The organism is Chitinibacter tainanensis DSM 15459 (genome assembly GCF_000429785.1).
GTDB classification, from domain to species: domain Bacteria; phylum Pseudomonadota; class Gammaproteobacteria; order Burkholderiales; family Chitinibacteraceae; genus Chitinibacter; species Chitinibacter tainanensis.
Window position 1 is genome coordinate 57672 of sequence record NZ_KE386952.1, and the last position, 56002, is coordinate 113673.

The 56002-nt window shown below is 58.1% G+C and carries 61 protein-coding genes (2 of these 61 only partly in view); 36 read left to right on the forward strand and 25 right to left on the reverse strand.

Features of this window, described 5'->3' with window-relative positions; all coding sequences use genetic code 11:
- The 3 genes in view from gatB to gatC are tightly spaced (at most 48 nt apart) and all read right to left on the reverse strand, a layout consistent with a single transcriptional unit that may run on beyond the window.
- Positions 1-58: the 5' portion of an Asp-tRNA(Asn)/Glu-tRNA(Gln) amidotransferase subunit GatB gene (gene gatB / locus G482_RS0112570; protein ID WP_028450319.1), read on the reverse strand. 1385 nt of this gene lie to the left of the window's left edge; only the first 58 of its 1443 coding nucleotides appear in the window; its start codon is at positions 56-58; its stop codon lies beyond the left edge, outside the window.
- A 20-nt stretch (positions 59-78) separates the two neighbouring features.
- Positions 79-1530, reverse strand: a complete 1452-nt coding sequence (gene gatA, locus G482_RS0112575; RefSeq protein WP_156905415.1) for an Asp-tRNA(Asn)/Glu-tRNA(Gln) amidotransferase subunit GatA — start codon at positions 1528-1530, stop codon at positions 79-81.
- 48 nt (positions 1531-1578) lie between these two features.
- Positions 1579-1866: an Asp-tRNA(Asn)/Glu-tRNA(Gln) amidotransferase subunit GatC gene (gene gatC / locus G482_RS0112580; RefSeq protein ID WP_028450321.1), complete on the reverse strand. Its 288-nt coding sequence runs from the start codon at positions 1864-1866 to the stop codon at positions 1579-1581.
- Positions 1867-2099: 233 nt separating this feature from the next.
- On the opposite strand from gatC, the gene G482_RS0112585 reads away from it, so the two are divergent.
- The 6 genes from G482_RS0112585 to G482_RS18600 all read left to right on the forward strand — a co-directional run bounded on the left by G482_RS0112585 (position 2100) and on the right by G482_RS18600 (position 8678).
- Positions 2100-3146: a rod shape-determining protein gene (locus G482_RS0112585; protein WP_028450322.1), complete on the forward strand. Its 1047-nt coding sequence runs from the start codon at positions 2100-2102 to the stop codon at positions 3144-3146.
- A gap of 70 nt (positions 3147-3216) precedes the next feature.
- Complete coding sequence (gene mreC, locus G482_RS0112590) at positions 3217-4101, forward strand: rod shape-determining protein MreC (RefSeq protein WP_028450323.1); 885 nt, start codon at positions 3217-3219, stop codon at positions 4099-4101.
- Between the two features lie 3 nt (positions 4102-4104).
- Positions 4105-4611 (forward strand): rod shape-determining protein MreD, encoded by a 507-nt coding sequence (mreD, locus tag G482_RS0112595; RefSeq protein WP_028450324.1) that lies wholly within the window; start codon positions 4105-4107, stop codon positions 4609-4611.
- A 37-nt stretch (positions 4612-4648) separates the two neighbouring features.
- Positions 4649-6583, forward strand: coding sequence for a penicillin-binding protein 2 (gene mrdA / locus G482_RS18595; protein ID WP_051259007.1), 1935 nt, complete (start codon positions 4649-4651; stop codon positions 6581-6583).
- Complete coding sequence (gene rodA / locus G482_RS0112605) at positions 6576-7688, forward strand: rod shape-determining protein RodA (RefSeq protein ID WP_028450325.1); 1113 nt, start codon at positions 6576-6578, stop codon at positions 7686-7688. Before mrdA ends, rodA begins: the two co-directional genes overlap by 8 nt.
- A 15-nt stretch (positions 7689-7703) precedes the next feature.
- Positions 7704-8678 (forward strand): septal ring lytic transglycosylase RlpA family protein, encoded by a 975-nt coding sequence (locus tag G482_RS18600; RefSeq protein ID WP_034619722.1) that lies wholly within the window; start codon positions 7704-7706, stop codon positions 8676-8678.
- A gap of 87 nt (positions 8679-8765) precedes the next feature.
- Here the strand turns inward: G482_RS18600 and G482_RS0112615 are convergent, their stop codons facing one another.
- The 18 genes from G482_RS0112615 to G482_RS18625 form a co-directional block, all read right to left on the reverse strand.
- Positions 8766-11585, reverse strand: a complete 2820-nt coding sequence (locus G482_RS0112615) for a bifunctional diguanylate cyclase/phosphodiesterase (RefSeq protein WP_034619723.1) — start codon at positions 11583-11585, stop codon at positions 8766-8768.
- A gap of 113 nt (positions 11586-11698) precedes the next feature.
- A complete protein-coding gene (gene argA / locus G482_RS0112620) occupies positions 11699-13009 on the reverse strand; it encodes an amino-acid N-acetyltransferase (protein ID WP_028450327.1) in 1311 nt (436 codons plus the stop codon).
- Positions 13010-13108: 99 nt separating this feature from the next.
- Positions 13109-14572, reverse strand: a complete 1464-nt coding sequence (gene wbaP / locus G482_RS0112625) for an undecaprenyl-phosphate galactose phosphotransferase WbaP (RefSeq protein ID WP_028450328.1) — start codon at positions 14570-14572, stop codon at positions 13109-13111.
- Positions 14569-15669: a glycosyltransferase gene (locus G482_RS18605; RefSeq protein ID WP_051259008.1), complete on the reverse strand. Its 1101-nt coding sequence runs from the start codon at positions 15667-15669 to the stop codon at positions 14569-14571. The genes wbaP and G482_RS18605 overlap by 4 nt, the downstream gene beginning before the upstream one ends.
- Positions 15666-16514 (reverse strand): glycosyltransferase, encoded by an 849-nt coding sequence (locus G482_RS0112635; protein ID WP_034619724.1) that lies wholly within the window; start codon positions 16512-16514, stop codon positions 15666-15668. Before G482_RS0112635 ends, G482_RS18605 begins: the two co-directional genes overlap by 4 nt.
- Positions 16514-17023 carry a GNAT family N-acetyltransferase gene (locus tag G482_RS0112640; protein WP_028450330.1) on the reverse strand — a complete coding sequence of 170 codons (510 nt, stop codon included), beginning with the start codon at positions 17021-17023 and terminating at the stop codon, positions 16514-16516. Before G482_RS0112640 ends, G482_RS0112635 begins: the two co-directional genes overlap by 1 nt.
- Complete coding sequence (locus G482_RS0112645) at positions 17014-17820, reverse strand: glycosyltransferase (protein WP_028450331.1); 807 nt, start codon at positions 17818-17820, stop codon at positions 17014-17016. The genes G482_RS0112640 and G482_RS0112645 overlap by 10 nt, the downstream gene beginning before the upstream one ends.
- The gene (locus G482_RS0112650) at positions 17817-18917 is read right to left on the reverse strand and encodes a glycosyltransferase (RefSeq protein ID WP_028450332.1); all 1101 of its coding nucleotides are present in this window, start codon (positions 18915-18917) and stop codon (positions 17817-17819) included. Before G482_RS0112650 ends, G482_RS0112645 begins: the two co-directional genes overlap by 4 nt.
- Positions 18914-19405: a GNAT family N-acetyltransferase gene (locus G482_RS0112655; protein ID WP_034619725.1), complete on the reverse strand. Its 492-nt coding sequence runs from the start codon at positions 19403-19405 to the stop codon at positions 18914-18916. Before G482_RS0112655 ends, G482_RS0112650 begins: the two co-directional genes overlap by 4 nt.
- A complete protein-coding gene (locus G482_RS18610; RefSeq protein WP_051259009.1) occupies positions 19402-20409 on the reverse strand; it encodes a glycosyltransferase family 2 protein in 1008 nt (335 codons plus the stop codon). The genes G482_RS0112655 and G482_RS18610 overlap by 4 nt, the downstream gene beginning before the upstream one ends.
- Positions 20406-21716, reverse strand: coding sequence for an oligosaccharide flippase family protein (locus G482_RS0112665; protein ID WP_169721081.1), 1311 nt, complete (start codon positions 21714-21716; stop codon positions 20406-20408). Before G482_RS0112665 ends, G482_RS18610 begins: the two co-directional genes overlap by 4 nt.
- A 148-nt stretch (positions 21717-21864) precedes the next feature.
- Positions 21865-22140 (reverse strand): hypothetical protein, encoded by a 276-nt coding sequence (locus G482_RS18615; RefSeq protein WP_051259010.1) that lies wholly within the window; start codon positions 22138-22140, stop codon positions 21865-21867.
- Positions 22137-22736 carry a hypothetical protein gene (locus G482_RS0112675; protein WP_028450335.1) on the reverse strand — a complete coding sequence of 200 codons (600 nt, stop codon included), beginning with the start codon at positions 22734-22736 and terminating at the stop codon, positions 22137-22139. Before G482_RS0112675 ends, G482_RS18615 begins: the two co-directional genes overlap by 4 nt.
- Entirely contained in the window at positions 22729-24006 is a 1278-nt protein-coding gene (locus G482_RS0112680; protein ID WP_028450336.1) for a hypothetical protein, read from the reverse strand. The genes G482_RS0112675 and G482_RS0112680 overlap by 8 nt, the downstream gene beginning before the upstream one ends.
- Positions 23961-25163, reverse strand: coding sequence for a type II secretion system F family protein (locus tag G482_RS18620; protein WP_084414672.1), 1203 nt, complete (start codon positions 25161-25163; stop codon positions 23961-23963). The genes G482_RS0112680 and G482_RS18620 overlap by 46 nt, the downstream gene beginning before the upstream one ends.
- Positions 25163-26860 carry a GspE/PulE family protein gene (locus tag G482_RS0112690; protein WP_028450337.1) on the reverse strand — a complete coding sequence of 566 codons (1698 nt, stop codon included), beginning with the start codon at positions 26858-26860 and terminating at the stop codon, positions 25163-25165. Before G482_RS0112690 ends, G482_RS18620 begins: the two co-directional genes overlap by 1 nt.
- A complete protein-coding gene (locus G482_RS0112695; protein WP_028450338.1) occupies positions 26860-28437 on the reverse strand; it encodes a tetratricopeptide repeat protein in 1578 nt (525 codons plus the stop codon). The genes G482_RS0112690 and G482_RS0112695 overlap by 1 nt, the downstream gene beginning before the upstream one ends.
- Positions 28434-30266 (reverse strand): pilus (MSHA type) biogenesis protein MshL, encoded by a 1833-nt coding sequence (locus tag G482_RS18625; protein WP_051259011.1) that lies wholly within the window; start codon positions 30264-30266, stop codon positions 28434-28436. Before G482_RS18625 ends, G482_RS0112695 begins: the two co-directional genes overlap by 4 nt.
- 174 nt (positions 30267-30440) lie before the next feature.
- On the opposite strand from G482_RS18625, the gene G482_RS0112705 reads away from it, so the two are divergent.
- From G482_RS0112705 to hisD, 16 genes are all read left to right on the forward strand, one after another.
- Complete coding sequence (locus G482_RS0112705) at positions 30441-31259, forward strand: ABC transporter ATP-binding protein (protein WP_034619727.1); 819 nt, start codon at positions 30441-30443, stop codon at positions 31257-31259.
- Complete coding sequence (mlaE, locus tag G482_RS0112710; protein WP_028450340.1) at positions 31256-32047, forward strand: lipid asymmetry maintenance ABC transporter permease subunit MlaE; 792 nt, start codon at positions 31256-31258, stop codon at positions 32045-32047. The genes G482_RS0112705 and mlaE overlap by 4 nt, the downstream gene beginning before the upstream one ends.
- Positions 32048-32521, forward strand: coding sequence for an outer membrane lipid asymmetry maintenance protein MlaD (mlaD, locus tag G482_RS0112715; protein ID WP_028450341.1), 474 nt, complete (start codon positions 32048-32050; stop codon positions 32519-32521).
- Positions 32518-33123, forward strand: coding sequence for an MlaC/ttg2D family ABC transporter substrate-binding protein (locus G482_RS0112720; RefSeq protein WP_028450342.1), 606 nt, complete (start codon positions 32518-32520; stop codon positions 33121-33123). Before mlaD ends, G482_RS0112720 begins: the two co-directional genes overlap by 4 nt.
- Before the next feature lies 1 nt (position 33124).
- Entirely contained in the window at positions 33125-33394 is a 270-nt protein-coding gene (locus G482_RS0112725) for an STAS domain-containing protein (protein WP_028450343.1), read from the forward strand.
- Positions 33395-33454: 60 nt separating this feature from the next.
- Positions 33455-34234, forward strand: a complete 780-nt coding sequence (locus G482_RS18630; RefSeq protein ID WP_034619728.1) for an MlaA family lipoprotein — start codon at positions 33455-33457, stop codon at positions 34232-34234.
- Positions 34231-35124 (forward strand): ABC transporter ATP-binding protein, encoded by an 894-nt coding sequence (locus G482_RS0112735; protein ID WP_028450344.1) that lies wholly within the window; start codon positions 34231-34233, stop codon positions 35122-35124. The genes G482_RS18630 and G482_RS0112735 overlap by 4 nt, the downstream gene beginning before the upstream one ends.
- 12 nt (positions 35125-35136) lie before the next feature.
- Positions 35137-35892 (forward strand): ABC transporter permease, encoded by a 756-nt coding sequence (locus tag G482_RS0112740; RefSeq protein WP_028450345.1) that lies wholly within the window; start codon positions 35137-35139, stop codon positions 35890-35892.
- A gap of 72 nt (positions 35893-35964) precedes the next feature.
- On the forward strand, positions 35965-36207 hold the full coding sequence (locus tag G482_RS0112745; RefSeq protein ID WP_028450346.1) for a BolA family protein: 243 nt from the start codon (positions 35965-35967) through the stop codon (positions 36205-36207).
- The gene (locus tag G482_RS0112750) at positions 36204-36386 is read left to right on the forward strand and encodes a hypothetical protein (RefSeq protein ID WP_156128941.1); all 183 of its coding nucleotides are present in this window, start codon (positions 36204-36206) and stop codon (positions 36384-36386) included. The genes G482_RS0112745 and G482_RS0112750 overlap by 4 nt, the downstream gene beginning before the upstream one ends.
- A 38-nt stretch (positions 36387-36424) precedes the next feature.
- Positions 36425-37675: a UDP-N-acetylglucosamine 1-carboxyvinyltransferase gene (gene murA / locus G482_RS0112755; RefSeq protein WP_028450348.1), complete on the forward strand. Its 1251-nt coding sequence runs from the start codon at positions 36425-36427 to the stop codon at positions 37673-37675.
- 5 nt (positions 37676-37680) lie between these two features.
- Positions 37681-38085 (forward strand): DUF4870 domain-containing protein, encoded by a 405-nt coding sequence (locus tag G482_RS0112760; RefSeq protein ID WP_028450349.1) that lies wholly within the window; start codon positions 37681-37683, stop codon positions 38083-38085.
- A gap of 50 nt (positions 38086-38135) precedes the next feature.
- On the forward strand, positions 38136-38783 hold the full coding sequence (gene hisG / locus G482_RS0112765) for an ATP phosphoribosyltransferase (RefSeq protein ID WP_028450350.1): 648 nt from the start codon (positions 38136-38138) through the stop codon (positions 38781-38783).
- Positions 38784-38790: 7 nt separating this feature from the next.
- Positions 38791-39315 carry a potassium channel family protein gene (locus G482_RS0112770; protein ID WP_028450351.1) on the forward strand — a complete coding sequence of 175 codons (525 nt, stop codon included), beginning with the start codon at positions 38791-38793 and terminating at the stop codon, positions 39313-39315.
- A 120-nt stretch (positions 39316-39435) separates the two neighbouring features.
- Complete coding sequence (locus G482_RS0112775; RefSeq protein ID WP_034619729.1) at positions 39436-41115, forward strand: FAD-dependent oxidoreductase; 1680 nt, start codon at positions 39436-39438, stop codon at positions 41113-41115.
- Positions 41116-41274: 159 nt separating this feature from the next.
- The gene (gene hisD / locus G482_RS0112785) at positions 41275-42567 is read left to right on the forward strand and encodes a histidinol dehydrogenase (protein WP_373277571.1); all 1293 of its coding nucleotides are present in this window, start codon (positions 41275-41277) and stop codon (positions 42565-42567) included.
- Between the two features lie 56 nt (positions 42568-42623).
- On the opposite strand, the gene G482_RS0112790 is transcribed toward hisD, so the two are convergent.
- Both G482_RS0112790 and G482_RS19720 read right to left on the reverse strand, forming a co-directional pair.
- Positions 42624-43646, reverse strand: a complete 1023-nt coding sequence (locus tag G482_RS0112790) for a tetratricopeptide repeat protein (protein WP_028450354.1) — start codon at positions 43644-43646, stop codon at positions 42624-42626.
- 71 nt (positions 43647-43717) lie between these two features.
- Positions 43718-44890 (reverse strand): polysaccharide deacetylase family protein, encoded by a 1173-nt coding sequence (locus G482_RS19720; RefSeq protein WP_051259012.1) that lies wholly within the window; start codon positions 44888-44890, stop codon positions 43718-43720.
- A gap of 373 nt (positions 44891-45263) precedes the next feature.
- On the opposite strand from G482_RS19720, the gene hisB reads away from it, so the two are divergent.
- The 14 genes from hisB (at position 45264) to G482_RS18645 (ending at position 54385) form a co-directional block, all read left to right on the forward strand.
- Positions 45264-45857 (forward strand): imidazoleglycerol-phosphate dehydratase HisB, encoded by a 594-nt coding sequence (gene hisB / locus G482_RS0112800; protein WP_028450355.1) that lies wholly within the window; start codon positions 45264-45266, stop codon positions 45855-45857.
- A 2-nt stretch (positions 45858-45859) separates the two neighbouring features.
- Positions 45860-46519: an imidazole glycerol phosphate synthase subunit HisH gene (gene hisH, locus G482_RS0112805; RefSeq protein WP_034619781.1), complete on the forward strand. Its 660-nt coding sequence runs from the start codon at positions 45860-45862 to the stop codon at positions 46517-46519.
- Positions 46520-46551: 32 nt separating this feature from the next.
- Positions 46552-47292 carry a 1-(5-phosphoribosyl)-5-[(5-phosphoribosylamino)methylideneamino]imidazole-4-carboxamide isomerase gene (gene hisA / locus G482_RS0112810; protein WP_028450357.1) on the forward strand — a complete coding sequence of 247 codons (741 nt, stop codon included), beginning with the start codon at positions 46552-46554 and terminating at the stop codon, positions 47290-47292.
- A 3-nt stretch (positions 47293-47295) separates the two neighbouring features.
- Complete coding sequence (locus G482_RS0112815) at positions 47296-47655, forward strand: hypothetical protein (RefSeq protein WP_028450358.1); 360 nt, start codon at positions 47296-47298, stop codon at positions 47653-47655.
- A 28-nt stretch (positions 47656-47683) separates the two neighbouring features.
- Positions 47684-48451, forward strand: a complete 768-nt coding sequence (gene hisF, locus G482_RS0112820; protein ID WP_028450359.1) for an imidazole glycerol phosphate synthase subunit HisF — start codon at positions 47684-47686, stop codon at positions 48449-48451.
- An 18-nt stretch (positions 48452-48469) separates the two neighbouring features.
- Positions 48470-48808 (forward strand): hypothetical protein, encoded by a 339-nt coding sequence (locus G482_RS0112825; protein WP_028450360.1) that lies wholly within the window; start codon positions 48470-48472, stop codon positions 48806-48808.
- Entirely contained in the window at positions 48805-49197 is a 393-nt protein-coding gene (gene hisI / locus G482_RS0112830; protein ID WP_028450361.1) for a phosphoribosyl-AMP cyclohydrolase, read from the forward strand. The genes G482_RS0112825 and hisI overlap by 4 nt, the downstream gene beginning before the upstream one ends.
- A 120-nt stretch (positions 49198-49317) precedes the next feature.
- Positions 49318-49644 (forward strand): phosphoribosyl-ATP diphosphatase, encoded by a 327-nt coding sequence (locus G482_RS0112835; protein WP_197053759.1) that lies wholly within the window; start codon positions 49318-49320, stop codon positions 49642-49644.
- A gap of 8 nt (positions 49645-49652) precedes the next feature.
- A complete protein-coding gene (locus tag G482_RS0112840; RefSeq protein WP_028450363.1) occupies positions 49653-49979 on the forward strand; it encodes a histidine triad nucleotide-binding protein in 327 nt (108 codons plus the stop codon).
- Between the two features lie 58 nt (positions 49980-50037).
- Complete coding sequence (gene tatA, locus G482_RS0112845; RefSeq protein WP_028450364.1) at positions 50038-50238, forward strand: Sec-independent protein translocase subunit TatA; 201 nt, start codon at positions 50038-50040, stop codon at positions 50236-50238.
- 2 nt (positions 50239-50240) lie between these two features.
- Positions 50241-50840 (forward strand): Sec-independent protein translocase protein TatB, encoded by a 600-nt coding sequence (gene tatB / locus G482_RS18640; RefSeq protein ID WP_051259013.1) that lies wholly within the window; start codon positions 50241-50243, stop codon positions 50838-50840.
- Between the two features lie 2 nt (positions 50841-50842).
- Positions 50843-51589, forward strand: a complete 747-nt coding sequence (gene tatC / locus G482_RS0112855) for a twin-arginine translocase subunit TatC (RefSeq protein WP_034619730.1) — start codon at positions 50843-50845, stop codon at positions 51587-51589.
- Between the two features lie 13 nt (positions 51590-51602).
- Entirely contained in the window at positions 51603-53414 is a 1812-nt protein-coding gene (locus tag G482_RS0112860; RefSeq protein WP_028450366.1) for a PglL family O-oligosaccharyltransferase, read from the forward strand.
- 38 nt (positions 53415-53452) lie between these two features.
- Positions 53453-54385 (forward strand): pseudouridine synthase, encoded by a 933-nt coding sequence (locus tag G482_RS18645; protein ID WP_034619731.1) that lies wholly within the window; start codon positions 53453-53455, stop codon positions 54383-54385.
- A 234-nt stretch (positions 54386-54619) separates the two neighbouring features.
- Here G482_RS18645 and G482_RS0112870 read toward each other — a convergent pair whose 3' ends face one another.
- Both G482_RS0112870 and G482_RS0112875 read right to left on the reverse strand, forming a co-directional pair.
- On the reverse strand, positions 54620-55369 hold the full coding sequence (locus tag G482_RS0112870) for a TlyA family RNA methyltransferase (protein ID WP_245575290.1): 750 nt from the start codon (positions 55367-55369) through the stop codon (positions 54620-54622).
- Positions 55370-55377: 8 nt separating this feature from the next.
- Positions 55378-56002 carry the 3' portion of a pseudouridine synthase gene (locus G482_RS0112875; protein ID WP_034619732.1) on the reverse strand. 131 nt of this gene lie beyond the right edge of the window, so 625 of the gene's 756 nt are visible here — the last part of the coding sequence; the start codon falls outside the window, past its right edge — the gene reads right to left on this strand; its stop codon occupies positions 55378-55380.

The window sequence follows — 56002 nt, forward strand, 5'->3', positions numbered from 1 at the left end:
TTGATTTAGTGGTGAGCTGGGTATGTACTTCCAGCCCAATAACGACTTCCCATTTCATCGTATACGTCCTTGTGCCGCTTACAGTTGCGGCGCTTTGGTATGCCAATCGGTCACTTGCTGATACTGATGCGCAATGCCCAGCATCTTGGCTTCGCTGAAGTAATTACCAATGATCTGCAAACCAATTGGCAGCCCATTGCTCGCCAGCCCCACTGGCACGCTCATGCCCGGCAGGCCGGCCAAGTTCACGCCCAGCGTGTAGATGTCTTCCAGATACACGGCGATTGGGTCGGCGTTTTTCTCGCCGATGTTCCATGCCGTGGTTGGCGTCACTGGCCCCATGATTACGTCGCATTGCTCAAACGCAGCTTGGAAATCATTGGCGATCAGGCGGCGGATTTTTTGTGCCTGCAAGTAATAGGCATCGTAATAGCCGTGGCTGAGTACATAGGCGCCGGTGAGAATCCGGCGTTTTACCTCGGCGCCAAAACCTTCGGCGCGAGTTTGCTCGTACATGTCGTCGAGGCTGCCGGTTTTCGCTGTGCGATGGCCGTAGCGCACGCCGTCAAAACGCGACAAGTTACTTGACGCTTCGGCTGGCGCAATCACGTAATACGACGGAATCGCGAGCTTGGTATTGGGCAGGCTGATGTCGACAATCGTCGCACCCAGCGCTTTGTATTGCTCAACCGCCGCATTGATCGCGGCAGCGATGTCGGCATTGAGTCCTTCGGCGAAATATTCGCGCGGCAGGCCGATCTTCAGGCCAGCCAGCGGGGTATTGAGCTCACGGGTGTAGTCTTCTTTGGCATGCTCAAGGCTGGTTGAGTCACGCTCATCAAAGCCCGCCATCACATTCAGCATCAGCGCGCAGTCTTCGGCGGTGTGCGCCATCGGGCCGCCTTGATCCAGCGAGCTGGCGAACGCGACCATACCGTAACGACTAACAATGCCGTAGGTCGGCTTAATACCGGTAATGCCGCAGAACGCCGCCGGTTGGCGAATCGAGCCACCGGTATCGGTGCCCGTGGCCACGGCACTAAAGCCCGCTGCCACGGCCGCAGCCGAGCCGCCGGATGAGCCACCCGGTACGGTTTGCGTGTTCCATGGGTTTTTCACCGGGCCATAAAAGCTGTTTTCATTGGCCGAGCCCATGGCAAATTCATCCATATTGGCGCGGGCAATCACCACCATGCCGGCGGCATCACAGTTTTCGGCCACTTGCGATGAATACGGGGCGATAAAGTTATCCAGCATTTTGCTGCCGCAGCTGGTTTTCCAGCCTTCATGGCAGAAGATGTCTTTATGAATCAGCGGCACACCCAGCAGCGGGCGGGTGTCGCCTGCGGCGCGGGCAGCGTCTGCAGCGGCAGCGCCGGCCAGCGCCTTATCGGCATCAATGGTGATCAGGGCATTGAGCGTGCCATTGTGGGCGGCAATGCGCGCCAGGCTCTCGGTAACCAGCGCCACCGAAGTCGTTTGTCCGCTGGCCAGCGCGTCGATCTGTTGTTTCAAAGTTTGCATGGCAATTGATGGCGGCACCGCCTAGGGCGATGCGGCCAGACTCCTTGGAATGAATTACTCGATGACTTTTGGCACCAGATACAGGCCGTTTTCCACGCTCGGGGCCACGGCCTGGAAGGCTTCGCGGCGATTGGCAGCGCGGGCTTCGTCGTCACGCAGGCGCAGCATCACGTCCTGGGCGTGGGCCATCGGCTCGATGCCGGTGGTGTCAATCGCGCGCATTTCTTCAATCAAAGTAAAGAGTTGATTCAGTTGGGCCTGGCTGGCTGCCACCTCATCGTCGCTGACCGCAATGCGGGCCAGCCGTGCAATGCGGCGTACATCGTCCTGTGACAAAGACATGGTCGTATTTACCCCGTAAAACCTTCAATAACGTCAACACAATAGGGTATCATATTGGGTTTGTTTCTCCCACCCGCGCCGCGGCGCGTCAAAACGGGGCAACAAAGCGGATTTGCTTGCGATGAAACCAATGCCGCAACGCCATATCCAAGCGCAGACATTCAGGGTATTGATCGGCAAAAGAGCGCCGGCCGGTGCCGCATTTACACCGATTCAGAGATGAGAGATTAGGAATGATTGGATTACTTTCCGGCTATTTCGCCAACGACATTGCCATTGACCTGGGCACGGCAAATACCCTGATCTATATGCAAGGCAAAGGCATTGTGCTGGACGAACCATCGGTCGTAGCCATTCAGCAAGAAGGCGGCCCATCAGGCAAGAAAACCATCCTCGCCGTGGGCGCGGAAGCCAAAAAAATGCTGGGCCGTACCCCAGGTAATATCACCGCCGTGCGCCCGATGAAAGACGGTGTAATCGCCGACTTCACCATCACCGAGCAAATGCTTAAGCAGTTCATCAAGAAAGTGAACCCAAGCCGGATGTTCTCTTCGCCTCCACGTATCGTGATTTGCGTACCTTGCGGCTCAACGCAAGTAGAACGCCGTGCGATTCGTGAATCGGCCCTCGGCGCTGGCGCACGCAAAGTCGAGCTAATCGAAGAGCCAATGGCGGCTGCGATTGGCGCTGGCTTACCAGTAGAAGAAGCCACCGGCTCGATGGTGGTAGATATCGGTGGTGGTACCACTGAGGTAGGCGTGATTTCCTTGGGCGGTATTGTGTACGCCAGCAGCGTGCGCGTGGGCGGTGATAAATTTGATGAATCGATCATCAACTATATCCGCCGTAACTACGGCATGCTGATCGGCGAAACCACCGCCGAAGAAATCAAAAAACGCATCGGCTCGGCCTTCCCAGGCGCGGAAGTGCGCGAGATGGAAGTAAAAGGTCGTAACCTCGCCGAGGGTATTCCACGCTCGTTCACGATTTCTTCGAATGAAATCTTGGAAGCGCTGACCGATCCGCTGAACCAGATCGTATCTGCCGTAAAACAGGCGCTGGAGCAAACCCCACCTGAGCTGGGCGCCGACATTGCCGAAAAAGGCATGGTGCTGACCGGTGGTGGCGCACTGCTGCGCGATCTGGATCGCCTGCTAATGGAAGAAACCGGCCTGCCGGTGATCGTGGCCGAAGATCCACTGACTTGCGTAGTTCGCGGCTCAGGCAAAGCGCTGGAGAAGCTGGACAAAGGCAACATCGGCATCTTCACCAACGATTAAGCACTGACATTAGGGTATACACTCAAAGGCCATACACTGTATGGCCTTTTGCCGTATACCCGGGGCAAACATGCAAGCCACTCAACCCACCTTTTTTAAGCAGGGCCCCAAACCGCTGACGCGCGTGCTGATTTTTTCCACGCTCTCGGTGGCTCTACTGGTTGGCGATGCTTATTACCAGATGCTTGCGCGCGTGCGCGAGCAGATTTCGGTTTTGCTTTACCCATTGCAATGGGTGGCCACCGCGCCGGTGAATGCGGCGCTGGAAGCCAGCAGCTTTTTGCAACGGCAAACCGAGCTGATCGCAGAAAACCGGCAATTGAATGATGAGCGCTTGCTGGCCCAAGGCCAAGCCATGCGGCTGAAAGCGCTGGAAGCCGAAAACGCCCATCTGCGCGCACTCAAGCAAGCCAGCGAGCATCAACCACGGCAAAGTCAGCTTTCCAAAATCCTCTACAACGGTCGCGACCCATTTGGCGCCAAACTGGTGGTAGATCTGGGCGAGCGCGCCGGGGTGAAGGAAGGCCAGATTGCGCTGGATGCCAGCGGCGTGGTCGGCCAGGTGGTGCGGGTGCAGCCGATGACCAGTGAAGTGCGGCTGATTTCCGATCGCGGCCATATGGTGCCGGTGATGGTTGAGCGCAATCAACTGCGAACGGTGGTATATGGCTCGGGCCGGCAAAATCTGCTGGAAGTGCGCAATATGCCCCCTAATGCCGACATCAAGGCCGGCGATGTGCTGATTACCTCAGGTATTGATGGCATTTACCCGCCCGGCTTGCCGGTGGCCGTGGTGAGCAAAGTGGAGCGCACCGCGGGCTCGGCGTTTGCCCGGATTCAGTGCAAACCACTGGCCGGGATTGATCAGCATCGCTTTTTACTGCTGATGAATCCCCCCGCCACCTTGCCGCCCTACCCTGAAACCAGCCCTACGCCCAAACCAAAGGGACACTAAGCCATGCCGATTAGTCGTCAGATGCTGCGCCCGGTGGGTGGCGGTTTTATTTTTATGTCGTTTATCTGCGCCATGCTGATTAATCTGCTGCCCTGGCAAGTAACTTCAGTCAATTTCGCGCCCGACTTTGTTGCCCTGCTGATTATCTACTGGACGCTGAATCAGCCACGCCGCTTTGGCATTGCCTGGGCGTTTACGCTGGGGCTGCTGATGGATGTGGCCGATGGCAATTTGCTGGGGCAACATGCACTGGCCTATTCGATTATCGCCTACCTGACGCTCTCGCGGCAGCGGCAAATCGCGGTGTTTCCATTCTGGCAGCAAGCGCTGATCACGCTGGCGTTGCTCTTGCTGGCCCAGTCGATCATGCTGCTGATTCACCTGCTGATGGGCGCACAATTTATCGGCTGGAGCTATTTTGCCGGTAGTTTGCTGGCGGCTTTTTTGTGGCCGCCGCTCTCGAATCTGATGATTATGTATCAGCGCAAGGACGTGCCGGACGAACTATGACGCACAGCCTGCTTAATGCTCACCCCCGGAGTCTGCCATGAGCCGGGTGGTGATGAATCATCATAATGAGCGCAACGCTTTCCAGGTGCGGCTGGCGGTAGCAATTTTATTTGTGCTGCTGATGTTTTGTGTGCTCACTGGCCGTTTTGTCTGGCTACAGGTCTTGCAGCATGAGCGCTATCTGACGCTGGCCGAGCAAAACCGGATTTCGCTGGTGCCGATTCCGCCCTCGCGCGGGATTATTCGCGACCGCAATGGCGTGGTACTGGCGCATAATTTCTCGGCCTACACGCTGGAAATTACTCCATCGAAAGTCGGCGACCTCGAGGACACCATCACCCGCCTCAAAGGCATTGTCGAGATCACGCCCAAAGATCGCCGCCGCTTTAAAAAGCTGCAAGAAGAAACCAAAGACTTTGAAACCCTGCCAATCCGCACCAAGCTCACCGATGAAGAAGTGGCGCGCTTTGCCGCGCAAAGCTATCGCTTTCCCGGGGTAGAAATCAAAGCGCGGCTGTTTCGCCAATATCCGATGGGCGAATCAGCAAGCCACCTGATTGGCTATATCGGCCGTATCAACGATCGCGACCTCAAGCAGCTGGATGAAGATGGGGTACTGCCCAATTACCGCGGCACCGATCACATCGGCAAGCTCGGGATCGAGCAAAGCTACGAAGCGCATCTGCACGGCCAAACCGGCTTTGAGCAGGTGGAAATCGATTCGGGTGGCCGCGCGGTACGCACTCTTAGCCGCACCCCACCGCAAACCGGCAAAGACCTGACCCTCGCCGTGGATATGAAACTGCAGCAGATGGTGGAGCAGCAATTTGCCGGCCGCCGCGGCTCGCTGGTGGCGATTGATCCGGCCACCGGTGGGATTTTGGCCATGGTGTCTCAGCCCGGCTTTGACCCCAATCTGTTTGTTGATGGTATCGACCCGCAAACCTGGACCGAACTTAATACCTCGCTGGATAAGCCCCTACTCAACCGCGCGATTCGCGGTGAATATCCGCCCGGCTCGACCTTCAAGCCCTTTATGGCAATTGCGGCGCTGGAGCTGAATCTGCCGCTGGTACACCAGACCATCAGCGACCCGGGTTATTTTGTATACGGCGGCCACCGCTTTAATGATTCGAAAAAAGGCGGCTATGGATCGATGAACTTTGACCGCTCGATTCCGTATTCGTCAGACACCTATTTCTATCAGCTGGCCGTACAGATGGGGATTGATAACATCGCCAAATCGATGGCGATGCTCGATTTCGGCGTGCCCACCGGCGCCGATCTGCCGGGCGAGCGGCCCGGGATTTTGCCAAGCCCCGAATGGAAGAAAAAACGCTTTAAAAAACCGGCCCAGCAAAAATGGTACTCGGGTGAAACCGTGTCGATCGGGATTGGCCAAGGCTACAACGCCTTCACCCCGATGCAGCTAGCACACGCCACCGCCACCATTGCTAATCGTGGCGTGGTATTTAAACCGCATGCGGTGTATTCGATGACCGACCCGGCCAGCGGTAAAACCACGCTGGTCGAGCCCAAACCGGTGAAAACCCTGCCGTGGAAACAGGAAAATATCGAGCGGGTAATTCGCGGCATGGAAGGCGTGATGACCGTCGGTACAGGTGCCGGGGTATTCCGCAACGCCCCCTACACCTCGGCGGGTAAAACCGGTACCGCGCAGGTTTTCAGCTTGAAGGGCGCCAAATACAACGCCAACGCGATTAAAGAGCGGCTGCGCGATCACTCGTGGTTTATCGCGTTTGCCCCAGTGGATAAGCCCAAAATCGCGCTGGCGGTCATCGTTGAAAATGGCGGCTTCGGTGCGCAAGCTGCTGCGCCGATTGCCCGTAAAGTGCTCGATTATTATCTGACCGGCAAGCTGCCAAGCGATCCAGCCGTCGCCGCGTCGGGCGTGGCCAGCAAAGCGGCCAGCGAAGTGGTCGAGCAGGAAGGAGTAGTACCTCGTGATTAGACATCTTTGGGAACGGATCAAGCGCCCGGTCGATCCTTGGCTATTCCTGTTTATCATGCTGCTGTTTGCGGTATCGAGCGTGGTGCTGTATTCCGCCTCAAATCGCGACCTTGAGCGGGTGATGGATAAAGTCACCTTTATGGGCGTCTCGCTGTTTGGCATGTGGTGTATTGCCAATATCAAGCCGCGCATTCTGATGCAGCTGGCACTGCCGGGCTATGCGCTGGGGGTATTGCTGCTGTTGGCGGTCGAGTTTTTCGGCATCACCAGTCATGGCGCTACCCGCTGGCTGAATATCGGTATCACCCGCATTCAGCCATCCGAGCTGATGCGACTGGCGCTGCCGCTGATGCTGGCCTGGTATTTCCATCATTTTGAATCGACGCTGAATTGGCGGCATTTTGTCGGGGCTGCGCTGATTATTTTGGTGCCATTTGCGCTGATTCTGAAGCAACCCGATCTGGGCACAGGCCTGTTGATTGCTTCATCGGGCTTTTATGTGCTGTTTTTTGCCGGCCTGTCGTGGTATTTCCTCGCCTTTATGAGCGTGGGCATCGGCATTTTTGCCTATATCGTGACGCACTGGAATCTCTGCGTGCAGGTGCTGCATGAATACCAGTGCCGCCGCATTGCCACCATGCTCGACCCGATGGCCGACCCACTGGGCGCCGGTTATCACATTATTCAGGGCACGATTGCGATTGGCTCGGGCGGGGCGTTTGGCAAGGGCTGGCTGGCCGGCACACAAACACATCTGGATTTCATCCCCGAGCGCACCACCGACTTTATCTTCGCCGTGTATGGCGAAGAATTCGGCCTGTTGGGCAACTGCGTTTTGCTGATTTTGTACTTGCTGGTGATTTTCCGCGGGCTGATGATCGCCAATAGCGCCAACACCCTGTTTGGCCGCCTGCTGGCCGGGGCGATTGCGATGAACTTCTTTACCTATGCCCTCGTCAATATGGGCATGGTCTCGGGGATGCTACCGGTGGTCGGTGTGCCTTTACCACTGATTTCGTATGGCGGTACCTCGATGGTTTCGATTCTGGCCACCTTTGGCTTGTTGATGAGCATCCAGCGCGACCGCTCGTTGATGAAAGGCTAAGCGCAAGGACACAGCATGCGACACAGCAGCAAGGGTATTATTCTGGGCTCTTTGATTTTGGCGGCCTGCAGCACCACACCCCCACCCAGTACTACCCCGAGCAAACCCGCGCCCACGCCCCAGCCCAGCACCGCCCCCACGGGCCCAACGCTCAGCAGCAGTCCATCGCCTTATCGCTGTGAATACAGCCCCAAAACCGGCAATGGCGCGTTTTACAAAGACGATGGTCCGATGAGCGATCTGCCAGCCAATCTGGATTACATCGCCGAACCCGCGCCCAAGTGGGAGCCGCTGCACAAATGGGCCAATCGCCCCTACACCGTACTCGGGCTGTCGTTTAGCCCACTAGCGGCGCCCGGGCAATTGCAGGAGCAAGGCATCGCCAGCTGGTATGGCCGCAAGTTTCATGGCCAGAAAACCAGCACCGGCGAAGTCTACGATATGTTCCAGATGACGGCGGCTCACCCGACGCTGCCGTTACCGAGCTACGCCCGGGTGACCAATGTGAAAAACGGCCGCAGCGTGATTGTGCGCGTGAATGATCGTGGTCCTTTTCATAAAGGCCGGGTGATGGATTTATCCTTCCTCGCCGCCTGCCGCCTTGGCTATGCCACGCAAGGCAGTGCTGAAGTTCGCGTTGAAAGCCTGCTGCCGGGCGATGCGCCAAGCACCGTGATTGCCGCGGCGCAAGTACCAGCGGCGACGCCGGCGCCAGCCAGCCCGAATCTGCCACGCCCGATTCCGGTGGCAGATGATCAGGGTGGGGGCGTGTATGTACAGTTAGGGGCGTTTAGCTCGCTGCAAAATGCCGATAACTTTAAAGCGCATCTGGCGCGCGAGCTGGATCGCGATACCGACAAACTGGTGATCCAGAGCGATGGCAAATTGCATCGGGTGAAATTGGGCCCTTATCGCAATCGCGACGCCGCGCTGGCGGCCATTGCGCAAATCACTGGCGATAAAAACCTGCAAGCCGTGGTCGCGCGCTAGTACGCCAGCGCATCCGATCTTGCGCAGATACCCGACCCCAGTATCATCATGGCAAGATTGATTTGATTAGAATCTAGCCATATACCCCTAGCGCAAACCCGGATGGTCGCGCTGGGGTTTATCCAGCCAGTAGCCCTGCACCTGATCAACGCCAAATTCCACCAGCATTTTGAAGATGGCTTCGTTCTCGACGAATTCGGCAATCGTCGTTTTGCCCAGATCGTGGGCAATGCTCACCATCCCGCGCACGAATACCTGGCTGTCGTGGTCATTTTGCAAATCGCGAATAAACAGCCCATCAATTTTCAGCACGTCGGCCTTCAATTGCTTCAGGTAGGCAAACGAGGCAAAACCTACCCCAAAATCATCCAGACACACCACACACCCCGTGGCGCGCAGTGCATCAATAAAGCGCTGGGCATCGGTCATATCCGACACCGCCGAGGTTTCGGTCAGCTCTACCAGCAAGCGCTTGGGCTGCACGCGATATTGTTTGAGTAGATTATCGATATACGCCGGCAGCTCAGGGTCATCAAACGAACGGCCCGAGACATTCACCGCAATGGATGGGCAGGACGGGAAATTGGCCAGCTGCTGGATCACTTTATGAATCACCCAGCGGTCCAGCTCCAGAATCTTGCCGCTTTTCTCAGCATGCGGGATGAAATGCCCCGGCATAATCACGCCGCCGGGCGAATCGGCATCTTTCATCCGCACCAGCGCTTCCAGATGCGCCAGTGATTTGTCATGGCAGTGATAAATACCCTGAAAATGCAGCTCGAAGCCATCGTGCTCCAGCGCATCCATAATCCGCTCTTTCCACGATAGCCGCGTCAGCTCATTGCGCGAATGATCGGCATCGGGGTGATACAGCCGCCACGTACCCTTGCCGGCGGCCTTGGCCTGATACATAGCCGAATCGGCATGCGCGACCAAGTCTTCGGCATTGTCGGCATGCAGCGGATACAGCGCCACCCCCACCGAAGTGCGCGGGCGAATCATGTGCGTGCCGGTATTAAACTGGATTTGCGCAATCGAGCTCACAATCCGCTCAGCCAGCTTGCTGACTTCAAATTCACCACTTTCCGGCAGCAAGACGGCAAATTCATCCCCGCCCAGCCGCGAGAGCACTTCATGCCGGCGCACCTGCTTGCTGATTTCGCGAGCAATGCTCTTCAGTAGTTCATCGCCCACCGCATGGCCGAAGCTATCGTTTACATGCTTGAATTCGTCCAGATCAAAGAAGATCAGCGCCATCGATTGCTGGCGGCGATCCGCTTCGGACACCATCCGCTCCAGCTCTTGCTGGAAGCGGTGGCGGTTATACAAGCCCGTGAGCGCATCACGCTCGGCTAGGTTGACCATATGCTCGGCCAGCGCGCGCTGCTGGGTGACGTCTTCGTAAACCCACATCCGCCCATTGGTTTCGCCTTTCGGGTCGAGTACGCGGTAGCAGTTTTGCACCACGATGCGGCCATCATTCATGGTGATCTCGCCAAAATCGACGCGATCTTCCATCAGCGACAGCTCTTCGAGATAAATCGACAAAATATCGCCCAGCGCCGGGCGATTATCGGCCTGTTGCAACACCTGCCCCACCGGCCGGTGACTGAGCAATTCGGCACTGGAAATGCCCCACAGCTCGCAGAAAGCTGGGTTAAAAAACACCACCCGGTTATCGTTATCGAGGAATAACACCCCAAAGCGCATCGCCGCCAGCAAGGCCATCATCCGCGCGCGTTCGCTCTCGGCGCGCTGCAGATAGCTTTGCCCCAGCGATTGAATTTGCCGCAGCTCGACCACCGCCTTGCGCAGGGCCAGACGGTCGTCTTTCATGTCGGAGTTATCGCGCAAACTGGCGCGTAGGCCCTGATATTGGCCTTGATTATCAAACAGCGGCAGCCAGCTGGCCGAAGCCCAGAACAGCGCGCCATCGCGACGCACGGCGCGGAATTCATAATCTTGCTGCATTGATTGCTCGAGCAGCGCCTGCCGCAGCGCCCCATCCAGCCGCGCCCGCTCTTCGGGCGTAGCCAGCGAGAGCGGAAAATCAGGCAGCAGATGACATTCATTCACCGAATAACCGGTCAGCCGCTCAACCGAAGCATTCACCCACACCAGCTTACCTTCGGGGTTGAGCCACAGCTCGGCACTATAGGTATGGTCGGCAATGGCGTGAAACTTGGCCTCGGATTGCGACAAGGCATACACGCGATCGCGAATCACCCGCGCCATTTCATTAAAACGGCGGGTAATTTGCGCAACTTCATCATTGCCTTGCGGCTCGGCCAGCGCCTCGAAATGCCCTTGGCTGGCGGTCTCGGCCGCGCTCAGAATGCGATACAAATGCCGGGTTAGCCACACGCCCAGCATGGTCATCAAAATCACCGTGGCCAGCAAGCCCACGGCCAGCCCGAGCGCGCTTTGCCAGATCAGCCGGCGGGCGGCATCGTGCATGATGACATTGGAAATCCCGAAGCGCAGTTCGGCCAGCGCCTCACCACCCTGCTCGATGCGGGTGGCAGCATGGGTAATTACGGTATCGCTTTGCGCACCGACCGAGCTGGTATTGGGTTTAGGTAAGGGCTGCGAGACATCCCAGCCCCGCGCGGCGATGATCTGCTGGCGACTATCCAGCAGCACCAGATAATCAATCCCTTCGGTCGAACGAATCCCATCGAGCAGATCGCTGGCTTTGGCCAGATCGCCGCTGGCCATCGGGGCGGTAAAGGCGGCACTGAGTAGCCGCGATAATTCCTGCACGCGCACTTCACTGACCTGGTGCACCATCTCGGTCCAGATGCGGGAAGTATTGAGCAGCAGCACCAGCAATAATGCGGCTTGCACCAGAATACTGGCGGCAATCAGCCGGCTGCGCAGCGAAGAAAAAAACGGGCGGACAAGCATAGTCTTGAGCTTACTATCAGTTCGCCGCTGCGCACTAGAAAAGCCGTTGATCGGCGTAAAAAACGCTGCAGTTCTGCGGGTTTTCACCCGCAAGGGCAGCAGGACAGCCGGGCTTAGCGGCTCAGCAGTTTCACAAATACTTTCGAGCGGCGCTGGTAGTTATACAGCTGCTTTTTCTCGATCGGCAAATCATCCACCGCGGCCTGCTTAAAGCCGCGCTCGACAAACCAGTGGCTGGTGCGCGTAGTGAGGGCAAAGAGTTTTTCCATGCCCATGCCGCGCGCCTGCTGCTCCACGTGGCGCAAAAGATCAGCGCCGCGGTCTTCATCGCGATAATCCGGGTGAATTACCAAGCAGGCGAGCTCGGCCATTTTGCTTTCCAGAAACGGATGAATCGCCACAATGCCGATGATCTTGCCATCGTGCTCCAGCACCGAATAGCGATGGACTTCGCGCTCGAGCAATTCGCGCCCGCGCTTGACCAGTACACCCTGATCTTCCAGTGGCTCGATCAGCGCCAGCATCCCGCCGATGTCATCGATGGTGGCGTGGCGCAGGGTCTCGAGCGAGGCGCGCGAAATCATGGTGCCGATCCCATCGTGGGTAAACAGCTCCATCAACAGGCTGCCATCCACATGGTGCGTGATCAGATGCGCCCGCTTCACGCCATAGCGCACTGCGCGAATCGCACAGGGCAGATACAGCCGCACGTCTTCATTAACCTCGGGATGATCCTGCAAAAACTGCTCGGCCTCGATGGCGGTCAGCTCGGTTTGCAGCTCGCCCTCGTCATTCACCACGCCTTGTTGGCCAAACATAAACAGCAGTTTGTCGGCTTTGAGCGCAATGGCGGTGCTGGTGGCGACATCTTCCAGTGTTAAGTTAAAAATCTCGCCGGTTGGCGAATAGCCGATGGTTGATAGCAGCACCATTTCGCCATCATCCAGCCGGTAATTGATGGCCGTGGTATCGACCTTGCGCACCTCACCGGTGTACTGCAGATCAATGCCATCGCGCACGCCCATCGGCTGGGCGGTCACAAAATTGCCGGCCGAAACACGAATATCGGCATTGGCCATCGGCGAATTGGCCAAACCCATCGACAGCCAGGATTCGATCTCCACCCGCACATGGCCGGCAGCCTGAATCACGCATTCCAGCGCCTGGCTGTCGGTCACCCGCACGCCGTGATGATATTGCGGCGCCAGACCACGCTCGGCCATGCGCGCCTCAATTTGCGGCCGGGCGCCATGCACCACAATCAGCCGCACCCCCAGACTGGTTAGCAGGTTAATGTCGTGCGTCAGCGTGGCAAATTTGCCATCGCGCACCACCTCGCCGCCCAGGGCCAGCACAAAGGTCCGCCCGCGAAAAGCGTGGATATAAGGTGCGGCCTGCCGAAACCACTGTACGAAATCTTGCATTGATCTAGCCTTTTGCCCCCTGGGGCAAGCAAACACTGGCCAATCGGGGTATATCGCCCCGATCAAATATTATTAATACCTAGCTGGCAATACCCACCATTAGTATGCGCCGTGTCCACTGACCACCGTGCGGATGGTTTTGCAGACAATCGCGATGTCATACCATAGATTCCAGTTTTTCACATACCACGCATCCAGCGCTACCCGCTCGGCATAGGTGGTGTCATTACGACCGGATACTTGCCACAAACCGGTCAGGCCCGGGCGCGCTTCAAGATAAAAATCTACTTTATCGCCGTAGCGCTCCAGCTCGGCGGCGATCACCGGCCGTGGGCCAACCAGGCTCATTTCGCCTTTTAGCACATTCCATAACTGGGGAATCTCATCCAAGCTGGTTTTGCGCAAAAACGCCCCAATGCGGGTAATGCGCGGGTCGTTTTTCAGTTTGAAATCTTTATCCCATTCCGCCCGCGCAGCCGGATCGGTGGCGAGTAAGCGCTCTAACACTTCCTGACTGTTGTGCACCATGGTGCGAAATTTCCAGCACTTAAACGGCACGCCATTCATGCCGATGCGCTCGTGGCCAAAAAACACCGAGCCCGGCCCGCCCTCTTGCTTCACCCGATACAGCACATACAACAACAGCGGCGAGAGCAACAATAGCCCCACGCTGGCGCCAAAGAGATCAAAGGCCCGCTTCAGCCGGATTAAAGGCTTCACCATCAGATTATTGCGCACCCGCAGCAGCAGCACTTCATGGCTAAAGAAGTGATGCGGTACCACGCCAAATAGCGGCAAACCGGCTATCGGCGGAATAATGTGGATGTCTTTGTAGCGCAGCGATAATTGCTCCACCTGGCTACTGAGCTGTTGTAGCTCATCCTGATTCACCGCCACCACCACATGCGGGCGGCCATTGGCGGCCAGCCACGGCAGTAATTCTTCGCGCGCGAGCTTCACCACCGGCAGGCGTTCGTCGCCAAACACGAGTTCATCCTCCGCAGCGGCCTCGGTAGACACAAAGGCCTGCACGCTAAAGCCCAGCGTGGGCTCGGAATGCATGGCGCGATAGGCGTCTTGCGCATTCACCCCAGCGCCGATAATCACCGTCGGTAATTGCCACAGCCCGGCGCGCAGCAGCGCGCGTTTAACCAGATGGCGGCAATAAGGCAGCAGCACCAGCGCCAGCCCCCACGACACCGGCCACAAAAACCGTGACACGGTAAATTTGCCCAGCAGCACCAGCATGCCATTGAGCAAGGCCGCCAGCAGCAAGGCGCGCAGCACTTCCAATAGCTCATCCCAGAATGGCAAGCGCAGGCTGTAATGCCCGCGCCACCAGAAGCTGGCCACCGTGATCAGCGCCAACCCTAGAAACGCCAGCCCCTGCTGCTGGCCTTCCCACACCCACCACAGCTCCATGCTGGCGCCGATGCGGTGATAACGGAACAGCCACAACAGCAGCATCGCCAGCCCGAATGACAAGGCCAAGGCGGCAAAATCGGCCAGCGCGAGCCAAGGCTTGGCCCGCTCGGCGTGCAGGTGTTTTTCTTCTTGCATCATGGTGTTTCCTGCCCCTGTGGGGGAATGCCGTAAGCGGCGTACAAATCATTCATCATCCGGCGCAAAGAGTAATGCGCCTGCGCAAACTCACGCGCAGCATCGCCCAGCTGGGCGCGCGCCTCGGCATCGGCCACTAGGCGACGCAGCGTCTGGCTAAATTCGTCAGCAGTATTGACCAAATAGCCGTTGACGCCGTTTTGCACCAGATCGCGGTTGCCCACCACATTGGTCGCCAGCACCGGCAGACCGGCCGCCATGGCTTCGATCACTGCCACGGGCAAGCCTTCCCAGCGACTGGTTTGCAGGTAAATATCCAGCTGCGCCAGCTCGCGCAGCGCCACAGCGCGCTCGCACCAGCCCAGCACCTGCACCCCTGCAGTGCGCAGTCCCGCTTCGCCACTGGCATCGCCCCCCCCCACCCAGACAAAATCAACCGGCAAATCGCGACATTGGGCCGCAATTTCGGCAAACAGCTCAGGATTACGCGCCAACGTCACCCGACCCACCGTGCCGATACGCAGCCGTGCGCCACCCGGGCGCGCGGGGCTGATCAGCGCCAGATCAATGGCGTTATTCACCACCCGTACATTCGGGCTAAGGTGAGTCCGAATTTCCTCTGCTTCGGAGGGCGAGCATGCCAGAAACGTCACCGGTACCCCAGCCAGGATTTTCTCAATCCCCAGAAAAATACTATTTTTCAGGCGCCCTTCGGCCCGCTGCAAAAACGACAAGCCGTGCGGCGAGAAAAACCAGCGCGGTCCGCCCGGCTCGGCCCACATGAGGCTCACCAGTCGGCCAATCGCGCCAGCCTTACTTGAATGCAGATGCACCACCTCGGGCTGCAAGTCACGCAGCCAGCGATACAGCGCCCGACCGGCCCGAAAATCATTCAGCGGATGGATTGCGCGCTGCATCGGCAGATGAATACAGGCCACCGCGCTGGCAAACAGTGCACGCCAATTGGCCGGCGTTTCTTCGCGCACCGAATGGATCACCGTCACTGCATGCCCATCGGCCGCTTGCTGGTTGGCCATGGCCGACACCATCGACAACGTACCGGCGCCAAAAGATTCAACCACATGCACGATCCGGCTCATTGCATATCCTCCGCTGCTGGCCGCGGTGCGCGGCGCAAACGGGCTTTGAGCTTAAAGGCCAGCTCATACGGTAAGGCCAGCAGCGCCAGCGTGCGGGCGATGCCCGCCAGTGCGGCCGGGCTGCCATCAAAATAGCGCCGCTGCAGTTTTAATCTCGACTGCAGCTGAATGCGCCGCTTGCCTAGCGAAATACCGTTCGGGTCGAGTTCGTAGCGAATTAAAACATCCGGTAAATTGGCCACCTGGTACTGCCGCGCTAACGCCCAAAACAGCGCGTAATCTTCAGCCGCCGGCACATCCAGCGGATACCAGCCCACCGCCTCGGCCGCACTTAACCGAAACAGCACGCTAGGGTGAATGTAGGCCGAGTTTTTCTTCATGTAGCGCAAAATCTCGGCATGGGTGCACGGATGGCGTAACACAAACTGCTCAACCCCCGCCTGATCGACGAAGCTAGCAGCGCCGCCCACCAATACCACCCCTGGGTGTTGCTCTACAAACGAGAGCTGGCGAGCGATACGATCAGATACATTGCAATCACCACAATCCAGCCGCGCGATCCACGCATAGCCACGCGCCTTGGCCCACTGCAGGCCGGCATTCAGCGCCCCTTCAATTCCCTTGTTTTGCGCGAGGGATAAAATGCGTAAAGTGCCTTGACCGGTAAATGCTGCCTGCGCTACTGCGCGGTCTAGCGGCGCTTTAACACTGCCATCATCCACCACTAACACATCGCATGGCTCATTGGGCCCGATGCTGGCCAGCGATTGGGCCAGGCCAGCCGGATTGTTGTAATGCGGAATCAGCAGCAAAACCGGCTGCGACGGTTTAATCTGTTCGTCCATTAGCTTTCCAGCACGGCAAACGCCGGGTGGTAAATAATTTCGCCTTGCGCCTGTTGCGAGCCAAAGGCGCGCGAGAGCACATACTCGGGCGGAATCCCAGCCGAAGTCAGGGCCGGGTCGCCGCTCAATCCAAAGCGCTGATAGTAGCCAGGCTCGCCCACCAGCACACAGCCTGCCGCCCCCATGGCTTGCAATTCATGCAACACGGCCAGCATCAACTGCTGGCCAATGCCTTGCCCTTGCAGCGCCGGCAGTACAGCCAACGGCGCAATGCAGTACCAGCCCTCAGCGCTCATCGGCAACTGCACTGGCGAGGCACACACCAGCCCGCACAGCTGCTCACCCTGCCAGGCACACAGTGCCACGCTCAGGCCGCCCTGCTCGCGCAAGGCCTCCACCAGTCGATATTCCTGATTTTGGCTATGCGGATGCTGGGCAAAGGCCGCTTGCAATACAGCCGTGATGGCCGCGGCATCGGCGGCCGTTGCCGCCCGGATGGTCAATTCCATTTCCCCACTCCCAACAGTCGCTTCAGCCGCCGGGCTACGGTTAAAGGCAGCAGATACGAGGCGCCGGCCTTGGCCAGCTTCAGCGCCGAGCGCGGCTGCCAATCGAAATACCGCCACAGCAATTTCAGCCGCTGGCCCTGTTGCAAGCGGCGTTTGCTCATCGAAATACCGGCATCATTGTATTCGCTGCGGGTCAGCACTTCGGGTAAATTGGCCGTTTGATAGCGGGCCACAAACTGCCAGAACCAGGCAAAATCTTCCGCGGCCTTGCAGTCGGTGGGATACAGGCCCAGCTCACGCACACCCGCCATGCGAAACATCACGGTCGGATGGGTGAAGGCATTGTCGTCATGCATTTGCCGCACGATCTGGGCATGGCTTTGCGGCTGATGAATGGTAAAGCGATCACCGCTGGCATCAAAAAACGTCACCGCGCTGCCGACTAGATACACCGCCGGCTGCGCATCCAGAAACGCCGCTTGCTTGGCAAAGCGATAGGGCGCAACCACATCATCGCAATCAAGTCGGGCGCCATATTCATAGCCGGCAGCCAGCATGGCTTCCAGCCCGGTATTCAGCGCATATTCAATGCCGCAATTATGCGGCAAATAGTAAAACTTCAGCTCGCCCTGCGCGCGAAATGCCGCGCGTGCGGCAGCTTCATCCAGCGGCGCACGGGTACTGCCATCATCCACAATCACCACATCCAGCGCTTCATCCGGCCCAATCGAGGCCAAGGAGGCACACAGGCCGGCCGGATTATTAAAATGCGGAATCAGTAAGGCCACACGATTCATTGCGAGGTTCTCGTACTGGCCAGCAAACTGGCCCAACGGGCCAAAATCTGGCTTTGGGCATAGTGCTGCGCCCGTTTAAACAGGAAATTTTGCAAGACCAGCGCCCGCTCTTGCTGGCGCTCGATCAACTCGGCCAGTGCAGTGCCCGTGGCGTCGGGCACCACAAAATCACTGCGCCGATCGCCAAATAGCTCGTACACACCGCCGGCATTGGTGCTGGCCACCAGCACCCCCATCGGCATGGCTTCGAGCACCACCAGCGGACAACCCTCAAAACTGGAAGTCAGCAGCAGCACATCGGCCTGCGCCAAATAGGCGGCGACATCGGCCTGGCGCCCGGCAAAATGAATCTGCGCCCCCAGCTGACGTTCGGCCACCTGTGCCGCCAGCTCGGCTTGCATTGGGCCGTCGCCAACAATGGTCAGCGTGGCGGCGATGCCGCGCAGATTGAGCGCGCTCAAGGTATCTAGCCACAGCTGTGGCTGTTTTTCTTCGGCAATCCGCCCCACAAACAATAGCCGCAGCGGCGCGCCTGGCGCCCGTGCTTGCCAGTGCGGCCAGTCTTGCTCGGCATCGACAAAATTAGGCAAGACCTGCCAACCGGCGCGCGGTGGCGTTTCCAACCAGCGGGCCAATGAGGTACGCGCATGCTCAGATACAAACACCAGCTCCGCCAGGCGGCGATACACCCACTGGCAGGCATGCCGGTGCACCGGGTTCATCCGCGCGAACTGATCCAATTCAAATAGCGGGCCATGCACCCAGCCAATCACCCGCTTACCCAAACCAAAGCTGGCGGCGTAGGCCATATACAGCGGCAGCAAAAAGGAGCCGGCCAGCACCACATCGTGCCCACGCACAATCTGCCGCACCGCGCGCCAGCCCCGCCACCACGTCTGCGGGCGCAGAGGCTGCCATTGTGTGGAAACATCAACCACCTTGACCTGCTTAATCCGCTCGCGCCATAAATTGCTACTGCCACCGAGCAACACCAGCGTCACTTCAAAGCCCAAGGCGCACAGCCCCTCGCCCACCAGCACGGCGCAACGCTCAACGCCGCCAAGGCCAAGATCTCGCAATAGGATTGCTACCTTCATGTCGTAGCTCCGCCAAAAGCCAGCACATAATTTTCATGTTGCTCACAGCCTAACTCGAAATAGCTTCGGCCGACTTGTCGCATCCCTTGGCGATGATAAAAGCGGATTGCATTGTGGTTAGCGTGATAAACACTTAACCAGAATTGGCCTAGCTGACGGCAAAGCTCTGCAAATAAGGCATGGCCAACGCCTTGTTGTTGGAATCGTGGTTGAACATAGAGCCGACTCACTTCAACACCATGCTCAGTTGCCGAATTGGCCAGACCAAACACCGCAAAGGCGACTACTGCACCATCTAGCGTTGATACGAGGCAGTTATTTTGTGCCAATTCGCCCTGTATTTTTTCTGGAGTGAACGCATGTAAAACGTAATCCGCAAATTGCGAATTTACACCCTCAGCGTATGTATCTAACCAAACTTGTATTGATAGAGCGGCTAAAACGGCAGCATCGCTGGCTTCAGCAGGGCGAATCTGGAAACCATTCATGGTTTCACCTTGCGCCACACATAATCTGACATCACTAATCGCAAACTTTGCTTCAATAGTTTTTTTCGCTCAGCCTTAGGCGGCGGCATCTGCAATGCCAGCCGCAGTACCGCTGGCGCATCCAGCAGGCTCACCCCGCGGCTTCGCTGCAGCGTATCCAGCCACCATTCGCCCAAGGCGCCACGGCTTTCGGGGCGTAAGGCCAGCAGCTGGCGGAAGAAATCGCACATCCAGCGCCATTCGGCATGATTCAGTAAACGGCTCGGTTCAGCCAGCTTGGCAAACTCGGCAGCCAGCGGCTGCAAAGCCACCGGTAGGGCGTGGCCAGCGTAGTCTTCGCGCACACGCTGCGCGGTAATCAGCAAGGCGGCTTTTTTGGCTTGCGTGACTTGCCCACGATGGGTGCGATAGTGCAGCAGCACTTGGGGCACATTGCCAAAGCGCACGCTGGGCTGCCGGGCCAGCTGGCACCACAGGGCATAGTCTTCGGCATGCGGCGCATCGGCTGGATATGGATGAGCTTTCAGTAAGCTCGTGCGCGCCAAAATACTCGGGTGAGCCAGCGGTGTATTAAACAGCAAAGCCAAACGGATCTGCGCATCGGTCACGGGCGTATGCCACTCGCCGCGCCGCTCGCCAATAAAGCCAACCCAGCTGCCGCACACATCCAGCTGCCACTGCGCACAATAGCCCAGCTGCACCGCCAGCCGCTCTGACCGGCACAGATCGTCGGCATCAATGCGGGCAATCCATTCCCCGCGCGCGGCGGCAATCCCCTCGTTCAGGCTGGCAATCAGGCCACGATTTTCGCGGGTAATCACCCGAAAGCGGCTATCGCGCTCAGCGGCCGCCAGCAAAATCGCTAGGGTGGCATCGCTAGAGCCATCATCAATGGCCACACACTCCCAGTGGGTATAGGTCTGCGCAGCAATGCTATCGATGGTTTGCTGCAGATACTCTGCCGAGTTAAAACACGGCAATACAAAAGACACCAGCGGATTCATGCTTGCCCCTCTACCACGGCAGCTTGGCGCACGCGCGCCATCACTTGCCGCGCCCGCCAAAAAAAGGCTAGGGTAATAAAGCCTTCAACCAGCAACACCGACTGCGCCGCCCGCAGGCCGGCTTGCGTCGCACCGGGCACCAGCGCGCACATCAGCGCCACATTCAGCACCCCGGCAGCAATCAGCACACGGCTAAAGTAGCGCTCCTCACCAAACACTAATAAGGTTTGCTGACCAAACACCAGCGACACCGCCCCTAATAGCACCACCGGGGCAAACCACCACATAATCAGTTGCGAGTCGCCCAGCGCCACCAGGGCGCGCGTGAGGCCCGATTGCGCGCCCAGCCACTCTTGTGCCAGCGGGGTAAACAGCGGCAAAAACAGCGCCAGCGCCAGCGTCATCGCCAGCCCCACGCCGCCTTGCACCCACAGTGATTTGCGTATCAGTCTTAGCGCCGCTGGCGGCTCATGCGCGGCCAGCTGGGCAATGCGCGGGTACATGCCCTGCACAAACGGGCCAATCAGCCCCTGCGCGATATACACCAGCTTGCTGGCAGCGGCGAATAAACCCACCTGCAGCGGTGCGGCAAACATCCCCAGTAGTACGGTGGTTGAAGTGGTGTAGAGGCTAGTAGACACTGCCGAGAGAAAAAACGGCCAGCTCAGCTTTAATACCTGACGTATCTCGCTCAAAGGCACGATTTGCAAGGCTGGGCGAGCAATACCCCACCCGGTAACCCACCATAGCAAACCCGCCAGCATTTGCGGTGTGGCCTGCAAAATCACTGCCAGCGCCACATCGTCAGGGCTATTGACCCAATACAGCAAAAAGCCCAGCGTCAGTGCGCGGGCCAACACCATCAAGCCAGAAGCCAGCTGCAGCTTTTCAAAACCTTGGAAATACCAGAGCGGAAACAGCACCGCGCTCGCCACATACAGCTGGCTCCAGAAAAACACCTCGGCATGGGCGCGCCAGCTATCCAGCCCCAACGTGAGCCCGAACAAAAGCACGCACGAGGCCAGCATCAGCAGCAGCTTGGCCCAAGTGACTCGCCAGAAAATCCGCGCCGCCGCCTGCGGATCATGCCGCGCCTGTGCGACTTCGCGCACCGCCGAGAGATTAAAGCCAAAGTCGGTCAGCAACACGCCATATTGCACGCAGGCAAAGGCAAAGTTCATCACGCCAAAGCCTTCGCTCCCCAGCTGCACCAGCAGAAAAGGGAAGGTCACGAAGGACACGACGTAATTGAGGCCCTGTACCAGATACAGAGCCAGAATATTCGATCTTAAACGGGCAGCGCTCACCCACACACCTCAAGGCCAATCTCGCACCGGCGAGTGCCGCCATTTTACGCGCTTTCGCAAGCTGGCCTGTAACAGTATGCGCACGGCGGCGGGCTGAAAAATGCCCCTGATCAAAGCTGCGCACAGCGTAGGCGCGCCCAGTTTGCGGCTAAGGCTGTTGCTGGCCGGGGCGCAAGCCGACCGGCGGCGTTGCCTCAACCCCATTGACCCAATGCACCTGGCGGCGTGGGCCTTTGAGCTGGCCATCGTAGCGCAGCGGAGCGGGCGTAGCGTCAGCCGGTGCTGCTGCGGCACTGCGCTCGGTGGTGAGCTGCTGGGCGCGTTCGTGCGGATTAAAAAACAGCCGCCCCCAGGAATCGGCCGCCAGCCCCAGCGGGCTAAGCGCCAGCAACACGGCACACACCGCCAGAGCCAATCGCTTCATGGCGCCTCCGCATCATGCATGGTGAGTACATCGTAGCGGCAATCCAGCCGCAGCGGCAGCGCCTGAGCCGGCACGCGCTGCCACAGGCATTCGCGCGCCACCGCCTGCCCCGGCAATTGTCGCAACTGAGCGTGTAGGGCAGAAAAATCCCACTCGGAGCTGGCCTGCCACTGCAGATGCAGCTCACTGGCATACAGTGCCAACCCCTGCTCGGGCGTGGCCCCTTCTTTCAGCCGGCGCGGATTAAGGCTGTAGCTCAGCTGCCATTCTGGGTGCGCGCGCGCCAGTGCGGCCAGTTGCTCGACCCAAGCCAGACGATTTTCCGCGCTCAATACGCCGCGGCGCTGCAGCTGACTGGCTAATGACTGATGCCGCTGCACGGCATCCCACGCCAATTTAGCCGCTTCGGTGCTGGCCACTTGCGCGCGCAGTCGTTGCTGCTGCGCATCCAGCTCGCTCTGGCTTAACCACACATAACCTTGCCCCACCAGCAATAACACGCCCGCCATCAGTAGCGCGGTACCAAACCACAGCACCGGGCGGCGTATCAGCGCGTAATCACTGCGCCTGAGCTGCGACCAAATAGCATCACTCATGGGTTAACTCCGGGGCGGGCCAATTAAGCTGCAGCACAAAATCGGCGGGTATTGCTCTAGAATCAGCCACCTGATTGAGTTGTGGCTGGATACTCGCTTTCGAGCGGATATCCAGCGGCCATTGCACCACGCTAATCTGCACACCAGCCAGATCGTGTTGCAGCGCTTCTTGTAGCGCCCGCACTTGCTGCAAAGATTGCCGGTGCGCCTGCCGATCGGCCACCCGCCCGCGCAAGGTAAGCTGCTGCGCCAGCCATGGATTGGGCTGCGCTTGCGGATCAGTCATCTGCGGCTCAGCTGGCACCGCACCATTCGCCGCGGCATCGGCAAGCACAGCCGGCGCTAGGGTTTGCCACTGCACTTCATCCAGCGTTAAACCCGGCAAACCCAGTAGTACCTGGCTCACCGCCTGCAGCGTGCGCTCCGGATCGGGCGCTGCCTGCAAATGCTGCCCAGTAAAGCGGGCCATGGTCTGCAAGCGCAAAGGTGCACTGGCCGCCGCACCATGCAGGCGTTGACTGTAGTCACGCTCCTCGCGCTGCAGATGTTGCCAACGCTGCTCAGCCAAACCCAGCTGCTGCTGCAATTGGGTAGCCTGCCACCAGCTTATGGCGGCCAGCCCCGCAGCCAGCAACACCAACACCACCGCCCACTGATACAAATGCCGCCCTAAGCGGTACAGCCAATCGTATTTCAGCACCGCAGCGGGAGCATACTGATTGGCCAGCTTGCCACTCACCAGTAGGCGTAGCAGCGACTCTAGCCAGTGCTCGCTGTGCACTGGTAGCCGCAAGCGCTGCGCCAGCTCGCCCTGCGGCGTTTGCAGCTGCAAATCAAACGCGCCAGCCTCTTCACCCAAGGCCGCCGGCAAGCCACCCATCGCGGCCAGCTGGTGGCCATCGACCAGTAGCCACACAGGTAAGCGCACATCGCGCCCTACCAGCCGCAAAGTACTCAGATATTGCCGCGCACGGTGTAATTCGCTGGCCAGATCATGTAATTGCTCATCCGGCTGGCTTGCGTGGCTGGCATTAAAAATCGCCAGCCGGCTAAAGCGCAGGCCTTCATGGGTAAAAAAGCTTTGCCGCCATTGCCCGGGGCGCAAACTACTCATCACCAGCACCTGCGGCGGATGCTGCGGCATCCGTTCCAGCAAGGCTTGCGTGAGCAGCGCCAGCGAATACACCCCGACTACCGGCCATTGCCGCGCCAGTAAGGGCGCCATCACCCGCTCCAGCAGTTCGCCATTGAGCAAGGCGGCGAGCTGCACCCGATCGGGCTCGCCGCGCCGGCCAATAGCAGCCCTAAAATCACGGTCATCGTGGGCTCAACCAGCGCTTGCACGCGCTCAATCGCCTCTTTGATATCGCGATCATAAAAATACGCCACATTGGCCAGCGCCCCATCGAGCTGGCCGGTGTTTTCGCCGATCCGCAGCATGCGCAGCACCAGCGCCGGAAACAGCCCCACCTGAGCAAAGCTGGCACTCACGCCCTGCCCCTCGCGAATTTGTTGCCCCGCCTGCGCCACTGCAGCGGAGAGCACCCGATTGCCCATAATGCCCTCGCAAATCTGCAAACATTCCAAAATGGGCAGCCCGGCGCCGTAGAGCAAACCAAAAAACCCTGCGAAGCGCGCCAGCACAATCTTTTTCACAATCGGCCCCAACACCGGCAGACGTAAAAGATAGCCATCGGCCTGCATTTGAAAAGCCTCATCCTGCTGATAGCGCCAGCGGCCTAACAGCAGCAGCACCACAGGCAGGCCAATAATCGCCCACCAGGCATTGGCAAACAGGGTAGAGAGCCACAGCAGCAGCTGGGTGCTGAACGGCAAGGTTTGCTTCATCGCAGTGATAAATGCCACTAGCTGTGGCACCAGATAAATCAGCAAAAAACACACCACCGCAAACACCAACACCCCGACAAACGCCGGATACATCACAATCCGGCGCATGCGCGAGACCAATTCATCCTGCCATTTAATCGCCTCGGCTAACTTACCCAGCACCGTAGGTAGCTCACCGCTGGCTTCGCCGGCACGGATCAGGCTCACAAACACCTGATCAAACACCTGTGGATGCGCAGCCATGGCTTGGGATAGCTGCTGCCCGCCTTCGATATCTTCAATCAGATTGGCCGCAATCTCGCGCATTTGCGGCTGATCCACGCTATCGCGCAAATCAACCAGGCCCTCCAGTAGCGGCACACCTGCGCGGGTGAGTTGCTCCAGATGAAAACAAAATTGAATCAGCTCACGGCGATGAATCCGCCGGGCACCCCACCAGCGCTGCGGGGCCGCCCGCGCCTCAATCAAGGTGAGCTGCAGACGCGCCAGGCGGATTTCCAAGTCGGCCACATTGGTAGCGGCCATCTCCCCCTCCCGAATACGCCCGCCCGCTTCGGCGGCCCGATAGCGAAACTGCATCAGCTCACCCGCTCGGTTAGGTCAATCACCCTTGCGATTTCTTCCAACGCGGTTTCCCCGGCCAAAACTTTGCGGCAGGCATCATCGGCCAGCGGCACAAAGCCTTTGCGCAAGGCTAATTGCCGGACTTCGCGCTGCGAAGCACGGCGGGCAATGAGCTCATCGAGCTCACCATCCAGGCGCAGCAACTCCATCACCGTGGTGCGCCCGCGATAGCCCTGATGCTCACATTGCGGACAACCCACTGCGCGATAAATGGTTTGGGGCTGGCGGATACCGAGCAAACGCTGTTCGAACGCATCGGGCTGATAGGCTTGTTTGCAGTGCGAGCAGAGAGTGCGCACTAGGCGCTGGGCAATAATGCCGATGATATTGCCGGTGAGTACGTCGGGTAGCACGCCAATATCCAGCAGCCGCGGCAAGGCGCCGACTGCCGAGCTGGTATGCAGGGTGGAATACACCTGATGCCCGGTCATCGCGGCGCGAAACGCCATTTCGGCCGTATCCCGGTCACGAATCTCGCCAATCAGGATTACATCCGGGTCTTGCCGCATCATGGCGCGGATGCCGTTGGCAAAATCCAGCTTGCTCACTTCATTCACCGAGGTTTGCCGGATCATGGGCAGCGGATATTCCACTGGGTCTTCCAGCGTCATGATGTTCACCGCCACCGAATTAATGTGATTCAAAATCGAATATAGGGTGGTGGTTTTGCCCGAGCCGGTGGGGCCGGTGACCAAAATGATCCCCTCCGGGCGCGCAATCATCAGCCGCAATAGATCAAGGTTGCTCCGGCTCAAGCCAAGCTTATCCAGCGGCACCAGGCCTTTTTGCCGATCCAAAATCCGCAGCACCAGATTTTCGCCCCAGCTAGTCGGCTGCGCCGACACCCGAAAATCCAGGCTACGGCCCGACAGGGTGAGCGAAATTCGGCCGTCTTGCGGCGCCCGGGTTTCGGCGATATTCATCCCTGAGAGCACTTTCAGCCGCACCACCATCGCCGGCCAATAGGTTTTATGCAGCGCGCGGATTTGCCGCAAGACCCCATCAATGCGGTAGCGGATCCGCACAAACGAAGGCTCCGGCTCGAAATGCAAATCTGAGGCACCCCGATTCACCGCATCGGCCAAGAGTGCATCAATCAGGCGCACCACCGGCTGGCTGTATTCAGCCTCGGCCTGCGCGAGGCTGCCGTAATCAATTTCGCCAGTTTCGATTTCGTGCAAAATGCCATCAATCGAGAGCTCGAAGCCATAATATTGGTCAATCGCTCTGACGATATCCGACTCGGCCGCCAGCAGCGCTTCGATCCGATATTGATCTCGGGTTTGCAGCCGCAGCTGATCCAGCGCCACCAGATTATTCGGATCCACCATCGCCACGGTAAGCACAGCCGCCGCGCTATCCAGCCCCACCGGTAAAGCCAGCAAGCGTTTGGCCAGCTCTTTGGGAATCAGCCGGATCGCCTGCAAATCCGCCACGGTGCGGCTCAGATCAATGCTGTGGTGACCGAGATTTTCCGATAGCGCTTCGCGCAGCACCCCTTCCGAAACAAAACCCAGCGCCACCAGTAATTTACCCAGGGGGGTCCCCGAGCGCCGCTGCTCCAAGAGGGCAATACGCAGCTGGTCTTCTGTGAGCAGCCCTTTTTCAACTAGCAGTGCGCCGAGGGGCAGGGTTTTCTTGGTGTTGCTCATCAGTAGCCCGCCAATCGCAATTGCGCCAGCCGAGCTTCGGCGGCCGCGCTGGCAAACTGCGCTGGCCGCTGCTGCGCCAGCTGCAAGGCTTGCTGATAAAACTCGGCTGCCAGCTTGCGCTGCCCTAGCTGATCCAAACTCACCGCCAAATTAAACGCCAGATCGGGCTGACTGGGGTCGGCCTGCCAAGCCGAAAAATACAACGCCTGCGCTGCTGCCCATTCCCCTCGCTGCGCATGAAACTGCGCTTGGGCGAGCGGGTTGCTGACCTCACCACCTTGCTGGGTGTTTTGTGCCGCCATGGCTTCATTACCACTCGCGGCCTGCAGGCTGCGCACAGCTTGTTGCACCGGCGCATCTTGCGGATTCAGCGCGAGCAAATGCTGATAAACCCCTAGCGCGGCGGGAGCATCATCCCGGCGCAAATAAATCGCGGCCAAGCCCAGCAAGGCATCGCGCTGGCGCGGTTCGCGCTGCAACACCGCCCGATATTGCCGCTCTGCCAGCGATAGATCGCCCCGCTGATACGCCTGATACGCCGCCTGGACTGTGCTGGGCGCACTGGCCACGGTACGCACAAACCGTACCTCGGGCGGTGCAAAGGTCGCTGGCAGCTTTGCCACAGGGGCGGCAGCCGCCGGCTCTTTTTTATCTTGGGTATTGCCAGCAACATCAATATTTTCTTTTGGTTCAGATGAATACCCTATAGCCGTATTGGATGCATCTGGTTGCGACTGCGCCAGAACGGCCGCCACCTCGGCCCCGGTGTCGGCCGTCGCCACCGCAGAAGCCGGTGCACTGGCGATGACGCGGGCAGGTGCATCACTACTGCGCGTGAGCTGCTGGTATTCCCAACCCAACCACGCGGCCATGCCCAGCAAAAATACCGTGCCGCCAAGCGCCAGCCAGGGCAATAAGCCACGCGATTGGCTACGAGTTTGGCCAGCCCACCAGCTGGTGGCAGGCGGCGAAGTGCTGGTGGTCTCGGGCGCAGGGGGAACATTCACCACCGCTGCAGCTTGCGCGGGGCTGTCTGGCGCACGCGCGGCAGTCGTTACCACCTCAACCGCCGGGGGCACAATCACCTCTGCCACGAGCTGATCACTGGCCATCGTTTCCTGCTGCGGCAACTCAGCCTCGCTTAAGACCGCCTCGGCTAGTAATGTTTGCCGAGCCGTAGCGGGCTCGCGATTGGGTTCCGCATCCTCAGTCGTTGCTTCGGCCACTAAACTTAGCGGAGTATCAATAGACGAAGGCTGCTCAGTGGCGGTATCGACTGGCAATCCATGTTCAGATTCGGCATTGCTTGGGCTCTCAACGCTCTGAACAGATGTGGTTGTGGCCGTTGCCGGGCCGCTTTCCCAATCCAAGGTGGGCCACGACGTCTGCGGCTCCAGTTCTGTTGCCGCTGGGGGCATGGGCTCGGCGGTGGCGTTAGCGGCTGAATCCGCATTTAAATCAGCAGCAGGCGTTTCAAACTCCAGCTCCAGCGGCGGCTCAGCCTTTTCGGGCGCAGCATCACCTTGCTCTCGCTGCCGCGCGGCGTCTTTAAGCGCCTGCAAATACGAGCCGATCATTGCGCTCTCGCTTTGGCCGGCAATGGCACTAGCCCGCCCTGAAAGGCCGATAGTTCTTGATCACTGCTGCGCTGAAAAAAATCATCCCCCGGCAAGAAGCGCTGATCACTGGCCTGCTCGGCGGCAAGCCCTTGCTCGCGCACCACAATCGGGCGCAAAAACACCACTAGCTCAATCTTGCTGACCTTATCATCGCGATAGCTAAACGCATCGCCGAGCACCGGCACACGCGACAAGCCCGGCACCCCCTGCCGACTGGTAACTAATTTGTCTTGAATTAAGCCGCCGAGCACGGCCGACTGGCCGCTGGCAATTTTCAAGGTGGAATCAAACTCGCGCACCTGCAAAACCGGCACAAGGCTTTGCACCGGGCGATCCGAATTACGGCTGATCAGTGCCACGGCGGGGTCTTCAACATAGCTACTGATATTGGTGATCGTGGGGCGCACATTCATCGAAATCAGCCCGGTTTCCGCGACCTGCGGCGTCACCTGCATCACTAGGCCCACCGGCACGGTATGCAGGGTGGAGGTGTAGGTGCGGCCAGTGACCACACCATCGGTGTTTTTATCTTCTTCAAGTTGCAGCGTGAAATACACCTGCTCTTCCACCACTTTCATCACTGCGGTCTGATTATTCAGCGCAATAACCTTGGGGCTGGATAGCACGCGGGTGCGGCCAAACTGCTCCAGTAATTTAAGTGTGGCAGTGAAGTTGCTGCCCTTGTAGCTGAGATAAGTCATCGGAGCCGCGCCCAAATTGGCGCCAACCAGACTTTGCCCCAGCGACCAGCCCGAGCCGGAAGCGATACGGCTCCAATCCACCCCAGCCTGATATTGGTCCCCCAGCGCCACCTCCACGATGGTGGCTTCGATCATCACTTGCCGCTGGGCCGAGGCCTGCACCATGGCCAGAAACTCAGCGACTTTTTGCTGATCTTTGTGGGTAGCGCGCACGCTGATGGTGCCGCTTTCCGGATTCATAATCACCTGATTGGCCGGAATATTCACCGTCGTCGCCCCGACCACTGTAGTGGCGTTGGCTTGCTCGGCGCGGCTTTTGCCGGCCTCGGCAGCGTTTTTCTCAGCTTTGCTCAGCGCCTCGGTCAGCGCAATGGCGGTTTTGGCATCGGTGGTTTTCTGGCTCAAGGTTTGATTAAGCTGAGTGGCCACATTGGCTAACACCGGCTGGGTCAGGGATGTGCTAGTCGGCGCACCATCGCGAATGCCAAGCATTTCTTTTAGATTGGTTTCTAGTCTTTTCCAGAACTGATGTGGGTTTTCACTGTCAATACTGGTAGTTGAGCTATTGCCACCACTATTTGTCCCGGTTTGGCCGCCCGTGGTTACCGAATTCAGAATCGCCACATTGGCCTTCATATTGCGCGAGAGATTGAAGTAATCGACTTTGTAGGTTTGCAGATAAGGTCGATCAGGCATCACGGTGAGCACGCCCTGCTCAAAACGCCAATGAATATCCACTTGGCGGGCAATTCGGGTCAGGATCTGCGGCAGGGTTTGGTTGATGGCATTGAGAGTCACCACCCCTTGCACTTCTGGATGCACATCAACATTAATCCGCGCGTCGCGAGCCAGCGCAAATAAAAGGTTATGCACGGGCAGCTGGCTAACTACCACGCTGTAGGTTTCCAAAGGCGCACTGGCCGCGGGCTGCGGTAGATAGGGGATCACTTTAACCGGCGCCGGGATCTCATCGCTGGCCGCGACGGCCGAGGCCTGTAAATGCCGGCCTGCGACGGGAGATAAGCCAGTGGTGCCAGCGCACCCCGCTAGTAGCCCAATACCGATCGCCAACGCCAGCTGTCGCATGCGAAATCCAGTCTAAAAAGGAATAGCCTTATTCTAGGAAACCCCATTGCAAATGCCAGCTCACAGTAAGAATCGCGCCGCAAAGAATGTGAATTTTCCACTTTCGGCGCGTTTTACCCCACTCTGGGTGCGATCAAGAACAATTAGCAACAAACTACCGCTTGGTATCCCTGAATGCCTTACCGTAAAATTGCAGCTATGCCACTGATTGAATTCGAAAACGTCAGCTTTGCTTATGACGACACACCGATCTTGCGCGATGTCTCGCTACAGATCGAAGCCGGCCAGCTGGTCGCCATCATGGGTGGCTCGGGCTCAGGTAAAACGACGCTGCTTAAATTGATCGGCGGGCAGCTGCGCGCCCAGCACGGTCGGGTGCTCGTGGATGGCATCGAGGTGAGCCGCCTAAATGAAGGCGAGCTGTATCAGCTCCGCCGCAAGCTGGGCATGCTGTTTCAATTCGGGGCGTTGTTTACTGATTTGTCGGTCTTCGACAATGTGGCTTTCCCGCTGCGCGAACGCACGCAGCTGCCCGAATCCATGATTCGTGATCTGGTGCTGATGAAGCTCCAAGCGGTGGGGCTGCGCGGTACCGCCGACTGGATGCCGCAGGCCTTATCCGGCGGCATGGCGCGGCGGGTGGCGTTGGCGCGAGCCATCGCACTCGATCCGCAAGTCATGCTTTACGACGAGCCCTTTACGGGTCTTGACCCCATTTCGCTTGCGACCGTGGGACAGCTCATTCGCGAGCTCAATGACGCTCTGGGCACGGCGTCGATCGTGGTCACCCACGATGTCGCCGAATCGTTGGCGATTGTCGATTATGTGTACTTCCTTGACCAGGGTCAGCTGGTAGCCCAAGGCACGCCGGCGGCCGTACGCACCTCAACACATCCATTTGTGCAGCAATTTATCAATGCGCAGCCCGATGGCCCCTTGCCCTTTCATAAGCCGGCACCACCCTACGCCCAAGCTTTGGGGGTGCAGGCATGAAGCTATTATTCGACTTGGTTTCGCGCCTAGGGCAGCCAGTCACCAACACCCTGATCAAACTGGGCTTTGCCGCCCGTTTCCAGCTGGCGATTTTGCGCCACTCGGCGACCGCATTGCTACGCCCACAGCTCACGCTGCGTGAAATCTGGTTTGCCGGTGTACTGTCGGTGCTGATTATTGTGGTGTCGGGGCTGTTTGTAGGCATGGTACTGGCGCTACAGGGCTATGACACCTTGCAACGCTTTGGCGCTGCCAGCTCACTGGGGATTTTGGTGGCGCTGTCACTGGTGCGCGAGCTGGGTCCAGTCGTGGCAGGGCTGCTGTTTGCCAGCCGCGCCGGTAGCGCAATCACCGCCGAAATCGGCCTGATGAAAGCCACCGAGCAGCTAGCGGCGATGGAAATGATGGCGGTCAACCCCATCGCCCGCGTCGTGGCGCCGAAATTCTGGGGGGGCGTGATCTCCATGCCTTTACTGGCGGCCATGTTTAGCGCCATGGGGATATTTGGCGGCTACCTGATTGGGGTGCAGCTGCTGGGCTTAGATGAAGGCAGCTTCTGGTCGCAAATGCAGGGCGCGGTGGATTTTCGCTTGGATGTCATGAATGGGGTCATCAAAAGCCTGTTTTTTGGCTTTGCTGTCTCACTGATCGCCGTCTTTGAAGGGTATGATGCGCCCCCGACCGCCGAAGGCATCTCGACGGCCACCACCCGCACCGTGGTCACCAGTGCGCTGGTGATTCTGGCTCTTGATTTTATTCTGACCGCCTTTATGTTTCGGGGAGTGTAAATGAAACGTGGCATGATCGATTTTTGGGTCGGGCTATTTGTCCTGGCCGGCATGGCGGCGCTGATGTTCTTGGCACTCAAGGTCAGCAGCCAAGGCAATTTGCCCACCGGCAGCACCTATAGCCTAACCGCTGATTTTGAAAACATCGGCGGGCTGAAAGTACGTGCGCCAGTCAAAAGCGCCGGGGTTGTCGTTGGCCGGGTAAGCCAAATTAGCCTAGACCCACAGCGCTATGTCGCCAAAGTCACTTTGGATGTCGATAGCCGCTACCAATTTAGCCGCGATAGCTCAGCCGAAATTTTAACCTCCGGCCTCTTGGGCGAGCAGTACATCGGCATTACCTCCGGCGCCGAAGAGAAAACCCTCAAAGCCGGTGACACTTTCAAAATCACCTCTTCAGCGATTGTGCTGGAGCAGTTAATCAGTCGTTTCCTGTTTAGCCAGGCCGACAAAGAGAAGGAAAAACAGGAATGATCAAACTCGTTAAACAACTGCTGCTGGCCACGAGCCTGAGTTTTGTAGCCCATAGCGCCATCGCCAGCGACAGCCCCGAGCAGATCGTGCGCTCATCCAGCAAAGACGTGCTGGAAATCATCAAAAAGAACGACAAAGATCCGGCAAAAACCCGTGACCTGGTTGATGCACGCCTCTCGCCGCTGGCCGACTATAAACGCATGACCGCACTGGCCACGGGCCAATACTGGAAAAGCGCGACTACGCCACAACAAGAAGCGCTCACCAACGAATTTCGTGCCATGCTGGTGCGCACTTACCTGAGCGCCCTTACTGTTTACAAAAACGCGCAAATTAATATCAAAGGCACCCGCGCCGGGAATGATGCCGATGAACAAACCGTGCGCACCGAAGTCAGCCTGCCAGGCCAAAAACCTATCCCGCTCGATTTCAACTTTGAAAAGAATGGCAATGAGTGGAAGGTGTACGACATTAACGTCGATGGCATCAGCTTTATCAATAACCACCGTAATCAATTTGGCGCAGTGATCCGCAAAGACGGTATCGACGGCCTGATCAAGCAATTAGCGGCCCGTAATAACGCCGCCAAGCAAGGCAAGTAAGATGCAGCTGTATCCAGTGCCCGCCACCCTCACCCACGCCAGTACACCCGCCTTGCTGGGCGCGCTGGATGGCTTGCTGGCGGCAGGGGATCTGACACTGGATCTACAGGCCGTTACAACGCTGGATTCCAGCGCCGTGGCGCTCTTACTGGAATGGCGTCGCCGGGCGCAGGCACGGCAGCGGCAACTAAGCTATCAGGGCTGCCCGGCCGCCCTTGGTCAGCTGATTCGGGTTTATGGCGTGCAAGATCTCTTGCAAATCAAAGTTTAAGCGACCAACAATAACCGTATGACTCTCACACGGACAGCGCCTTACGGCGCTTTTTCCATTATGCGCCGACTGACTCTGCTGGCCGCCCTGCTGTGTACCGCCTGCGCGACGCCACAAAACAACTACGATCCGCTCGAATCCATCAATCGGCCGATTTACGACTTTAACAGCGGGCTGGATCAACATCTGGTACGCCCGGTGGCCAAGGCCTACAGCGAATATATCCCGCCGCCATTACGCTCTGCGGTAGGTAATTTCTTTGGCAACCTGGATGATCTCTTTGGCATCCCCGCCGCCCTACTGCAAGCCAAAGGCACCGCTGCGGCCAAGAGCACCGGTCGGGTGGTATTGAATAGCACGCTGGGTGTAGGCGGCCTGATCGATTGGGCCAGCGATTTGCCCATCGAAAAACAGAACGAAGACTTTGGTCAGATGCTTGGCTACTGGGGCGTGCCCAGCGGGCCCTATCTGATGGTGCCATTCTACGGCCCGCTCACGCTGCGTGATTCAAGCGATAATCTGCTCCGTCTCGCCTGGGGGCCACTCGACTACATCGACCCGCTGGCCGGCCAGATTGCCTATTACAGCACCTATGTGATTGATCTGCGCGCCAGCCTTTTGCCGCTAGATGCCACCCTGCAAGAGCAGTTTGATCCCTATAGTTTTGTGCGCGACACCTATTTACAGCGGCGCTGGTTCAAGGTGCACGATGGCAATCCACCTTATCCGCTGCCATTGGGAAGTGATGCCGAGCACGGCAGCAGTGTGACGGCCGAAGCCGCGAGCGACACCCCCAGCAGTAGCCCCAGCGCCAGTGAACCCAGCAAGGATGCGCAGTGAAAGCCATAGAATTTAACCACGTCGGCAAAGATTTCGGCGCCTTTACCGCCCTCAAGGAAGTGAGCTTCAGCGTTGAGCAGGGTGATTTTTTTGCTTTGCTCGGCCCCAATGGCGCGGGCAAAACCACGCTGATTTCCATTTTGGGTGGCCTCACCCGCGCCAGCCGCGGGCAAACTCGCATCATGGGCCATGATGTCGCCAGCGACTATCGCGCCGCCCGCCGAGCAGTAGGCATCGTGCCGCAAGAGCTGGTGTTCGATCCTTTCTTTACTGTGCGTGAATCGCTGGTCTTTCAATCGGGCTATTTTGGCCTGCGCAATAACGACAACTGGATTGACGAAATTTTGCACAATCTGGGTTTAAGCGAAAAAGCCAATACCAATATGCGTGCGCTCTCGGGGGGTATGAAGCGCCGCGTCATGGTAGCTCAGGCTTTGGTGCATAAACCCCCAGTGATTGTTTTGGACGAGCCCACCGCCGGGGTGGATGTCGAGCTTCGCCAAACCTTGTGGGAATTCATCCAGCGGCTCAATACGCAGGGCCACACCATCGTGCTGACCACCCATTATCTGGAAGAGGCCGAAACCCTGTGTAATCGCATCGCCATGCTCAAACGGGGCGAATTGATCGCGCTGGAAGATAAAAGCACCATGCTCGGGCGTGGCGCGGCGCGGACGGTAGAGCTCAAACTCAAACCCGCAACGCTGCCCGAACGCTTGCAACCGTTGCTACTCAAGCAGCAAGAGAGCCGCTTTACCCTGAAGCTGGCCGATTGCAATGGGCTGGAAGCAATCTTGAGCGAATTGCGCGCCCACGACATCACCATCAAAGATCTGGCCATTAGCCAGCCCGATCTGGAAGAAATCTTTGTGCAAATGATGCACGCCTAAGTCGGAGCAGGCATGACCGGGTTTTACACACTGTTTTACAAAGAAATCCTGCGCTTCTGGCGGGTGGCCTTTCAGACCGTTGCCGCGCCGGTGCTTACCGCGCTTTTGTATTTGCTGATTTTTGCCCATGTGCTCGAAGCCCATGTCGAGCCGTATCCGGGAGTGCGCTACACCGCCTTTCTGATTCCCGGCCTAATGATGATGAGCATGCTGCAAAATGCCTTTGCCAATTCCAGCTCCAGCCTGATTCAATCCAAAATCACCGGCAATATCGTGTATGTGTTATTGCCGCCGATTTCGCATTTTGAATTTTTCGCGGCCTACACTCTCGCCGGCGCGGCACGTGGTATTGTGGTTGGCCTGGGGGTATTGCTCGCTACGCTATTTTTTGCGGTGCCGCCATTCGCATACCCAGCATGGGTAGTGGTGTTTGCGATTTTGGGTTGCAGCCTGATGGCCATGCTGGGCCTCATCGCCGGGATCTGGGCCGAGAAGTTCGATCAACTGGCCGCTTTTCAGAATTTTCTGATCATGCCGCTGACCTTTTTATCGGGCGTGTTTTATTCGATTCATAGCTTGCCGCCATTCTGGCAAGCCGTTTCGCACCTCAATCCGGTGTTTTATATGATCGACGGATTTCGCTATGGCTTCTTTGGCGTGGCCGATGTGAGCCCATGGCAATCGCTGGCGGTTGTCGGATTTACTTTGGCAATCCTCACCGTAATCACGCTGACCTTGATAAAATCCGGCTACAAAATCCGCCGCTAAGGCTATCATGCGGGTCTGCCGCTGCTGCAAAGCGGCGGCGACCTCGCAAATTGCGCACCCAAACAGATACTTATGACACCAGAATACGTTCAGACGCTGATCCGCCAAGTCTTGCCCTGTGAGCATCTCGAAGTGGAGGGCGATGGCCATCACTTCTATGCCACCATCGTTTCCAGCCAATTTGAAGGCCTTAAACTGCTGGCCCGCCATCGTCTGATCAATGATGGTCTGAAATCGTATCTGGATTCAGGTGAGCTGCACGCGCTATCGATGCGCGCCACCCTCACCCCAGCCGAATGGGCCGCCCGCCAGTGAGCGAGCGCGATCCCCGCTTTGATCTGGGCCAGATTGAGGCTCGGCACAAAGTCATCGAACAAGCCAAACTCGACGCCCGCCAGCGCGAGCAAAAAAATGGTGGCCCCTTAGCGGCGCTGGCCAATCTGCCGTGGCTGATCGCAGTGGTCGCAGTGAGCTACTGGCTGTACTTCAAATAAAATCAGTGGGGCGAGCGCCCCGCGCGGAACCGAATACCATGGATAAACTGAAAATCACCGGCAACGGCCCTATCAACGGCGAAATCACCATTTCTGGCGCCAAAAATGCTGCCTTGCCGATTCTGTGTGCCTCTTTGCTCACCGCCGACACCCTGCGCCTGACCAATGTCCCGCAGTTGGCCGATGTGAAAACCACGCAAAAACTGCTGCAAGGCATGGGCGTGCGGGTGATGACCGATAACGTGCACGAGTACGAAATCACTGCCAACAACATCACCAGCACCATCGCGCCGTATGAGCTGGTGAAAACCATGCGCGCCTCCATCTTGGTGCTGGGCCCCACGCTGGCGCGTTTTGGCGAAGCGCAGGTTTCATTGCCGGGCGGTTGCGCGATTGGCGCGCGCCCGATTGATCAGCACATCAAAGGCCTGCAAGCGATGGGTGCCGAGATCGTGATCGAGCATGGTTATGTCAAAGCCACCGGTAAACTGAAAGGCTGCCGTTTCCGTTCGGACATGATCACCGTCACCGGCACCGAAAACTTGCTGATGGCAGCGGTCTTGGCCGAAGGCACTACTATTCTGGAAAACGCCGCGCGCGAGCCTGAAGTCGTGGATCTGGCCGAGTGCCTGATCAAAATGGGCGCCAAAATCACCGGCCACGGCACCGACACCATCACGATTGTTGGCGTGGAAAAACTGCATGGCGCCGAACACGCCATCGTGGCCGACCGCATCGAAACTGGTACTTTCCTGGTGGCCGCGGCCGCTTCACAAGGCAAAGTGCTGCTGAAAAACACCCGTGCCGACATCTTGGGCGCCGTGCTGGATAAGCTCACCGAAGCGGGTGCTTACATCGAAACGGGTGATACCTGGATTTCGCTGGATATGAAACAGCGCCCGAAAGCCGTGGATATCCGCACCCTGGAATACCCGGCCTTCCCGACCGATATGCAGGCGCAATTCACGCTCTTGAACGCCATTGCCGAAGGCACCGGTGTAATTACCGAAACCATCTTCGAAAACCGCTTTATGCACGTGCCTGAGCTGGCGCGGATGGGCGCGAAAATCAAAGTAGATGGCCACAGCGCGATTGTGACCGGGGTGGAAAAACTCTCGGGCGCCACGGTAATGGCGACCGACCTGCGCGCCTCGGCGTCGCTGGTCCTGGCCGGCATGATTGCCGAAGGCGAAACCATTGTGGATCGCGTCTATCACCTCGATCGCGGCTATGAGCACATCGAGCGCAAGCTCGCCGGTGTCGGCGTTAAAATCGAACGGATCAAATAAGCAGTATGCTCACCATTAATCCCAAGCCCGCCAGCGAAGACAGCGACGGCAAAGTAGAACCACCCAAAGAGCATGAAAAGTTTTTTGCGGTGATCGCCCACCTGGCTGCGGTGTTTTGGCTGCCGGTGCTGGCCATGCCGCTGATTTCGTTGGGCCTGCCCTTTATCATCTTGCAATTTGCCCGCGTGCACTCGGAATTTGTCGAGCAGCATGCGCGTGAATCGGTGAATTTCCAGATGTTAATGGCCTGCTTTTATGCGCTGGCCTTTCTGGCCACCACTCTCTTACACGCCCCGATTTTTGTGTGGTGGGTTGGTGTGGGTGCGGCGTTGTTTAGCATGTGGCAGGCGGCGCGGGCGATTAATGGCTGGCCGGCCAAATACCCGGCCAAGATTGCACTTTTCAAATAAGGGTATTGCGCTAGGACGCAACACCTACAAGACCTAGGGACGGATACCCCATGATTACCATCGCCCTTTCCAAAGGCCGGATTTTCGAAGAAACCCTGCCTTTGCTAGCTGCCGCTGGCATTGAGCCAGCCGAAGCACCGGAAAGCACCCGCAAGCTGATTATTGGCACCAACCAGCCCGATGTGCAGCTGATTATCGTGCGCGCCTCGGATGTGCCAACCTATGTGCAATATGGCGCGGCTGATTTGGGTGTGGCAGGTAAAGATGTGCTGCTGGAGCATGGCGGCCAGGGCCTGTATCAGCCACTAGATCTGGAAATCGCCAAATGCCGGCTGATGGTCGCAGTGCAAAATGGTTTTGATTACGAAGGCGCGGTTAAGCAAGGCGCACGCATGCGCATTGCCACCAAATACACCGAACAAGCCAAAGAGCACTTTGCCAGCAAAGGCATGCACGTTGACCTGATCAAGCTGTATGGCTCAATGGAATTGGCCCCGCTGGTGGGCTTGGCCGATGCGATTGTCGATCTGGTATCGACTGGCGGCACGCTAAAAGCCAATAATCTGGTGGCAGTGGAGCATATTCGCGAGATTTCCAGCCGCTTGGTAGTGAATCAGGCTTCGCTCAAACTCAAACACGCCCGTATTCAGCCTATGCTGGACGCCTTTGCCGCCACCGTCGCGGCCCGCCACGCCTAATCCAGCCATGCCACGGCAGCACTTCAAGCAGCAGCGTTTACCGCTGTATCTGTTGTTGTGCATGTTCGCTTGGCCGTGGCTACTTAAGCTCGGTTATGTTGAGAACACCAGCACCGCCCTGCACGGGTTTATCGCGCTGGTGTATCTCAATTACTTTTCCTATGTGCTGAGCATCGCCAAAGGCTTGCGCCTGCGGCAGGGTATCGAGCCCGAGCAAGCCGTCTGGCTGTTTATCCTTAGCAATCTGTTGCTGATTTATACCTTTGCCACCGGCTGGCAGATGTTTGACGTTTACGGCACCAGCGCTGGTTGCAGCAACAACCCGGATTTTCTCGACTCGCTGTATTTCTCGGCCACCATCTTTGCCACCGTCGGTTTTGGTGATTTCCTGCCCTGCAACCGCGATGGCAAGCTGCTATTTATCGCTGAATCATTTATCGGCTCTACTCACTTCGGCATTTTCATCACACTGATTTTCAGCCGCGTTGTCGCCCAACCCGCCGCCCCAGCCGAACCACCGGCACAGCACTAAGCCCCCCATGCCTGCCGGCATCAGCTAGCCGCATGACCTGCATCAAGCCCTGGTCCTTTTCGGCTTTACATTATACATTTTAACATAATATACTTTGTTTAAATTTACCGGAGCAAAGCCATGAGTCAGGTCAAAAAGCTAGTCATTATTGGTGGGGTAGCAGGCGGCGCCTCGGCGGCGGCGCGGGCGCGGCGGCTGAATGATCACGCCGACATCGTCGTGTTCGAGCGTGGCCCCTACGTGTCGTTTGCCAACTGTGGCCTGCCCTATCACTTGGGCGGCGAGATTGCCGAGCGCGAATCATTATTGCTGCATACGCCCGAAAGCCTCACCGCGCGATTTGGCCTAGATGTGCGCGTGAATAGCGAGGTACTGAGCATTAATCGTGCGACAAAAACCGTGCGCGTGCACAATCGACAAACAGCTGAAACCTACGAAGAAAGCTATGACGCGCTGATCCTCGCACCGGGTGCGGCCCCGATTCGCCCGCCATTGCCGGGGCTGGATAACTCGCGGGTGTTTACGCTGCGCACCGTACCCGATCTCGATCGGCTGATGCAGGCGATGACCAGTGAGGTGAAACACGTGACAGTGGTCGGCGCTGGTTTTATCGGGCTAGAAACGGTCGAAGCGTTGCGCCACCGCGGCTTAGCGGTCAGCCTGATCGAGCGAGCGCCGCAGGTGCTGACCCCGCTGGATGCCGAAATGGCCGCGCCCTTGGCGCAAACCTTGGCGCAACATGGGGTAGAGCTATTGCTGGGCGAGAGCCTGGCAGCCGTGCATGCAGATGAACAACTCAGCCTGCAGCTGGCCTCTGGTCGCTCGCTGCAAACCGATCTGGTGGTGCTCGCCATCGGGGTCAAGCCGGAAACTGGCCTCGCACAGGCCGCAGGCCTCAGCATCGGCCGCAGCGGCGGGATTGTCGTGAATGCGCAGCAGCAAACCAGCGACCCTGCGATTTATGCGGTGGGCGACGCGGTTGAGGTGCAGCACACCATTTATCAGCAAGCCGTGTTGCTGCCGCTGGCGGGGCCCGCCAACCGGCAAGGTCGCATCGCGGCGGATGCGATTTTTGGCCACAGCAATGCTTATCGCGGCAGCCAGGGCACCGCCATTTGCAAAGTGTTTAATCAAACTGCGGCCAGCACCGGCCTGAATGAACGCAGCCTCGCCACAGCCGGCATTGCCTATCGCAAGCTGTATCTGCATGGCAATGATCACGCCAGCTATTACCCCGGCGCGAGCATGATCAGCCTGAAAGTACTGTTCGAGCCTGCCACCGGCCGGCTACTGGGGGCCCAAGCCGTAGGCGAAAAAGGCGTGGATAAACGCATTGATGTGCTGGCCGTGGCGCTGCAAGCGGGGCTCACAATTGATGATCTGGCCGAAATGGAGCTCAGCTACGCGCCACCTTATGGCGCCGCCAAAGATCCGGTGAATCTACTGGGGATGGCCGCACAAAATCTGCAACACGGCCTACTTCAGTTGATCGAGCCGGAAGCATTGGCGGCACAACTGGCCAGCGGCGCAGCACCGCAGCTGATCGATGTACGCGAGCCAGAAGAAATCGCCACCGGCCAGATCACCGGCGCGCGCAACTTGCCACTCAGCCAGCTGCGCGAGCTAAGCCGCACACTAGATCGGCAGCGGCCAGTGGTGGTGTATTGCATGGTGGGTTTGCGCGGCTATATTGCGCAGCGCCATCTGCAGCAGCAAGGTTTTCAGGTGCAGAGCCTGAACGGCGGCTACAAAACCTGGCAGGCGCTGCAACTTAGTCAGCAGTATCAGTCACAAAACTAACTACAACATAGCTTGCAGACAGATACCCACCAGGGTATCTGTCTGGGCGTGCGCCCACTTGCGTCAGATCAGCCTTGGCCGGCATTTTTGCCGGCTGGCGAACGCCACCACGGCTTCAAGGTATAATGGGGAAATTCCTCATTGTTTTGGGTCGTTGCCATGATTCGCCGTCTAGATTCCACGTCTGCCAATTTCCAAGCCGAACTCACCGCCCTGCTGGCGTTTGAAACCTCGCAAGACCCGCAAGTGGATCAGCGCGTGGCCGCGATTCTGGCCGATGTAAAAAGCCGTGGTGATGCCGCGGTGGTGGATTATACCAATCGCTTTGACGGCACCAACGCCAGCAGCATGGCCGAGCTGGAACTCACGCAGGCCGAGCTCAAAGCGGCCTTCGAGCGCCTGCCCGCCGCCCAAGCCGAAGCCCTGCAAGCGGCCGCTGCCCGCGTACGCAGTTACCACGAAAAGCAAAAAATGAGCTCATGGAGCTACGAGGACGAAGACGGCACGCTGCTCGGCCAGCAAGTTACGGCGCTGGACCGCGTGGGTATTTATGTACCCGGCGGCAAAGCGGCGTATCCATCTTCAGTATTAATGAACGCTATTCCGGCGCACGTTGCGGGCGTGGCCGAAATCATCATGGTGGTGCCTACCCCCAAAGGCGAGCGCAATGATCTGGTACTGGCGGCAGCCTATGTGGCCGGCGTATCGCGTGCGTTCACCGTAGGTGGCGCCCAAGCCGTTGGCGCCTTGGCCTACGGCACGCAAACCGTACCGCAAGTCGATAAAATCACCGGCCCAGGTAATGCCTATGTGGCTGCGGCCAAGCGCGCGGTGTTCGGGATTGTCGGCATCGATATGGTGGCCGGCCCATCCGAGATTTTGGTCTTGGCCGATGGCACAACCAACCCGGATTGGGTGGCGATGGATCTATTTAGCCAAGCCGAGCACGATGAAATCGCCCAATCGATCTTGCTGTGCCCTAGCGCCGAGTATGTGGCCCAAGTCGCGGCCAGCATTGAAAAACTGCTGCCTACCCAACCGCGACAAGACATCATCCGCGCCTCACTGGCCAACCGCGGGGCACTGATTGTGGTGAAAGACCTCGCCGAAGCCTGTGAAATCTGCAATTACATCGCCCCCGAGCACATGGAATTATCCGTGGCCGAGCCAGAGGCGCTGCTGCCGCAAATCCGCCATGCGGGCGCGATTTTTATGGGGCAATTTACGTCCGAATCGCTGGGTGACTACTGCGCTGGGCCAAACCACGTCTTGCCAACCGCCCGCAGCGCGCGTTTCTCTAGCCCGCTGGGCGTGTATGACTTCCAGAAACGCTCCAGCCTGATCAAGGTCTCGGCAGTTGGGGCGCAAAAGCTGGGCGCAATCGCCAGCGTTTTGGCGCACGGCGAAGGCCTGACGGCGCACGCCAACGCGGCTGAACTGCGGATGAAATAATGGAGTATTGGGCTGTCGAGCTTATCTAGCAGGCTCTACAAGCCCATACCCCGGCATCAATCTACTGCAAGTGCCTCTAGGCCGGATAAATCCAGCTGCGGTAAGGGCACGCTGTGGTCGTGCAGCTGGATATGCAGAAACCCGGCCTGGCGCTCGTATTCTTCGCGCTGCAGTTTTAGCCCGAGCTGCTGAGCGTAGCGGGCGGCCTGTGTCAGCAGGCGCAGCTCCAGATGCAAAAATCGATCTTCGCGCGCCAGCTGCAAGCCACGTTGCAAAATCGTGAGCGCCTGCGGCAAGGCGGCCTGCTCAGCCACCAGCTCGGCCCATTCGGCCAGCACATTCACTTCTAACCAGTGATAAGGCGTGGTGGTCAGCGTACCCAGCGCCTCCTCCAGCAAGAGCTCAGCCTGCGAGCTATCCTGCTCCCGCCGCGCCAATTGCGCCAACCGGTACTGGCATTCAGCCACATGATGCGGCAAGCCCGCGGCCGCGCTTTCGTGCCAGGTTTGCTGCAAGAGCGTCTGCGCGGCGGCGCGCTCATCCAGCTGCAGCAGATTCACCGCCCAATTGATTTTCGCCATGGTGATCAGATAGGCATCACCACTGTCTTGCAGCAATTGGCTCGCAGCCTGATGCATGCGCACGGCATGCCGATGCTCACCTGCCGCATCGCAGACCCGCCCAATACCAATCAGCGCCAGCGCGCGGGTTTTTTGCAGCTCGGCCTGCCGCCCACACAGCAGCGCCGCCTGCCGGAAATACTGTAGCGCCGCCGGATAGTGCCCGAGCGAATAATGGCAACAACCCAACTGCTCCAAAATCAAGGGCATCTGCTGATAGGCACGAAACTCCACCGCCAGCGCCTGCGCTTCCAGCAGCACCGCAATCGCCCCGGCAAAATCGCCCAACTGATCCTCAATCAGCGACAGCTGCCGCGCGGCCTCGATAAACACCGGCACATCAAAATGCAGGCGTGCCTCAGCCAGTAGCGCCAGACAGGCGCTGCGCGCTTCTGCGGGCGCAGTAAAAATTTGAGTGGCGATGGCGGCCAATTCGGCCTGCCGGCGTTGCAGTGGCATGCGAAATCCTCGGGCGAATTTCGTTGTAGCACAACGCGAATCTGCGCGTTGCGGGCTAAGTCAGCACGACCTTACTGCAACTGGCGGTCGTTATAAACGGTATTTTGCTTAATGCGCCCATCGGCGGCTAATTGCAACACATTCACCCCCTTCGCTACCGTTGTGCCCGCAGCATCCATCACGCGCCAGCCAAACAAGGCCTGCTCGCCCAGCTGCTGTACCGGCGTGGTGAGTTCAAGCTTTAAGCCCATCATTTGGGTGCGCAACTGGGTGACCAAGCCGGCGTATGCCGGCACCCCACGCAATACCCCCTCGGCGCTCACATGCAGATAATCATCACTCAGGATCTTGCCCCAACCGGCGGCACGGATAGCGGCATCCGGCTCATTGAATAAGACCAGAAACTGCTGCAAAGTGGCGTCTAAGCTGGGCTGGTTCGCCGCTTGCTGGGCGCTCGTGAGCTTAGCTGGCACTTTTAACAGCTGATCAACCGTCACAAATTGATAGCCCTTAGCCCGAATGGCGGGAATCAGTGTTTGCACCGCCGCCACAGTGGGGCGGCGGGTACGCCCGCCCGAGTCATGCAGCAACACAATGGCTTCGGGGTGCAGATATTGGGCCACCACCTCGTGAATTTGGGCGCTGGCGAGGCTCTCGTTGCTGATTTTCCAGGTGTGATACCAATCAGCACTATCCACCGACCACAAAATGGCATGCACGCCGCGCGCTTGCAGCGCCTTGATCTGGCCATCGTTCAAAAAACCATAGGGCGGGCGCATCAGCGCCGGTTGAAAACCCACTACCTGCTGAAATGCAGACTGGGTTTTCGCCAGCTGCAAGTCCCACCAGAAGCCGCCTTCTTCCATTTTGCTCAGATTCGGGTGGCTGAAACTATGGTTCGCCACCGTGTGCCCTTCGGCGACAGCGCGGCGGACAATCTCGGGATGCGCCAGTACATTCTGGCCTTGCCAGAAAAAGGTCGCCTTCACACCTTCTTTCTTCAGCGTATCCAGTAGCGCCGGCGTATCAAGACTGGGGCCATCATCAAAGGTTAAAGCCACCACTTGGCGATCACCCGGCCCTTCCAGAAAAAACGTCTGCGGAAAACGCTGCGCCTGCCCTTCCAGCTGAGCGGCGGACACCTGCCCCTGATTTTCCACCACCGGCGTACGCAAGCGGGGCGGGGTTTGCGCCAGCACCAGTTCGGCCGCCAGCAGGCCAATCACCATCCAAATTTTATGCATGCTCAACCTTCCTTCATTGAAATTTCGAGGCTGCCGCAGCGGGGGCTGCGCTTTTTCATCCTGCATCGACCCAGCACTTGGCAATGCCCAGACTGGGCCACAGGCGCTGATCGCCTTGGCGGAACTCCTGCAGTGTTTGTCGCTCAGACCAAGAGCGCAGTAGCGTACTAATCATCGCATGCAATTGACTTAAAGCTGACAAACTTCGACCCAAGCCGCAGCCGTTAGCGAAAGTTAAGCGCAACTGGCAATCTGGCAGGCACTTTTCCCCACGCAATTAGGGATTTGCCGGTCAAAATGCTTCCCGCCACGTCCAAACTGTTGGAAAATACCGAATTGACCGCCATCGGCTGAGCTGTTAACGAGAATTTTGATGCGCCAAGTAACTGTCACCCGCAATACGCTGGAAACCCAGATCACCATCACCCTAAACCTGGACGGCACCGGGGTGGGCAAATTTGATACGGGCGTACCCTTTTTCGAACACATGCTAGATCAGGTGGCTCGCCACGGCCTGTTTGATCTGGACATCAAGGCGGTGGGTGATCTGCACATCGATGCGCACCACACCGTTGAAGACGTCGGTATTGCACTGGGGCAGGCGTTTGCCAAAGCACTCGGCGACAAAAAAGGCATCCGCCGCTACGGCCATAGCTATGTCCCGCTGGATGAAGCACTGAGCCGAGTGGTGATCGATCTCTCTGGCCGCCCAGGGCTGGAATATCACTGTAAGTACACCCGCGACACCATTGGCCAGTTTGATACTCAGCTGTTTGGTGAGTTTTTCCGTGGCTTTGTAAACCACGCCGCAGCAACCCTGCATATCGATAATCTGAAAGGCGATAACGCCCATCATCAGGCCGAAACGATCTTCAAAGCACTAGGCCGCGCGCTGCGGATGGCAGTGGAATGGGATGAGCGGATGGCCGGGATTACCCCATCCACCAAAGGCACTTTGGTGGGCTAATGATGAGTGCAAGTAAACCTCTGATCGCCATTGTCGACTACGGCATGGGCAATTTGCATTCGGTCACCAAAGCATTTGAGCTGGTCGCCGAGCAACAGGCGCACATCGTGCTGACTGCCGACCCGGCTGTCGTCGCTAGTGCCGATAAAGTCGTGTTTCCTGGTCAGGGTGCCATGCCCGACTGCCTGCGCGAACTAAACGCCAGCGGCTTAAAGCAAGCAGTGCTCGATGCGGCCGCCAGCCGGCCGTTTTTGGGCATTTGCGTCGGCGCGCAGCTCTTGTTTGAGCACAGCGAAGAGGGCGATATGGATTGCCTCGGTCTATTCAAAGGCCGCGTGGTGAAATTCAAACCTGAAAACATGCATGACGCCCAAGGCCAGAAACTGAAGGTGCCGCACATGGGTTGGAATGAAATGTTTATTCGCCGCGAACACCCGCTGTGGCACGGCATTAACGATGGCGAACGGTTTTATTTTGTACACAGTTATCACTTTGCGCCGACGACGGATGCTGAAACTGTGATTGAATCAGCTTACCCAGATCGCTTTGCGGTCTGTGTGGCGCGCGACAATATTTTTGCGATTCAGTGTCACCCGGAAAAGAGCCACTCGGCTGGGCTGCAATTGCTGAAAAATTTCGTAAACTGGAAGTTGTCATTTTAACTTAACCCCCTTCACTACCTGCTTTTGAAATCATGCTGATTATTCCTGCAATTGATCTGAAAGATGGCCAATGTGTCCGTTTGCGCCAAGGCGAGATGGATGATGCCACCGTGTTCTCCGATGATCCGGCGAGCTTTGTCTCGCATTGGCTGGATCAGGGTGCGCGCCGCATGCATCTGGTTGATCTGAATGGCGCGTTCGCCGGCAAGCCGAAAAATCTGGATGCCGTAAAACGCATTCTGCAGGCAGTGGATGGCGAAGTGCCCGTCCAGCTGGGTGGCGGTATTCGCTCACTCGAAACCATCGAGATGTATCTGGATGCCGGTATCGACTATGTGATCATCGGCACCGCGGCCATTAAGCAACCCGGCTTTTTGCACGAAGCTTGTGACGCCTTCCCTGGCCACATCATCGTGGGGCTGGATGCCAAAGACGGCAAGGTAGCGACCGATGGCTGGGCCAAAGTCACCGATCACGACGTCATCGACCTCGCCAAACGCTTTGAAGGCTATGGCGTAGAAAGCGTGATTTACACCGATATCGGCCGTGATGGCATGCTCTCGGGTGTGAACATCGAAGCCACAGTAAAACTGGCACAAGCGCTGACGATTCCGGTGATTGCCTCAGGTGGCCTCACTAATCTGGATGATGTACGCAAGCTGTGTGAAGTGGCCGCCGAAGGGATCGAAGGCGTGATCACCGGCCGCGCCATCTACGAAGGCACCATCGACTTTGCCAAGGCGCAGGAATTGGCGGACGAGCTGCGTGGCTAAACCATGAGCGACACTGCGGCCGACGACAACAAACCGGAATGGCTGGATTGGGCCACCGAAGAGAGGCAGATCGGCCAGCTCTTGCGCGACACCAATCCAGATTGGTTTGATGAAGTCTGCCGCATTTTATTTGAATACGACCCCATGCTAATCCGCCTGGTGGGCGAGCCGGAAGGCTACGCCCCCGAAGCGGGCAGCATTATTCGTAGCCTGCCCCAATGCATGAATGTCGACGATGTTCAGCAGCTAATCTTCAATGTGTTTACCCAGTGGTTCACCCCGGAATTCGCCGGTGGCCGCAGCCAATACGCCGAAACGGCTCAAGCGCTCTGGACCAGCTGGAAAACGCAGCAGCAAGAATGACCGTGGCCCTCGCCACGCGGAACCTGATATGCCACTAGCTAAACGTATTATCCCCTGTCTGGATGTGACCGCGGGTCGCGTCGTAAAAGGGGTGAATTTCCTTGAGTTACGCGACGCCGGCGATCCGGTCGAGATTGCCCGGCGCTACAACGAGCAAGGCGCGGATGAACTCACTTTTCTGGACATCACCGCCTCGAGCGACGATCGCGATCTGATTTTGCATGTGATCGAAGCTGTAGCTTCGCAGGTGTTTATTCCGCTCACTGTTGGTGGTGGCGTGCGCAAAGCCGATGATGTGCGCCGCTTACTCAATGCCGGCGCAGATAAAGTCAGCATTAACACCACTGCAGTCTCTAACCCCGAAGTGGTTGAGCAGGCCGCGAGCCGCTTTGGCAGTCAGGCCATTGTAGTGGCCATTGATGCCAAAGCCACCGATGCCACCAATAGCCGCTGGGAAGTGTTCACCCACGGTGGCCGCCGCCCAACCGGGCTGGATGCGGTAGAGTGGGCGCTGAAAATGCAGCAGCTGGGCGCGGGCGAAATTCTGCTCACCAGCATGGATCGCGACGGTACCAAAATCGGCTTTAATCTGCCTTTAACGCAAGCCGTGTCTGATGCAGTGGATATCCCGGTCATCGCCTCAGGTGGGGTGGGTAATTTACAGCATCTGGTGGATGGGGTGAAAATCGGCCACGCCGATGCTGTGCTGGCGGCCAGTATTTTCCACTTTGGTGAATACACGGTGCGCCAAGCCAAAGAAGCCATGCAGGCTGCCGGCATTGAAATGCGCCTTTAATCGCAGAGGAACACCCTGATGTTGACTCGCCTTGCACTATTTTGCGCTGCTGCGTGCCTGAGCAGCAATCTACTGGCTTGTGATTTAAGCCTGCAAACCCCGGCCAATATTTCGGTCAGTGTCGACAATATGCGCCACGGACTGAAAAACGAGCTCACCCTGTTTTTAACAGTGAAAGCCGCAGCTGGCCATGATTTCAAACGCCCACCGATTGTGGTGGATGCCAATGGCCGCGTGAGCGAACCCATCCGCATGGAAGGCGCGCTGGGCGCAATCCAAGCCAATGAAACTCGGCAATGGGTGGTGTATTACACCCCGGTGGCGGATTTCACCGCCGACAAGGTGGTAGTGCAATGAGCTGGCTCGACGAAATTAAATACGATGCAGCCGGGCTAGTACCGGTAATTGCACAAGATCAGGTCAGCGGCCGCGTACTGATGTTTGCCTTTGCCAATCGCGAAGCCGTCGCACTCACGGCCGAGAAAGGCACGGCGCACTACTGGACCCGTTCGCGCCAGAAACTCTGGCACAAAGGCGAAGAATCGGGGCATTTTCAGCATGTTTCGGCCATTCAGCTCGATTGTGATGGCGATGTGCTGATTTACCAAATCCAGCAAGAGGGCGGCATTGCCTGCCATACCGGGCGCGAGAGCTGCTTTTTTCGCACCCTGGTGGATGGCGAATGGACTGTGGTCGATCCGGTGCTCAAAGACCCCCATGCCATTTACGGCCACAGCCACCCTTAAGCGCACGGTACCCCCGCAGCAATGAGCGGGGTACAATAGCCAAAAGTTCACATCTGTTTGACATCGATTTGTCATCCTGACGCAATATAATCAACCCTGTTTTGTTTGGAGCAGCATATGATTTCTGCTGAAATTCTGGAACGTCTATCGCAAACGCTGGCCGAGCGCCGGCATGCTGATCCGTCGTCCTCGTATGTGGCCAAACTCTACAACAAGGGACAAGAAGCCATTCTGAAAAAGGTGGGCGAAGAAGCCGTAGAAACCATCATGGCGGCCAAGGATGGCGATAAGCTGCACCTCGTGCGTGAAGTGGCTGATCTGTGGTTTCACACCATGGTGCTGCTGGCGCATGAAGGCTTAAGCCATGAAGATGTGCTGGCTGAGCTCGCCCGCCGGGAAGGCATTTCCGGTATTGAAGAAAAAGCTTCGCGTGCCCGTGTTGACTGAGTAAAACCATGACCGACTGTATTTTCTGCAAAATCGTGCGCGGCGACATCCCCGCCAACAAAGTATACGAAGACGATGAGGTCTTGGCGTTTAAAGATATCCGCCCGGCCGCACCGGTGCATATTTTGTTGATTCCCAAGCGCCACATCGAATCCATGCTGAACACCAGCCGGGAAGATGAAGCGCTGCTTGGCAAAATGCTGGCACTGACGCCAGTAATTGCGCGCGAGCACGGCCTGGGTGCCGGGTACAAAACAGCGATTAACACCGGGTTGGCTGGTGGGCAGGAGGTTTTCCACCTGCACCTGCACATTCTGGGTACCCCACAACCGTAATCACCTGCAGGCCATATTTTAAAAGGCTTGCATTGATATACCCTTAGAGAGATTTATCATGGGTTCATTTAGCATCTGGCATTGGCTGGTCGTTCTGGCGATCGTGATCCTGGTTTTTGGCACCAAAAAGCTTGGCAATGTGGGCAAAGACCTCGGTTCGGCCATCAAGGGCTTTAAAGACGGCATGAAAGGCGAAGAAGAGCCGGCCAAACCAGAAGCGCAACGCGTGATCGACGTTAGCGAAAACGATAAGAAATAATCGTGTTTGATGTTAGTTTTGGTGAATTGCTGGTCATCGGGGCCGTTACGCTGGTCGTAGTCGGCCCCGAAAAACTGCCGAAAGTCGCCCGCACAGCCGGGATGCTGTTTGGCCGCCTGCAGCGGTTTGTAACCAACGTCAAATCCGACCTGCAGCGTGAAATGCAGGCCAGCGAACTAGCGCAAATCCAGCGCGAAATCGAAGCTGAACAGCAGCAAATCAGCGCGATTATGCAGCCGGCCCAGAGCGAAGTGGCGCAAACGCTAGAGCACGCCAGCTCGGCCTTGCAAGATCAGCCAGCGCAAGCACCTGCCCAGCCCGCTTCCGCCGAGACACCCGTAGCCCCGGTCGCATCCGCGGAGAGCGCCACGCCTGCTAAAGCTGCACCGGCAGCGGCTCAAGAGAATACGTCAGCCAGCCAGTCCGCCACTGCCGCGGCAACGGCCACAGCGGCCAGTACAGCGCCAACAAGCACGGCGGAACCTCTCACACCGGCCGGCAAGACGAGCGCTCGGGAAGCGGAAACCAGCACCCCGGACAACCAGCTTGACCTATTTGCCGACCTGAACGAGCCCACCCCCACTGGCGCGGATCGCCGTTAACCATGACTGACCTGAACGACAATCTGCAACCTCTGATTGGCCATTTGATCGAGCTGCGCAACCGCTTGGTGCGCAGTATTCTGGTCTTTATTGTGGGCTTTGTGATCGCATTTGCTTTCTCGGCCAAGCTCTATGATCTGCTGGTCGGCCCGCTCACCGCAGTGCTCAATGGGCAAAAGCTGATTACCACCGGGATTGCCACACCCTTTCTGGTGCAGATCAAGATTGCGGCGCTGGTGGCCTTCGTCGCCACACTGCCGCATACCTTGTATCAGATCTGGGCTTTTATCGCGCCGGGCCTGTATGTGCATGAAAAGAAACTGATTCTGCCGCTGGTGATTGCCTCCACGCTGCTGTTTCTCGCCGGCATGGCCTTTGCCTATTTCCTGGTCTTTGGCGTGGTCTTCAAATTTATTGCCTCGGTGATCCCCGATAGCATGCAGTGGCTGCCGGATTCGGGCGAATACCTCGATTTCGCACTGGGCATGTTTCTGGCCTTTGGCGTGACTTTTGAAGTGCCGATCGCGGTGATTGTCTTGGTGCGGATGGGTTTTGTCACCGTCGCCAAGTTGCGTGAAGTGCGCCCTTATGTCATTGTCGGCGCCTTTGTGATCGCGGCGGTAGTCACGCCACCCGATGTCTTGTCGCAATGCTTGCTCGCCATTCCGCTCTGGTTGCTGTACGAAGCCGGGGTGCTGGTTGCCACTTGGCTGTATCAACCAGTGAAGGACGAACAAGCAGCAGCCTAACGGATTCTGCTGTATGACCTTCCAACTACGTCTTTATCAAAGCCTGCTCTTCCTGCTGGCGGCGGTGCCTTGCGGCATCCCCTATCGCTGGGACCCAAATCCGGTCTTCCCTTCCGAGCTGGCGGCATTCTTTTTCTGTATTCTGATTACGCTAGCGGGTGTGCTGGTACCGTCCGAGCGCGATACGCGTTGCGCCCCGCCGTGGAGCAGCCTGATGTGGCTGGGCTTCTGCGGCGTGATTGGCTTGCAAGCGGTGTTCTTACCGCATGGCTACGCCACCGAGCGAGTTTACCCGCTGGTATACGCACTGGGCGCGGCGGGTGCGGGCTGGTCGTTGGCGCGGGCGATTGCGGTGTTTGGCGTAACCCCATTGTTGAATATGTTTGCCTGGGGCTTATTGGCCGGGGCGATTTTCAACTCGGGCATTGCCGTACCGCAGATTGTGCAGCTGATTCAGGAAGGCCCGCGACTCATCTTCGGCAATATCGGCCAGAAAAACATGTATGGCCATTACCTAGCCTGGGGCTTGGCCAGCGCCGCCTATCTGGTGACGCAAAAGGACGAGCTACCCAAGCCAGTCTTCTGGCTGGTCAGCCTGTGGCTGGCGCTCTCGCTGGCTTTTTGTGGCTCACGCTCGCCGCTGCTGTACGCCGGGGCATGGCTAGCTCTGGGCTTGCTGGTATGGTGGCGCGGGCAGGATAGCCTGCGCCAATTTGGCCGGGCGCTGAGTATTGCGGCGGGTTTGATTATCCTAATGCAATTTGCCGCGCCAATGGTCAATGAGCTGCTGCAAGCGCTGCTGAAAGCCAAGAATGAAGTCCCCACCGGTCTGGATCGCCTCGATTCGAACGGCTCGCGCCGCCTGGTGGAATGGCAAAAAGCCTGGCTGGTATTCCAGCAATATCCAGTGCTGGGTACGGGCTGGGGTAGCTATGCGGTGCACAGCAATGCGCTGCAAGTGCGCCCCGAGTTTGCGATTGTGTCGGAAAGCGTGCTGTTTACTCACGCGCACAATTCAGTGCTGAACCTCATGGCTGAAACCGGCCTGCTGGGCACCGGGGTTATTGTGTTGGGCCTAGCCGGTGTGCTGTGGAGTGCGGTGCGCCGCTGGGCCGAGCCGGGTGTGATGTTTGCCTTGGCGCTCTTGTCGGTATCACTGCTGCATAGCCTGGTGGAATATCCGCTGTGGTATTTCCACTTCCTCGGCCCGTTTGCCTTGATGCTGGTGTTTGCCCAAAGCAGCGTCCCGCGCTGGCCGATCCCTGCCATGGCCGCTCGTTTCGGCTGGGCACTGTGGGGTGGCGCCGGGCTGGCGCTGTGTTTCTTGGGTGGCAAGATTTATCTCGAGATCTATCCGATTATGGATCCGGCCGGCGATGAGAAACTCAACGCTAGCCGCATCGAGCGCCTGGAGGGCATGCGCCAGAACCCGCTGATTGATTATTACGCCGAGCACGCGCTGTCGAATTACATCGTGGCCAGCCGTAGCGAAATCGATTGGAAGCTGGCCATTTTGCGCAAGCAAAACGCTATTCGCCCCTACCCTGGCCAGATGACCGATCAGGCGGTTATGGAAGCCTTGCTCGGCAATCAGGCGGTGGCTCACGATCTGATGCGCCGCGCGGCCTTTGCCTACCCAGAGAGCTTTGATTACTACTATCAAACCCTGGATGGCTTTAAAGAGCCGAATGTCCGGGCGCTGTTGGTGGATGTGGATGAAGCGCGGGATTTCTTTAATGCCAAGCTCGACTTCAAGATCAAGCGCGAGCTGCCAAGCGAAGCCCACGCGGCAAGCAGCGCCAGCTCAGCGGCCAAAGCTGATTAAGACCGGCGGGCGCAGCCGCGCCCCGGTCGAGCCATCCTATGAAAAAAGCTGTTTCTCCCCTCCCCCTGCGTGACGGCCTGGCGGCCAGTTGCGCGGGAATGCTGCCCGGCGGGCACTGGAAGCTGGCGCGCGATTTTCTGCGCGACCGTTTTCCCTATCTCGACCCGGCGATCATCGACCAGCGCCTGCAGGCGGGCGAGATATTCGATGATAATGGCCAGCCCATCGCGCCCGATGCCCCGTATCGGCCCGGCCACTATCTTTGGTATTACCGTGATGTACCGCAGGAAACGCCGGTGCCATTTGCGCTCGAGATTCTGCATCAGGATGAGCGGATTGTCGTCATCGACAAGCCGCATTTCTTGTCCACCATCCCGGCTGGGCGCTTTGTGCGTGAAACCGCACTGGTGCGCTTGCGCCAGCTACTCGGGCGCGATGACATCGCGCCAGTGCACCGCCTCGATCGGGAAACCGCCGGGGTGATGATGTTTTGCCTTGATAGCGCCAGCCGCAGCGGCTATCAGCGGCTGTTTGAAAGCCGGCAAGTGCAGAAAACCTACGAAGCCATTGCGCCGTTCCGGCCCGACCTGACCCTGCCCTATGTACATCGCTCGCGCCTGAGCGAAGCCAGCGCTGACTTTTTTACCATGGCCGAAGTGCCGGGCGAGCCCAATAGTGAAACGCGCATCAGCCTGCTGGAGCAGCGCGGCGCCTGGGCCAAATATCGGCTCGAACCGCACACCGGCAAAAAGCACCAGCTACGCGCGCATCTGGCTGCGCTGCAGATCCCGATTTTGAATGACCCATGGTATCCGGTGGTGCTGGATGACAAAGGCGATGACTTTAGCGCCCCGCTGCAATTACTGGCGCGCGAGCTACGCTTTGTTGATCCCTTTAGCCAGTGCGAACGGGTATTTTATTCCCGGCGCGAACTCAGTTGGCCGGCCGCAACCAACGATTGCGCCACTTAAACGAAGTCGCAATGAATACCCCGACAGGTATAGCCCGCCAAGGCAGTAGCTATAGTGCCTGCAGGGCAATACGTTCTGGTAGTTTTACACAGCTAAAAGGCAAAATTGTTCACCGCCGGCGGCTGGTGGCAATTTTAGAATGAAGTCATGGAATTCAGCGCTTGAACACGCATTCCATACAGAGAGTTTAGGGCCCGCCGCGTGCGGGCCTTTTTTTTGCGCCGGCCGGCGCGCCTAGGCGGCGAGAGCGTAGATAAAAAACTCGTGATTGCCATCGCCACCGGTGATCGGGCTGGGGAAATAATCCAGCACCTGAAAACCACATTCGCTGGCCGCTGTACGGATTTTGCTTTCAACCAGCGGATACAGCGCCGGATCGCGCACAATGCCGCCCTTGCCCAAGGCCTGCGGCCCAAGCTCAAACTGCGGCTTCACCAGAAACAGTAAACGCCCGCCCGCTGGCAGTACGCAGCGTAACGCCGGCAGCACCAGCGTGAGCGAAATAAACGAGACATCACCCACCACCAGATCCAGCGGCGCATCCAGCGCCGGGGCAATCAACTCTGGCGTGAGATGGCGCGCATTCACGCCTTCAAATTGCACCACACGCGCATCCGCCAGCAGCCGCGGGTGCAACTGATCATGACCGACTTCGACCCCAATCACTTTGCGCGCACCCGCTTGCAGCAGGCAATCGCTAAATCCGCCAGTGGAAATCCCGACATCCAGCGCCGTGAAATCGGTCACCGTCAGTTGCGCCGCCGCCAAAGCTCCGGCCAGTTTGAGCCCGCCGCGCGAGACATAGCGATCGACTTCATCAGGGGCAATCTGCAAATCGGCATCGGCCGGCAGTTTTAGTGCGGCTTTAGACACCGCTTTGCCATCGGCCATCACCCGACCGGCAGCGATCATGGTTTGTGCCTGCGTGCGCGAGGCGGCCACGCCCCGCTCCACCAGCAATACATCAGCCCGCAACATACTCATCGCGTGGCTCAGGCAAAGGTTTCGTCGTTACGCAGATAGCGCCACTGCCCGCGCGGCAGCTCGCCCAGCACCACTTTACCAATCCGGATCCGCTGCAGGCCAACGACTTGCAGGCCCACCAGCTCACACATCCGGCGAATTTGGCGCTTTTTACCCTCTTTGAGGATAAAGCGCAGCTGGTCTTTGTTTTGCCACCACACCCGCGCCGGCTTGAGCGCCTCACCATCCAGAGACAAACCGTGGTTTAGCAGGCGCAAGCCATCGGCTTTCAGGTGGCCTGATACGCGCACCAGGTATTCTTTTTCCACCTGCGAATTTTCGCCGATCAGGGTTTTGGCCACCACGCCGTCCTGGGTGAGTACCAATAAGCCCACCGAATCAATATCCAAGCGCCCGGCTGGCGCCAGCCCCTGAAAATGCACGGGCGAGAAACGAATTCCGCTGGTGTCGCCAGCCCAATGGTTTTCCGGCTGCACCAGCACCACCGCGGGCTCGTAGCCATCTTCGGCCTGGCCCGACACATAGCCCACCGGCTTATTAATCAAAATGGTGACGCGATTATCCTGAATCTGCCGGGCGATCGGGTCGAGCTCGATGTGCTGCTCGGGCAAAACCTTGCTGCCCAGCACATTC

Excerpts from the sequence above, each read along its gene's own strand:
- gatC (WP_028450321.1), bottom strand. The coding sequence starts at position 1,866 with ATGTCTTTGTCACAGGACGATGTACGCCGCATTGCACGGCTGGCCCGC.
- G482_RS0112585 (WP_028450322.1), top strand. The coding sequence starts at position 2,100 with ATGATTGGATTACTTTCCGGCTATTTCGCCAACGACATTGCCATTGAC.
- mreC (WP_028450323.1), top strand. The coding sequence starts at position 3,217 with ATGCAAGCCACTCAACCCACCTTTTTTAAGCAGGGCCCCAAACCGCTG.
- mreD (WP_028450324.1), top strand. The coding sequence starts at position 4,105 with ATGCCGATTAGTCGTCAGATGCTGCGCCCGGTGGGTGGCGGTTTTATT.
- mrdA (WP_051259007.1), top strand. The coding sequence starts at position 4,649 with ATGAGCCGGGTGGTGATGAATCATCATAATGAGCGCAACGCTTTCCAG.
- G482_RS18600 (WP_034619722.1), top strand. The coding sequence starts at position 7,704 with ATGCGACACAGCAGCAAGGGTATTATTCTGGGCTCTTTGATTTTGGCG.
- G482_RS0112615 (WP_034619723.1), bottom strand. The coding sequence starts at position 11,585 with ATGCTTGTCCGCCCGTTTTTTTCTTCGCTGCGCAGCCGGCTGATTGCC.
- argA (WP_028450327.1), bottom strand. The coding sequence starts at position 13,009 with ATGCAAGATTTCGTACAGTGGTTTCGGCAGGCCGCACCTTATATCCAC.
- wbaP (WP_028450328.1), bottom strand. The coding sequence starts at position 14,572 with ATGATGCAAGAAGAAAAACACCTGCACGCCGAGCGGGCCAAGCCTTGG.
- G482_RS18605 (WP_051259008.1), bottom strand. The coding sequence starts at position 15,669 with ATGAGCCGGATCGTGCATGTGGTTGAATCTTTTGGCGCCGGTACGTTG.
- G482_RS0112635 (WP_034619724.1), bottom strand. The coding sequence starts at position 16,514 with ATGGACGAACAGATTAAACCGTCGCAGCCGGTTTTGCTGCTGATTCCG.
- G482_RS0112640 (WP_028450330.1), bottom strand. The coding sequence starts at position 17,023 with ATGGAATTGACCATCCGGGCGGCAACGGCCGCCGATGCCGCGGCCATC.
- G482_RS0112645 (WP_028450331.1), bottom strand. The coding sequence starts at position 17,820 with ATGAATCGTGTGGCCTTACTGATTCCGCATTTTAATAATCCGGCCGGC.
- G482_RS0112650 (WP_028450332.1), bottom strand. The coding sequence starts at position 18,917 with ATGAAGGTAGCAATCCTATTGCGAGATCTTGGCCTTGGCGGCGTTGAG.
- G482_RS0112655 (WP_034619725.1), bottom strand. The coding sequence starts at position 19,405 with ATGAATGGTTTCCAGATTCGCCCTGCTGAAGCCAGCGATGCTGCCGTT.
- G482_RS18610 (WP_051259009.1), bottom strand. The coding sequence starts at position 20,409 with ATGAATCCGCTGGTGTCTTTTGTATTGCCGTGTTTTAACTCGGCAGAG.
- G482_RS18615 (WP_051259010.1), bottom strand. The coding sequence starts at position 22,140 with ATGAAGCGATTGGCTCTGGCGGTGTGTGCCGTGTTGCTGGCGCTTAGC.
- G482_RS0112675 (WP_028450335.1), bottom strand. The coding sequence starts at position 22,736 with ATGAGTGATGCTATTTGGTCGCAGCTCAGGCGCAGTGATTACGCGCTG.
- G482_RS18620 (WP_084414672.1), bottom strand. The coding sequence starts at position 25,163 with ATGCAGTTTCGCTATCGGGCCGCCGAAGCGGGCGGGCGTATTCGGGAG.
- G482_RS0112690 (WP_028450337.1), bottom strand. The coding sequence starts at position 26,860 with ATGAGCAACACCAAGAAAACCCTGCCCCTCGGCGCACTGCTAGTTGAA.
- G482_RS0112695 (WP_028450338.1), bottom strand. The coding sequence starts at position 28,437 with ATGATCGGCTCGTATTTGCAGGCGCTTAAAGACGCCGCGCGGCAGCGA.
- G482_RS18625 (WP_051259011.1), bottom strand. The coding sequence starts at position 30,266 with ATGCGACAGCTGGCGTTGGCGATCGGTATTGGGCTACTAGCGGGGTGC.
- G482_RS0112705 (WP_034619727.1), top strand. The coding sequence starts at position 30,441 with ATGCCTTACCGTAAAATTGCAGCTATGCCACTGATTGAATTCGAAAAC.
- mlaE (WP_028450340.1), top strand. The coding sequence starts at position 31,256 with ATGAAGCTATTATTCGACTTGGTTTCGCGCCTAGGGCAGCCAGTCACC.
- mlaD (WP_028450341.1), top strand. The coding sequence starts at position 32,048 with ATGAAACGTGGCATGATCGATTTTTGGGTCGGGCTATTTGTCCTGGCC.
- G482_RS0112720 (WP_028450342.1), top strand. The coding sequence starts at position 32,518 with ATGATCAAACTCGTTAAACAACTGCTGCTGGCCACGAGCCTGAGTTTT.
- G482_RS0112725 (WP_028450343.1), top strand. The coding sequence starts at position 33,125 with ATGCAGCTGTATCCAGTGCCCGCCACCCTCACCCACGCCAGTACACCC.
- G482_RS18630 (WP_034619728.1), top strand. The coding sequence starts at position 33,455 with ATGCGCCGACTGACTCTGCTGGCCGCCCTGCTGTGTACCGCCTGCGCG.
- G482_RS0112740 (WP_028450345.1), top strand. The coding sequence starts at position 35,137 with ATGACCGGGTTTTACACACTGTTTTACAAAGAAATCCTGCGCTTCTGG.
- G482_RS0112745 (WP_028450346.1), top strand. The coding sequence starts at position 35,965 with ATGACACCAGAATACGTTCAGACGCTGATCCGCCAAGTCTTGCCCTGT.
- murA (WP_028450348.1), top strand. The coding sequence starts at position 36,425 with ATGGATAAACTGAAAATCACCGGCAACGGCCCTATCAACGGCGAAATC.
- G482_RS0112760 (WP_028450349.1), top strand. The coding sequence starts at position 37,681 with ATGCTCACCATTAATCCCAAGCCCGCCAGCGAAGACAGCGACGGCAAA.
- hisG (WP_028450350.1), top strand. The coding sequence starts at position 38,136 with ATGATTACCATCGCCCTTTCCAAAGGCCGGATTTTCGAAGAAACCCTG.
- G482_RS0112770 (WP_028450351.1), top strand. The coding sequence starts at position 38,791 with ATGCCACGGCAGCACTTCAAGCAGCAGCGTTTACCGCTGTATCTGTTG.
- G482_RS0112775 (WP_034619729.1), top strand. The coding sequence starts at position 39,436 with ATGAGTCAGGTCAAAAAGCTAGTCATTATTGGTGGGGTAGCAGGCGGC.
- hisD (WP_373277571.1), top strand. The coding sequence starts at position 41,275 with ATGATTCGCCGTCTAGATTCCACGTCTGCCAATTTCCAAGCCGAACTC.
- G482_RS0112790 (WP_028450354.1), bottom strand. The coding sequence starts at position 43,646 with ATGCCACTGCAACGCCGGCAGGCCGAATTGGCCGCCATCGCCACTCAA.
- G482_RS19720 (WP_051259012.1), bottom strand. The coding sequence starts at position 44,890 with ATGCATAAAATTTGGATGGTGATTGGCCTGCTGGCGGCCGAACTGGTG.
- hisB (WP_028450355.1), top strand. The coding sequence starts at position 45,264 with ATGCGCCAAGTAACTGTCACCCGCAATACGCTGGAAACCCAGATCACC.
- hisH (WP_034619781.1), top strand. The coding sequence starts at position 45,860 with ATGAGTGCAAGTAAACCTCTGATCGCCATTGTCGACTACGGCATGGGC.
- hisA (WP_028450357.1), top strand. The coding sequence starts at position 46,552 with ATGCTGATTATTCCTGCAATTGATCTGAAAGATGGCCAATGTGTCCGT.
- G482_RS0112815 (WP_028450358.1), top strand. The coding sequence starts at position 47,296 with ATGAGCGACACTGCGGCCGACGACAACAAACCGGAATGGCTGGATTGG.
- hisF (WP_028450359.1), top strand. The coding sequence starts at position 47,684 with ATGCCACTAGCTAAACGTATTATCCCCTGTCTGGATGTGACCGCGGGT.
- G482_RS0112825 (WP_028450360.1), top strand. The coding sequence starts at position 48,470 with ATGTTGACTCGCCTTGCACTATTTTGCGCTGCTGCGTGCCTGAGCAGC.
- hisI (WP_028450361.1), top strand. The coding sequence starts at position 48,805 with ATGAGCTGGCTCGACGAAATTAAATACGATGCAGCCGGGCTAGTACCG.
- G482_RS0112840 (WP_028450363.1), top strand. The coding sequence starts at position 49,653 with ATGACCGACTGTATTTTCTGCAAAATCGTGCGCGGCGACATCCCCGCC.
- tatA (WP_028450364.1), top strand. The coding sequence starts at position 50,038 with ATGGGTTCATTTAGCATCTGGCATTGGCTGGTCGTTCTGGCGATCGTG.
- tatC (WP_034619730.1), top strand. The coding sequence starts at position 50,843 with ATGACTGACCTGAACGACAATCTGCAACCTCTGATTGGCCATTTGATC.
- G482_RS0112860 (WP_028450366.1), top strand. The coding sequence starts at position 51,603 with ATGACCTTCCAACTACGTCTTTATCAAAGCCTGCTCTTCCTGCTGGCG.
- G482_RS18645 (WP_034619731.1), top strand. The coding sequence starts at position 53,453 with ATGAAAAAAGCTGTTTCTCCCCTCCCCCTGCGTGACGGCCTGGCGGCC.
- G482_RS0112870 (WP_245575290.1), bottom strand. The coding sequence starts at position 55,369 with ATGAGTATGTTGCGGGCTGATGTATTGCTGGTGGAGCGGGGCGTGGCC.